This window comes from Burkholderia cepacia GG4 (assembly GCF_000292915.1).
Lineage (GTDB): Bacteria > Pseudomonadota > Gammaproteobacteria > Burkholderiales > Burkholderiaceae > Burkholderia > Burkholderia cepacia_D.
In genome coordinates this window covers 683,628-740,933 of sequence record NC_018514.1, presented here as the reverse complement: position 1 = coordinate 740,933, position 57,306 = coordinate 683,628, and the positions used below count along the sequence as shown (strand labels likewise).

General features: G+C 67.0%; 50 protein-coding genes and 1 pseudogene (2 of these 51 running past the window's edge). 26 read left to right on the top strand and 25 right to left on the bottom strand.

The annotated features are described in order from the left end of the window. The 8 genes from GEM_RS19150 to GEM_RS19115 form a co-directional block, all read left to right on the top strand. Positions 1-863: the 3' portion of an ABC transporter ATP-binding protein gene (locus tag GEM_RS19150; RefSeq protein ID WP_014899027.1), read on the top strand. 52 nt of this gene lie to the left of the window's left edge; the window shows 863 of its 915 coding nt (coding positions 53-915); its start codon lies beyond the left edge, outside the window; its stop codon occupies positions 861-863. Beyond that, positions 860-1,636 (top strand): ABC transporter ATP-binding protein, encoded by a 777-nt coding sequence (locus tag GEM_RS19145; protein ID WP_014899026.1) that lies wholly within the window; start codon positions 860-862, stop codon positions 1,634-1,636. The genes GEM_RS19150 and GEM_RS19145 overlap by 4 nt, the downstream gene beginning before the upstream one ends. A gap of 431 nt (positions 1,637-2,067) precedes the next feature. After that, complete coding sequence (locus GEM_RS19140; RefSeq protein ID WP_014899025.1) at positions 2,068-2,619, top strand: fimbrial protein; 552 nt, start codon at positions 2,068-2,070, stop codon at positions 2,617-2,619. Positions 2,620-2,740: 121 nt separating this feature from the next. Further along, positions 2,741-3,481, top strand: a complete 741-nt coding sequence (locus GEM_RS19135) for a molecular chaperone (protein WP_014899024.1) — start codon at positions 2,741-2,743, stop codon at positions 3,479-3,481. A 198-nt stretch (positions 3,482-3,679) separates the two neighbouring features. Next, positions 3,680-6,277: a fimbria/pilus outer membrane usher protein gene (locus GEM_RS19130; protein ID WP_014899023.1), complete on the top strand. Its 2,598-nt coding sequence runs from the start codon at positions 3,680-3,682 to the stop codon at positions 6,275-6,277. A 129-nt stretch (positions 6,278-6,406) separates the two neighbouring features. Continuing rightward, entirely contained in the window at positions 6,407-7,294 is an 888-nt protein-coding gene (locus GEM_RS19125; RefSeq protein WP_272148439.1) for a fimbrial protein, read from the top strand. Positions 7,295-7,434: 140 nt separating this feature from the next. After that, positions 7,435-7,689, top strand: coding sequence for a GlsB/YeaQ/YmgE family stress response membrane protein (locus GEM_RS19120; protein WP_014899021.1), 255 nt, complete (start codon positions 7,435-7,437; stop codon positions 7,687-7,689). A gap of 361 nt (positions 7,690-8,050) precedes the next feature. Then, complete coding sequence (locus tag GEM_RS19115) at positions 8,051-8,386, top strand: hypothetical protein (RefSeq protein ID WP_014899020.1); 336 nt, start codon at positions 8,051-8,053, stop codon at positions 8,384-8,386. 25 nt (positions 8,387-8,411) lie between these two features. On the opposite strand, the gene GEM_RS19110 is transcribed toward GEM_RS19115, so the two are convergent. From GEM_RS19110 to GEM_RS19100, 3 genes are all read right to left on the bottom strand, one after another. After that, positions 8,412-9,284, bottom strand: coding sequence for a LysR substrate-binding domain-containing protein (locus GEM_RS19110; protein WP_014899019.1), 873 nt, complete (start codon positions 9,282-9,284; stop codon positions 8,412-8,414). 124 nt (positions 9,285-9,408) lie between these two features. Next, positions 9,409-10,308, bottom strand: a complete 900-nt coding sequence (gene bla, locus GEM_RS19105; RefSeq protein WP_014899018.1) for a class A beta-lactamase — start codon at positions 10,306-10,308, stop codon at positions 9,409-9,411. 209 nt (positions 10,309-10,517) lie between these two features. Continuing rightward, on the bottom strand, positions 10,518-11,354 hold the full coding sequence (locus tag GEM_RS19100; protein WP_014899017.1) for a peptidoglycan DD-metalloendopeptidase family protein: 837 nt from the start codon (positions 11,352-11,354) through the stop codon (positions 10,518-10,520). A gap of 525 nt (positions 11,355-11,879) precedes the next feature. Between GEM_RS19100 and GEM_RS19095 the strand changes: the two genes are divergently transcribed. Together GEM_RS19095 and GEM_RS19090 are read left to right on the top strand one after the other, a co-directional pair. After that, positions 11,880-12,776 (top strand): LysR family transcriptional regulator, encoded by an 897-nt coding sequence (locus GEM_RS19095; protein ID WP_014899015.1) that lies wholly within the window; start codon positions 11,880-11,882, stop codon positions 12,774-12,776. Between the two features lie 28 nt (positions 12,777-12,804). Then, positions 12,805-13,191: an ester cyclase gene (locus GEM_RS19090; RefSeq protein WP_014899014.1), complete on the top strand. Its 387-nt coding sequence runs from the start codon at positions 12,805-12,807 to the stop codon at positions 13,189-13,191. A gap of 21 nt (positions 13,192-13,212) precedes the next feature. Here GEM_RS19090 and GEM_RS19085 read toward each other — a convergent pair whose 3' ends face one another. Together GEM_RS19085 and GEM_RS19080 are read right to left on the bottom strand one after the other, a co-directional pair. Next, positions 13,213-13,953, bottom strand: a complete 741-nt coding sequence (locus GEM_RS19085) for a sulfite exporter TauE/SafE family protein (RefSeq protein WP_014899013.1) — start codon at positions 13,951-13,953, stop codon at positions 13,213-13,215. 145 nt (positions 13,954-14,098) lie between these two features. Further along, complete coding sequence (locus GEM_RS19080; protein WP_014899012.1) at positions 14,099-15,115, bottom strand: aldo/keto reductase; 1,017 nt, start codon at positions 15,113-15,115, stop codon at positions 14,099-14,101. A gap of 135 nt (positions 15,116-15,250) precedes the next feature. Here GEM_RS19080 and GEM_RS19075 point away from each other — a divergent pair, with 135 nt between their 5' ends. Further along, the gene (locus GEM_RS19075) at positions 15,251-16,162 is read left to right on the top strand and encodes a LysR family transcriptional regulator (protein WP_014899011.1); all 912 of its coding nucleotides are present in this window, start codon (positions 15,251-15,253) and stop codon (positions 16,160-16,162) included. A gap of 49 nt (positions 16,163-16,211) precedes the next feature. On the opposite strand, the gene GEM_RS19070 is transcribed toward GEM_RS19075, so the two are convergent. Further along, on the bottom strand, positions 16,212-17,366 hold the full coding sequence (locus GEM_RS19070) for a porin (RefSeq protein WP_014899010.1): 1,155 nt from the start codon (positions 17,364-17,366) through the stop codon (positions 16,212-16,214). A 379-nt stretch (positions 17,367-17,745) separates the two neighbouring features. Between GEM_RS19070 and GEM_RS19065 the strand changes: the two genes are divergently transcribed. Then, positions 17,746-18,843: an OpgC domain-containing protein gene (locus GEM_RS19065; protein ID WP_014899009.1), complete on the top strand. Its 1,098-nt coding sequence runs from the start codon at positions 17,746-17,748 to the stop codon at positions 18,841-18,843. Positions 18,844-18,904: 61 nt separating this feature from the next. Then, complete coding sequence (locus tag GEM_RS19060; RefSeq protein ID WP_014899008.1) at positions 18,905-19,837, top strand: alpha/beta hydrolase; 933 nt, start codon at positions 18,905-18,907, stop codon at positions 19,835-19,837. A 95-nt stretch (positions 19,838-19,932) separates the two neighbouring features. Here GEM_RS19060 and GEM_RS19055 read toward each other — a convergent pair whose 3' ends face one another. Continuing rightward, a complete protein-coding gene (locus GEM_RS19055) occupies positions 19,933-21,171 on the bottom strand; it encodes an SfnB family sulfur acquisition oxidoreductase (RefSeq protein WP_014899007.1) in 1,239 nt (412 codons plus the stop codon). Between the two features lie 293 nt (positions 21,172-21,464). On the opposite strand from GEM_RS19055, the gene GEM_RS19050 reads away from it, so the two are divergent. Beyond that, the gene (locus tag GEM_RS19050; RefSeq protein WP_014899006.1) at positions 21,465-22,730 is read left to right on the top strand and encodes an acyl-CoA dehydrogenase family protein; all 1,266 of its coding nucleotides are present in this window, start codon (positions 21,465-21,467) and stop codon (positions 22,728-22,730) included. After that, a complete protein-coding gene (locus GEM_RS19045; RefSeq protein ID WP_014899005.1) occupies positions 22,727-24,127 on the top strand; it encodes an LLM class flavin-dependent oxidoreductase in 1,401 nt (466 codons plus the stop codon). Before GEM_RS19050 ends, GEM_RS19045 begins: the two co-directional genes overlap by 4 nt. An 89-nt stretch (positions 24,128-24,216) precedes the next feature. Here GEM_RS19045 and GEM_RS19040 read toward each other — a convergent pair whose 3' ends face one another. Then, entirely contained in the window at positions 24,217-25,431 is a 1,215-nt protein-coding gene (locus tag GEM_RS19040) for an FAD-dependent monooxygenase (protein ID WP_014899004.1), read from the bottom strand. 183 nt (positions 25,432-25,614) lie between these two features. Between GEM_RS19040 and GEM_RS19035 the strand changes: the two genes are divergently transcribed. Both GEM_RS19035 and GEM_RS19030 read left to right on the top strand, forming a co-directional pair. Continuing rightward, entirely contained in the window at positions 25,615-26,559 is a 945-nt protein-coding gene (locus GEM_RS19035; RefSeq protein WP_014899003.1) for a LysR family transcriptional regulator, read from the top strand. A gap of 117 nt (positions 26,560-26,676) precedes the next feature. Continuing rightward, entirely contained in the window at positions 26,677-27,435 is a 759-nt protein-coding gene (locus GEM_RS19030) for an SDR family oxidoreductase (RefSeq protein ID WP_014899002.1), read from the top strand. Positions 27,436-27,481: 46 nt separating this feature from the next. Here GEM_RS19030 and GEM_RS19025 read toward each other — a convergent pair whose 3' ends face one another. Then, complete coding sequence (locus GEM_RS19025) at positions 27,482-27,817, bottom strand: H-NS family nucleoid-associated regulatory protein (RefSeq protein ID WP_039321327.1); 336 nt, start codon at positions 27,815-27,817, stop codon at positions 27,482-27,484. 309 nt (positions 27,818-28,126) lie between these two features. Between GEM_RS19025 and GEM_RS19020 the strand changes: the two genes are divergently transcribed. Beyond that, positions 28,127-28,753, top strand: a complete 627-nt coding sequence (locus GEM_RS19020) for a TetR/AcrR family transcriptional regulator (RefSeq protein ID WP_014899000.1) — start codon at positions 28,127-28,129, stop codon at positions 28,751-28,753. A 235-nt stretch (positions 28,754-28,988) separates the two neighbouring features. Here GEM_RS19020 and GEM_RS19015 read toward each other — a convergent pair whose 3' ends face one another. From GEM_RS19015 to GEM_RS18985, 7 genes and pseudogenes are all read right to left on the bottom strand, one after another. Next, positions 28,989-29,321: a cupin domain-containing protein gene (locus tag GEM_RS19015; RefSeq protein ID WP_014898999.1), complete on the bottom strand. Its 333-nt coding sequence runs from the start codon at positions 29,319-29,321 to the stop codon at positions 28,989-28,991. Positions 29,322-29,426: 105 nt separating this feature from the next. After that, positions 29,427-29,978, bottom strand: a pseudogene (locus tag GEM_RS19010) (MFS transporter); the annotation flags it as partial. Between the two features lie 227 nt (positions 29,979-30,205). Beyond that, complete coding sequence (locus tag GEM_RS19005) at positions 30,206-31,684, bottom strand: sensor domain-containing diguanylate cyclase (RefSeq protein ID WP_014898997.1); 1,479 nt, start codon at positions 31,682-31,684, stop codon at positions 30,206-30,208. Between the two features lie 271 nt (positions 31,685-31,955). After that, positions 31,956-32,609 (bottom strand): GlcG/HbpS family heme-binding protein, encoded by a 654-nt coding sequence (locus GEM_RS19000; RefSeq protein WP_272148438.1) that lies wholly within the window; start codon positions 32,607-32,609, stop codon positions 31,956-31,958. Continuing rightward, a complete protein-coding gene (locus GEM_RS18995; protein WP_014898995.1) occupies positions 32,606-34,111 on the bottom strand; it encodes a c-type cytochrome in 1,506 nt (501 codons plus the stop codon). Before GEM_RS18995 ends, GEM_RS19000 begins: the two co-directional genes overlap by 4 nt. Positions 34,112-34,115: 4 nt before the next feature. Continuing rightward, positions 34,116-35,768, bottom strand: coding sequence for a GMC family oxidoreductase (locus GEM_RS18990; protein ID WP_014898994.1), 1,653 nt, complete (start codon positions 35,766-35,768; stop codon positions 34,116-34,118). A gap of 3 nt (positions 35,769-35,771) precedes the next feature. Beyond that, the gene (locus tag GEM_RS18985) at positions 35,772-36,347 is read right to left on the bottom strand and encodes a sugar dehydrogenase complex small subunit (RefSeq protein WP_014898993.1); all 576 of its coding nucleotides are present in this window, start codon (positions 36,345-36,347) and stop codon (positions 35,772-35,774) included. A gap of 421 nt (positions 36,348-36,768) precedes the next feature. On the opposite strand from GEM_RS18985, the gene GEM_RS32275 reads away from it, so the two are divergent. After that, positions 36,769-36,894: a hypothetical protein gene (locus tag GEM_RS32275; protein WP_272148437.1), complete on the top strand. Its 126-nt coding sequence runs from the start codon at positions 36,769-36,771 to the stop codon at positions 36,892-36,894. A 547-nt stretch (positions 36,895-37,441) separates the two neighbouring features. Here the strand turns inward: GEM_RS32275 and GEM_RS18980 are convergent. The 6 genes from GEM_RS18980 to GEM_RS18955 form a co-directional block, all read right to left on the bottom strand. Then, positions 37,442-37,765, bottom strand: a complete 324-nt coding sequence (locus GEM_RS18980) for a hypothetical protein (protein ID WP_187293269.1) — start codon at positions 37,763-37,765, stop codon at positions 37,442-37,444. A 409-nt stretch (positions 37,766-38,174) separates the two neighbouring features. After that, positions 38,175-39,038, bottom strand: a complete 864-nt coding sequence (locus tag GEM_RS18975) for an IclR family transcriptional regulator (RefSeq protein WP_014898991.1) — start codon at positions 39,036-39,038, stop codon at positions 38,175-38,177. A gap of 86 nt (positions 39,039-39,124) precedes the next feature. After that, on the bottom strand, positions 39,125-40,531 hold the full coding sequence (locus GEM_RS18970; protein ID WP_014898990.1) for an MFS transporter: 1,407 nt from the start codon (positions 40,529-40,531) through the stop codon (positions 39,125-39,127). A 114-nt stretch (positions 40,532-40,645) separates the two neighbouring features. Beyond that, positions 40,646-41,479: a sugar phosphate isomerase/epimerase family protein gene (locus tag GEM_RS18965; RefSeq protein WP_014898989.1), complete on the bottom strand. Its 834-nt coding sequence runs from the start codon at positions 41,477-41,479 to the stop codon at positions 40,646-40,648. A gap of 39 nt (positions 41,480-41,518) precedes the next feature. Continuing rightward, the gene (locus GEM_RS18960) at positions 41,519-42,130 is read right to left on the bottom strand and encodes an NIPSNAP family protein (protein WP_014898988.1); all 612 of its coding nucleotides are present in this window, start codon (positions 42,128-42,130) and stop codon (positions 41,519-41,521) included. Then, positions 42,127-43,872, bottom strand: a complete 1,746-nt coding sequence (locus GEM_RS18955) for an FAD-dependent oxidoreductase (protein ID WP_014898987.1) — start codon at positions 43,870-43,872, stop codon at positions 42,127-42,129. The genes GEM_RS18960 and GEM_RS18955 overlap by 4 nt, the downstream gene beginning before the upstream one ends. A 138-nt stretch (positions 43,873-44,010) precedes the next feature. Between GEM_RS18955 and GEM_RS18950 the strand changes: the two genes are divergently transcribed. Continuing rightward, positions 44,011-44,907, top strand: coding sequence for an NAD-dependent epimerase/dehydratase family protein (locus GEM_RS18950; protein WP_014898986.1), 897 nt, complete (start codon positions 44,011-44,013; stop codon positions 44,905-44,907). Between the two features lie 21 nt (positions 44,908-44,928). On the opposite strand, the gene GEM_RS18945 is transcribed toward GEM_RS18950, so the two are convergent. Further along, positions 44,929-45,975 (bottom strand): Gfo/Idh/MocA family oxidoreductase, encoded by a 1,047-nt coding sequence (locus GEM_RS18945; RefSeq protein ID WP_014898985.1) that lies wholly within the window; start codon positions 45,973-45,975, stop codon positions 44,929-44,931. Between the two features lie 214 nt (positions 45,976-46,189). On the opposite strand from GEM_RS18945, the gene GEM_RS18940 reads away from it, so the two are divergent. From GEM_RS18940 to GEM_RS18920, 5 genes are all read left to right on the top strand, one after another. Beyond that, on the top strand, positions 46,190-47,488 hold the full coding sequence (locus GEM_RS18940) for an ABC transporter substrate-binding protein (RefSeq protein ID WP_014898984.1): 1,299 nt from the start codon (positions 46,190-46,192) through the stop codon (positions 47,486-47,488). A gap of 131 nt (positions 47,489-47,619) precedes the next feature. Further along, a complete protein-coding gene (locus GEM_RS18935) occupies positions 47,620-48,489 on the top strand; it encodes a branched-chain amino acid ABC transporter permease (RefSeq protein ID WP_014898983.1) in 870 nt (289 codons plus the stop codon). Continuing rightward, positions 48,486-51,041, top strand: a complete 2,556-nt coding sequence (locus GEM_RS18930) for a branched-chain amino acid ABC transporter ATP-binding protein/permease (protein ID WP_014898982.1) — start codon at positions 48,486-48,488, stop codon at positions 51,039-51,041. The genes GEM_RS18935 and GEM_RS18930 overlap by 4 nt, the downstream gene beginning before the upstream one ends. After that, positions 51,038-51,880 carry a shikimate dehydrogenase family protein gene (locus tag GEM_RS18925; protein ID WP_014898981.1) on the top strand — a complete coding sequence of 281 codons (843 nt, stop codon included), beginning with the start codon at positions 51,038-51,040 and terminating at the stop codon, positions 51,878-51,880. Before GEM_RS18930 ends, GEM_RS18925 begins: the two co-directional genes overlap by 4 nt. 254 nt (positions 51,881-52,134) lie before the next feature. Beyond that, a complete protein-coding gene (locus tag GEM_RS18920; protein ID WP_014898980.1) occupies positions 52,135-53,925 on the top strand; it encodes an FAD-binding protein in 1,791 nt (596 codons plus the stop codon). A gap of 334 nt (positions 53,926-54,259) precedes the next feature. On the opposite strand, the gene GEM_RS18915 is transcribed toward GEM_RS18920, so the two are convergent. Together GEM_RS18915 and GEM_RS18910 are read right to left on the bottom strand one after the other, a co-directional pair. Next, positions 54,260-55,354 carry a potassium channel family protein gene (locus GEM_RS18915; protein ID WP_014898979.1) on the bottom strand — a complete coding sequence of 365 codons (1,095 nt, stop codon included), beginning with the start codon at positions 55,352-55,354 and terminating at the stop codon, positions 54,260-54,262. A gap of 60 nt (positions 55,355-55,414) precedes the next feature. Then, the gene (locus tag GEM_RS18910) at positions 55,415-56,749 is read right to left on the bottom strand and encodes an NAD(P)/FAD-dependent oxidoreductase (protein ID WP_041490745.1); all 1,335 of its coding nucleotides are present in this window, start codon (positions 56,747-56,749) and stop codon (positions 55,415-55,417) included. A 247-nt stretch (positions 56,750-56,996) separates the two neighbouring features. Here GEM_RS18910 and GEM_RS18905 point away from each other — a divergent pair, with 247 nt between their 5' ends. Further along, a protein-coding gene (locus tag GEM_RS18905) for a hypothetical protein (protein WP_041490918.1) crosses the window boundary here: on the top strand, positions 56,997-57,306 show its 5' portion. Its footprint extends 338 nt past the window's final position; 310 of the gene's 648 nt are visible here — the first part of the coding sequence; its start codon is at positions 56,997-56,999; its stop codon lies off the right edge, out of view.

The following is a 57,306-nucleotide window of genomic DNA, read 5'->3' as shown; positions in this document are numbered from 1 at the left end:
TGAAGATCGGCTTTCGCGGGCACGACGGCGTCGTCACCGACGCGGTGCGCGACCTGTCGCTGACGCTCGCGCCCGGCGAACGGCTCGGCATCGTCGGCGAATCGGGTTCCGGCAAATCGCTGACGGGCCGCGCGCTGCTCGGCCTGCTGCCTGAAGCCGCGCACTGCTCGGCCCGCACGATGCGCTTCGCGGGCCACGACCTGCTCGCGCTGCCGGCACGTGAACGACGGCATCTGTGCGGCAGCCAGATGGGGATGATCCTGCAGGACCCGAAGTACTCGCTGAACCCGGTGATGACCGTCGCGAAGCAGATGGGCGAAGCGTTCCGGTTGCACGAGCCGGGTTTGCGCGGCCGCGCGCTGCGCGAGCGGATCGTCGACGCGCTCGCGGCCGTGCAGATCCGCGATCCGGCACGCGTCGCCGACGCGTATCCGCACGAACTGTCGGGCGGCATGGGCCAGCGCGTGATGATCGCGATGATGGTGTCGACCGGCCCGCGCCTGTTGATCGCCGACGAGCCGACGTCCGCGCTCGACGTCGCGGTGTCGATGCAGGTGCTCGCGGTGCTCGACGCGATGATCGCGCGGCATGGCACGGGGCTGATGTTCATCAGCCACGACCTGCCGCTCGTGATGTCGTTCTGCGATCGCGTCGCCGTGATGTATGCAGGCCGCGTCGTCGAAACCTGCGCGGCGCGCGACCTGCGCGATGCGACGCATCCGTACACGCGCGGCTTGCTCGCGGCGAACCCGCCGCTCGCGAACCCGCCCGACGAACTGCCCGTGCTGCGGCGCGACCCGGCGTGGCTCGACGCCGCGGCGCCCGCGGGCTCGGCACTGCCACGACAGGAGCCCGCACGATGATCGACGTCGATCACGCCTCGATCCGTTTTCCGACCCGCACGGGTCATGTCGATGCCGTGCGCGATGCGAGTTTTGCGGTGCGCGACGGCGAAGTGTTCGGGCTCGTCGGTGAGTCGGGCTCCGGCAAGTCGACGCTGCTGCGCGCGCTGACCGGCCTCGTGCCGCTCGCGGGCGGCAGCCTGTCGATCGACGGCCGGCCCGTCGGCGGCACGCCGGATCGCGCATTCCGCCGCCACGTGCAGATGGTGTTCCAGGATCCGTACGCGTCACTGCATCCGCGCTTCACCGTCGACCAGACGCTGCGCGAGCCGCTGTCGATCCACCGCATCGACGACGCCGACGCGCGCATCGCCCGCACGCTGTCCGAAGTCGGGCTCGGCCCGGCGTTCCGCTTCCGCTATCCGCACCAGTTGTCGGGCGGCCAGCGCCAGCGTGTCGCGATCGCGCGCGCGCTGATCGTCGAGCCGCGCGTGCTGCTGCTCGACGAGCCGACCTCCGCGCTCGACGTATCGGTGCAGGCCGAGATCCTGAACCTGCTGCGGCGCCTGCATCGCGAACGCAACCTGACGATGATCCTCGTGAGCCACAACCTCGCGGTGATCGGCTTCCTGTGCCAGCGCATCGCGGTGATGCAGCATGGCGAGATCGTCGAACAGCTGCGGATCGAGGACGTGCGTGCCGGGCAGGTCGCACGCGACTATACGCGCACGCTGCTGCGCGCGACCGAAGGCTACCGCCGCCGCGATCCGGCAGTCGACGCGCCCGCGGCCTGATACACGTCGCCCGACGATATCGCGACCGTTCGCACGCGCGAACGCTGGATCACCTACGCCGCCCGCAATGCGGCATGCCGGCCGCCGCCACGTTCCGTCGACCGGTCATTCCCGCGTTGATCCGCTTCGAATAACGAATAACGAATAGCGAATAGCGCGACCGACGAAATCGGCATCTCGACCGATTTCGGTAGCGGGACGAACCCGCTCGCCCGCCCCCTCCTGCCTTCTCCCTCGCACCGCCCCGCCTGAATGCCGCTACCGGCGACAAATAACTTAGTACCTGTACTAGACAAAAAGAGATTTGATTCGTACATGTCAAATTACAAAATCATTACATGGTCAGCATAATTCAATCCGAAACGCGCCATTCTGAGATTTAAATTCAATATGCGCTTTCGAAAGTCGAACTTTATTTGGAGTTTTTAAATATGAAGAACCTCAAGCGCAGCGCAATCCCGTTCATCCTCGTCGCAGCCGGCGCCGCCTTTTCGTCCGCGGCCCACGCGGCGGAAGGCACCATCAACTTCAACGGCAAGATCATCGCGTCGACCTGCAGCGTCGAAGGCGGATCGGACCTCACCGTCCCGCTGCCGCCGGTCAGCACCAAGGCGCTTGCCGACGTCGGCTCCGTCGCCGGTCGCAGCGCATTCTCGCTGGCGCTCAAGGGTTGCACGGTCGGCGACGAAAACCCGGTGAAGGTCGGCGTCATCTTCGAGAACGGCACGAACGTTGACGGGTCGAGCGGCCGCCTGAAGATCGATTCGGGTGAAATGGCCGCGGAAGGCGTCCAGATCAACGTGCTGGATGATCAACAGAACCTGATCCCCATCGGCGCCCAAACCGGTGCCAACACGCAACTCGTCGATATCGACGGCGACGGCAACGCGAAGCTCAACTACTTCGCCGAGTACTACGCGTCGGGCGCCGTGAAGGCAGGCGATGTCGCCTCGCGCGTCGAGTACTCGCTGATCTACCAGTAAGCACGAGCACGTGGAGGTCGCCGCCCCGGCGATCTCCGCCCCGTCACGCCGCGCGGTGCGGAAACCGCCGGTTCAGTCCGGCTCCGTCCGCGTCCTTCCAACGATCCGACTCTCTACGCCCATGAAACTGTTGAAGCTCTTCCGTACGCTGGCCCTGGCCGTCACCGCATTCGCGTCGCAAGCCGATGCAAGCGTCGTGATCGCCGGCACGCGCGTGATCTTCCCGTCCAGCGAGCGCGAGGTCACGATCCAACTCACGAACGACAGCAAGCGTCCGGCGCTGGTGCAGGCGTGGCTCGACGACGGCAATAGCGGCGCGTTGCCCGAGAACATCGACGTGCCGTTCACGCTGACGCCGTCGATCTTCCGGATGGAATCCGGCAACGGCCAGACGCTGCGTCTCGTGCACACCGGCGAATCGCTGCCGGCCGACCGGGAATCGCTGTTCTGGCTGAACGTGCTCGAAGTGCCGCCGAAGGCATCCGCGGACGACAACCGGAATCGCATCCAGCTCGCGTTCCGCTCCCGCATCAAGATCATGTATCGCCCCGACGGGCTGGCCGGCAACGCCGACGCTGCGCCGATGCAGCTCGACTGGCGCGTGGTTCGCGTCGATGGCGGCTACGCGCTCGAGGCGAGCAATCCGACGCCGTTCGTCGTCAATTTCGGCAACGTCCTGCTGAATGCCGCCGGCCGCAAGCATGACGCCGGCATGGGTTACGTGCTGCCCCACGGCACGCAACGATTCCCGATCAAGAATCTCGCCGCAGCGCCCGTCGCGGGTGCAACGGTCGAGTTCGGCAGCATCAACGACTGGGGCCGGTCAATCGACATCAAGCGTCCGGTCAGCGTCGCCCCGTAGCGCGGTCGAAGCCGGCAACGCGCACCACCGTGCGCGGCCGATCGCTTCCTCTCCTTTCGTCCGCCGCCCTTTTCGCCGTCCCGACCAGACGGCCAGGAATCCCCGGATCCGGTATTCGCCACGCAGCAACGCACGCGCCCGCGCGACTGCGTCGGCGCAATGCATCCGTTCGATCCGACACTTTCCGGAGTACTGCTCATGACCTCGACTCGACTGCTGCGCCACGCCGTGGCCGACATGCCCCGCATCAAGCCGATCCATCTGATGGTGGTGGCTTGCGTCGGCCCGTGGTCGAGCGATGGCCGCGCGACGACGCAAACTCCCGCCGAAAGCACGCTCGCACAAGTCGAGTTCGACGGCGCATTCATGCAGAATCGCCTGGGCAAGCATTTCGACGTGTCGCGCTTCGCCCAGCGCAACGTGACGGCGCCGGGCGTGTACACCGCCGACATCCATGTCGGCGCCGACTGGATCGGCCGCTACGACGTACGCTTCGCGGCCGCGCCGGACTCGGGCGACGCCCGGCCGTGCTTCGACCGCGCGCTGCTCGAACGCGTCGGGCTCGATTTCAGCAAGCTCGCGCCGGACGTCGTCGCGGAGCTTGACGGCGACCGCGCATGCCTGCAGATCGAGCAAGTCGTGCCGGATGCAAGCGCGTCGTTCGACTTCACGCGCCAGGTGCTGCGGCTCTCGATCCCGCAGGCATCGCTCGCACGCAAGGCGCGCGGCTACGTGAACCCCGATCAATGGACCGCCGGCGAAACCGTCGGCCTGCTCGGCTACAACTTCAATCTCTACACGTCGAAGGCCAGCGGTCATACGACCCAGACGCAAGGCTATCTCGGCCTGAACGGCGGCGTGAACCTCGGCAGCTGGCGCTTTCGCCACGAAGGCTCCTTTTCATGGTCGTCGCGCGGCCAGAGCCGGTATCAGGATATCGCGACCTATCTCCAGCGCGACCTGCCGTCGCTGTCGTCGCAACTCGTCATAGGCGAAAGCTACACGTCGGGAGAGCTGTTCGATTCGACGCAGTTCCGCGGCGTGCGCCTGTCGACGGACGACCGGATGCTGCCCGACTCGTTGCGCGGCTATGCGCCCGTGGTGCGCGGCATCGCGAACAGCAACGCGAAGGTGACGATCCGCCAGAACGACGTGACGATCTACGAGACGACGGTCGCGCCCGGCAATTTCGAAATCGACGACCTGTACCCGACCGGCTATGGCGGCGACCTGGTGGTGTCGGTCTCCGAGGCCGACGGCTCCGTGCATACGTTCTCCGTGCCCTACGCCGCCGTGCCGATGTCGCTGCGGCCGGGCATCAGCCGCTACAGCTTCGTCGCGGGCACGCTGCGCAATCCGTACGGATCGAGCCAGCCGCTGTTCGCGCAGGCCACGTACCAGCGCGGCCTGACCAACCTGCTGACGGGCTACGGCGGCGTCACGCTTTCCGCCGGTTACGCATCCGCGATGCTGGGTGCCGCCCTCAATACGTCGTTCGGCGCATTCGGCGCGGACGTGACGCACGCCATGACCTCGATTCCGGGCACGAAGCGCTACAGCGGTTCGAGCGTGCGCGTCAGCTATGCGAAGTCCGTCGAGGCGACCGGCACCGACATCGCCCTTGCCGCGTATCGTTATTCGACGGATGGCTATTTCGGCCTCAACGACGCGACGCAGGCGCGCGATGCCGTACGGGACGGCCGACTGGCCAGCTCGATCTGGCGTCAACGCCAGCGCGCGTCGCTGGCGTTGACGCAGCGCCTCGGCGCGACCGGCGGACGCATCAACGCCACGGCATCGGCCGTGAACTACTGGAATCGCTCTGGCTCGGACATCAACTATTCGATCGGCTATGCGAACCAGTTCCGCAACCTGTCCTATAGCCTGACGGCCACGCGGCAGCGCAATGCCGGCGGCGACATGAGCACGCTCTATTACGCGAGCGTCACGATCCCGTTCGGCCGCGAGCGCCCGATGACCGTCACCGGCAACGTGTCGCGCGACACGCTCGGCCGCACCCGGCTGCAGTCGACGCTGTCCGGATCGCTCGGCGACGATCACGCGCTGTCGTACAGCGTCAGCGCGAACCATTCGTCCGGGTCGAACTCGGCCACGGACGGCAGCGCCAACGTCACGTACCGCACACGCATGGCCGAAATCAATGCCAGCGCGGGCGCCAGTACGGACTTCCAGCAGGGCTCGCTCGGCGTGCGCGGCGCGCTGGTCGCGCACAGCGGCGGCATCACGTTCTCGCAGCCGTTATCCGAGACGTTCGCGATCGTCGAGGCGCCGGGTGCGGCCGGCGCGCGCATCACGAACGCGACAGGCGTCAAGGTCGACGGCAACGGTTACGCGGTCGTGCCCTACCTGACGCCATACAGCCTCAATACGGTCGCGCTCGATCCGAAGGGAATCTCGATGGACGTCGAGCTGAAGGAAACCAGCCGCCAGATCGCGCCACGCGCCGGTGCGGTGCCGCTCATCCGGTTTGCAACCGACACCGGCCGCGCCGCGCTCGTCCGGGCACCGCAGGCCAACGGTACGCCGCTGCCGTTCGGCGCCGTCGTGCACGACGAGACCGGCAAGGAAGTCGGCGTCGTCTCCCAGGCAAGCAAGATCTTCGCGCGCGGACTCAACGACCGTGGCTCGCTGACGGTTCAATGGGGCGCCGACGGTCGATCGGTCTGCCGCATCGCATACGAGCTTCCCGTCGCGCAACGTCGCGGGCGATCGCCCGGCGTACAGACCGTCACGAGCATCTGCCAGGCTGATTCGACGACCGCCGCCACTCAATAAGGAATCCAGATGACATACCCTTACTCATCGTCCGAATCGCGCCGGCTTGCGAGCCGCGCAGGCATCGCGCACCCGCACGACACATGCGGCGGCGTTGTCCGGCACACGGCCCGCATGATCGCGGGTGCATTGACCTTTCTGCTCGCATCCGCCGCATTCGCGACCGACGCGGCTGCGGCGGCCCTCTATGCATTCGGGCAGGCAACGGTTTCGAGCCCGTCGAACGCGACGCCCGGAACGGTCGTCGCCCGTCAATACTTCACACCGCAGGAAGTTTGCGGCGCAAGCACCTGCCAGATCACGAACATCCTGATGTACTCGAAGGGCAGCGTGTGGGGTAGCACCGACGGCCCCGACCTCGAAACCAACGTGTCCGGTCTGTCGACGCGGATACTGATCGACGGCAAGGTGGCCGTCTCGACGACGAAAGGAACACTGAGCAATACGCTTGAGGTACAGTTGTTTCGCGACAGCCGTCAGCCGCGGGACGGTTCGCTCAATTCAGGCTCCTTCAACGGGTATTTCCTCGTCAATTACAAGTCCGGCATCTTGGGTCAAACCTCAACGGTCTTCCTCGACGCGAAAGTCAGCTTCATCAACGGAACGTGCTCGATTCCCGACCAGAACGTCACGCTGCCGCCCGTGCAGCAACGCGACTTCAACGGCGTGGGTTCGACCGCCGGTGCGACCGATTTCCAGGTCCAGCTCAACAACTGCCCGGCCGGCTACAACCGGATCGGCTACCAGTTGGCCCCGCTGGACGACGTGGTCGTCGGCACGCCCGGCGGGATGCAGTTGCGTCCGGATGCCACGGCCAGCGGCGTCGGCATCCATATCGCCGATGCCGCGACCGGTCAGCCGCTGACACTGCGAAAATCGCACACGGTGACGAACTACAACCGGGCCACCGGCGGATCGCCATCGATTCCGCTCCGCGCGTCCTACCTGCAAACGGGTGCGAAGATCGGCGGCGGTTCCGTTCATGCCGCGGCGCAGGTCTTGCTCGACTATCAATGAACGGCATGCGTTACCGGCGACGCCGACATCCGCGCGACACGGCGCCGCGCGATACTCGGCTCGCCGCCACCGGGAACCTCGGTGCGCCACACGAGTCCATTCCCTTTCGTCAACAGCTCAACAGCTATAGGGAGGCGTTCATGCTGCAATTCATCGAAACCCTGGTGGTCGGGCTCATCGTCGGCCTCCTCGCGCGCGCGCTCAAGCCCGGCGACGACAAGATGGGCATCCTGATGACCATCGTGCTCGGCGTCGTCGGCTCGCTCGTCGCGGGTTACGTCGGCCGTGCCGCCGGCTGGTATGGACCGGGCCAGGGCGCCGGCTGGATCGCGTCGATCATCGGTGCGATCGTGCTGCTCGTGATCGTCGGCGCCGTGCGCAAACGCGCGGGCTGACCGCCGCATCACCCGCTTCAATGCAACACAGCCGCTCGTCACGAGCGGCTGTTTTCTTTTGGCGCACCGCGATGCGCGGGATCGCCAACTCGTTGAGTCCTCAACGAATCACCTGCAAACGCCGCATCCATTGACGCCCCCTTCCGCGAGCTTACGCCACCGGCAATACCCTGACTTGCGGCTCCACAAAATTGAGATAAATTGATTGGAGGAATACGGCGCCATTTGATGATTGCCGCTATTTCCGGATTTTCATTCAAGAGGTTCGATGAAGTTGCCGTTTACGCATACAGCACCGCAGCGTTGACGGACTGCCACTCGAGCGGCCCCGCTGCGACGCGCTTCCTCTCTGGAGCCTGTCATGAAGCATCGCCTGTTTGCCGCCTCGTTTGCCCTGGCTGCCTCGCTTCTGGCCTCGTCCTCTGCATTTGCCGCCGGCACGTCCGGCGTCATTCACTTCACCGGCATGATCGTCGAGCCGCCGTGCTCGTTCGCGCTCGATACGACCGACGCCGCGCATGCGCACGTGCGTCCCGACTGCCCGCGCCCGGCCCGCGGGCAAGTCGCATTCGTCGACGCGGCCAGCCTGCGCACGATCAAGACCACCACCTTTACGCAGGCCTCGCGCGCAATCGTTTTACCGGACGGCGCGGGCAACGCGCATGCGCCGATGATCGCCGTCGTAACCTACCAGTAGAGCCCGCCGCCGGAAATGCCGCGCGTCAGTCGCGATGGCAGGCGATCCAGTCGCTGAACGCGCGGATCTTCTGCTGGCTGCCGATGTTCTCGGGATAGACGAAGAAATAGCGGGCGCCGGTCTCGAGCACGATGTCGAACGGCCGTTCGAGCCGGCGCGCGCTGACGTCGTCGTCGACGAGCGTCACGTCGCCGATGGCGACGCCGAAGCCCTGCATGGCCGCGTTCGTCGCGAGATCGAGCGTGTCGAAGGTCGGCCCGCGCTCCGCATCGACGGCGCGCTCGCCCGCGTGGTCGAGCCACGCGCGCCAGTCGCGATGGTCGCGCGTGGGATGCAGCAGCGTATGGCGCGCGAGATCGCCGACCGCATCGAGCGGTGCGGCCTGCCGCAGCTCGGGTGCGCACACCGGCGTCAGCCGTTCGTCGAACAGCGGCAGCGCGAACACGCCTGCGCCCGGCGACGTGCCGTAGACGATCGCCGCATCGAACGGCTCGGTCGAGAAATCGACGACGTGCTGCCATGCGGTCGTGATCTGCACATGGAGATCGGGGTGCTCGCCCTGGAAACGCATGATGCGCGGCAGCATCCAGCGCATCACGCAGGTCGGCACCTTCAGCGCGAGATCGGTGCGCTGCCGCGTGAGCTTCATCGAGATGTCCTCGATCCGCGCGAAACTCTCGTTGACGACCGGCAGCAATTGCTCGCCCTCCGCCGTCAGCGTGAGGCCCTTCGCGTGCCGCTTGAACAACGGGAAACCGTAATGCGCCTCGAGCGTCTGGATCTGCCGGCTCACCGCGCCCTGCGTGAGGCACAGCTGTTCGGCAGCGCGCGTGAAGCTGCGGTGGCGAGCCACCGTCGAGAAGATCTGCAGCGCGTGCAGGGGCGGAAGTCGGCGCATGACGAGGCGGGTAAACGGAACGACCGCGCCGAACGACGGCGCGGCAAGACCGCGCGCCGACACCGGCGCGCGCTGACCGACACGATAAGCCAAACGCCGGCTTTGCGCGAGGTGCGCCGCTCGCTCAGGCCGTCGCGACGAGCGCACCCGTCGCGATATGCGCCGCCGACGCGACGACGTCCGCGCGGGCCGCCGCGTCGGCACTCGGCTGCGTGAACGACACCGCCAGCACGATCGGCGCGCGCGACGGCGGCCACAGCACCGCGACGTCGGTCGTCGTACCGTAGCCTCCGGCGCCGGTTTTGTCGGCGACACGCCAGCCGGGCGGCACGCCGGCCGCGATCCCGGTCGCGCCGCGCGCGCCGCCGGTCATCCATTCCGTCAGCTGCGCACGCTGCGGTTCGCGTAGCGTGTCGCCGAGCAGCAGCCGCTGCAGCGTGTCGACCATCGCGACCGGCGTCGACGTATCGCGCAGGTCGCCGGGTGCGGCCTGGTTCAGTTCGGGTTCCCAGCGATCGAGGCGGAACGCGGGGTCGCCGCTCTCGTGCGCGAACGACGTGACGGCCTGCGGGCCGCCGAGCACGCCCATCAGCAGGTTCCCCGCGCCCTTGTCGTTCGACTGCAGCAGCGCCATGCAAAGCTGCGCGATCGTCATGCCCGTGTCGACATGGCTTTCCGTCACCGGCGAGCCCGCCACGACTTCATAGCGACGATACAGGATGCGGCGCGGCAGCAGCGAAGCGTCGAGCGAACCGCGCGCGAGTATCGCGGCGGCGGCGACGACCGCATAGGTGCCGCACAGCGGGAAGCGCTCGCGCGCATGATGCGCGATGCGCGTGCCGTTCGACGTATCGAGCGCGGCGACGCCGAGCCGGCCGTTCGACGCTTTTTCGAGTGCGGCGAGTTCGGCTTGGGCGGCACGGGCGCGCGCCTGGTCGGCGACGGGTGCCGACGAGCACGCGGCAACGAACGGCGCGGCGACGGCGGCGAGCAACAGCGAACGGCGTGTCGGAGAGTAATCCATGGATGAAGGGTGTTCTGTCGGAAGCGGTGGCACGGAGCAACGCACGCGCGCAGCGTCGATGCGCGCGCGTTCACGCCGACGGCCGGCTCGCGACGGCATTCACCGCGCATCCCCGAAAGACGTCCGTCGGCCCCGCAGTCGGCGGGACTCGCATGAACAGACCCTAGCGTAGCAGCGACCGCGGCCGCGTTCCAGCGACGCGGCCTGCTTCAGCCTTGCGACGAAGGCAGGTACGGTATCGGATTGACGGGCTTGCCGTCGCGCCGCACTTCGAACAGCAGCGCGACGCGCGCGTTGTCGAGGTCGCCCATCTCGGCGATCTCGTCGCCCTGGCGCACGATGTCGCCCGTCTTCACGAGCAGCTTGCGGTTGTGCGCATAAGCGGTCAGGAAATCCGCGTTGTGCTGGACGATGATCAGGCTGCCGTAATCGTTCAGGCCCGTGCCCGCGTACATCACGCGGCCAGCGGCCGCCGCGCGGACCGGGTCGCCCGGCCGGCCGGCGATCTGGATGCCGCGGTTCTGCCCCGGCCGGAACGCATCGACGATCCTGCCCTGCGCGGGCCAGGTGAGCGACACCCCGCCCGCATGCCGCTTGGTTTCCTTCACGACCTGCCGGTCGCTTGCCGTCGATGCGCTCGCCTGCGTGGCACCTGTCGCCGTGCTCGCGGCAGCCGGCGCGCCAACCGTCGCGCCCGGCGCCTGCAACGGTTGCTGCCGGACGATGCGCAGCACCTGCCCCATGCGCAGCTTGCCGCGCGCATCGAACTTGTTCCAGGTGCGCAGATCGGCGACGCTGCAGTCGTTCGCGGACGCGATGCCCAAGAGCGTGTCGCCGCGCTTCACGACGTAATTCTGCGCGACGAAAATCGGCGCCGGCGGTACGGCGGACGTGGCGGCCGACGACGCGTCGGGGCGGCCCGACGGCGATCCCGCCAGCGTGTCGCTCGGCGGAACGGACTGCGTGCTGGCACAACCGGCCATGACGAGCACGGCGGCCAGGCCCGATAGCCGCGCCGCGTTGCGGCAAATCTCGTGCTGTTTCATGGACGATCGACTCCGGTTTGACAATCTTTCAAGCATCTCAAAAACGGAACGGCACACGTGTAACCGGATGCAAACAATGATGACAAACCATCACGAACCGGACGCCGGCGCACATTTGCTACCGGTAAAACGGCCGAATTCGGAAAAACTTGACGGTTCCCGCCGCCTGAAGCGGAAGAAATTTCACCTCCTGGCGATATTTCGAATAGCTTTCAATGAGCGCGAGACCAACGCGCGCCCGGCGCCGGCCACCCGCTCAACGCAGCCAGTCGACCAGCTCCGCGCAGGCCCATGCGATGCCGATGCACAGGAACAGCAGATGCAGCGCGATCTTGAACGACACACCCCACGACGAATCGACCCGCATGACCGTCTCCCCCGGTTGATATGCGGCCATGATCCGGCATCGATCCCGCCCCGAAAATGCGGAAGCGGCGAACGGGGCCTCAGGCTGCGCCTGAGACCGGCGCGGCGGTTCCTGCTAACTTATCCGCCATTCCAACCTTCACGCGCCGCGCCCCAACCATGCGTTTCGACCTGACCGACCTGCGGCTCTTCCTGAACATCTGCGAGGCCGGCACGATCACGAGCGGCGCCGAGCGGACCCACATCACGCTGCAGGCCGCGAGCGAGCGCATTCGCGGGATGGAGGACGAACTCGGCGTGCCGCTGCTGCACCGGACCAAGTCGGGCGCGCAGGTGACTGACGCCGGCCGTGCGCTCGAGCACCATGCGCGCACCGTGCTGCAGCAGATCGACCACATGCGTGGCGAGTTGCAGCAATACGGGCAGGGATTGCGCGGGCATATCCGGCTGCTGTGCAACACGGCATCGCTGAGCGAATACTTGCCGGACGCGCTGGCCGCCTACCTGCCGCATCACCCTAAACTGTCGATCAGCGTCGAGGAACGCTCGAGCCAGGAGATCGTGCATGCGATCCGCAACAAGACGGCCGAGGTCGGCATCGTCGCGGATTCGGTCGGGCTCGGCGGGCTCGAACAGAAGCCGTTCCGCGAGGACTGGCTGATCGTGGTGGTGCCGGCCGGGCATCCGCTCGCTGCGCGCGGCCAGGTCACGTTCGACGAGATCGCCGATGCGGACTTCATCGGGCTCACCGACGGCAGCGCGCTGCAGGTCCATCTCGCCGACCAGGCGCGCGCACTCGGCAAGCGAATCCGCTACCGTGTGCAGTTGAAGAGTTTCGATGCGATCTGCCGCGTGATCGAAAGCGGCGTGGGGATCGGCATCGTGTCGCGCCACGCAGCCGAGCGGGCGATGCAGACGATGGACGTGCGGCTGGTCGAGCTGTCCGACGCGTGGAGCCACCGGAAGCTGACGCTCTGCGCGCGGTCGTTCGATGCGCTGCCGAAATACACGCAGGCGTTCGTGTCGTACCTGTCCGGCGAGTCACCGCCGCTTTGAACGGAATGCACGAGGAGGCACCGCAGCCATGACCGAACCCGATCTCGCCGTGCGCTACCGCGCATACATCGACTGCCTGAACCGGCGGGACTGGCCGGCGCTCGGCGAATACGTCGCCGACAACGTGATCCACAACGATCGGCCGCTCGGGCTGGCTGGTTACCGCGCGATGCTGGAGCAGGATTTCCGCGACATCCCGGATCTCCGTTTCGACATCCGGCTGCTCGCGTGCGAACCGCCGCGCGTCGCGTGCCGGCTTCGCTTCGCATGTTCGCCGAAAGGCAGGTTCATGGGGCTCGCCGTCGACGGCACGCGCGTCACGTTCGCCGAGAACGTGTTCTACGAATTTCACGACGGCAAGATCCGCCAGGTCTGGTCGGTGATCGACAAGGCCGCGATCGAAGCGCAGCTTTGACGATGCGGGCCGCCGCGCCGCTCACCGAAGCCCGGACGCGGCCATGTACGCGCCCAGCGCGATCATCCCGACGAAGAAGCAGCGCTTGAACGCCTGCTCGCTCATCACACGCCGCGCATACTGGCCGCCCGCCATGCCCGCGAGCGCCGGCACCAGCGCCAGCGCCGACACGCCGAGATCGACCGTCTGCAGCGCGCCCGTCACGCGCAACTGCAGGCCGAGCGCGATCGTCGACGCGGTAAACGACAGCCCGAGCGCCTGGATCAGGTCGTCCTTCGACAGCCGCAGCGCCTGCAGGTACGGCACGGCCGGCACGACGAACACGCCGGTCGCGGCCGTCACGACGCCCGTCAGGTAGCCGACCGCGGCCGACAGCCACGGTTCGTGACGCCCCGGCGCGGGCAGCCGGGCGGCGGCGAGCCCCCAGCACCCGTACGCGACCAGCACGACGCCGAGCGCCGCGTGCGTCCATGCGCTGCCGGCCGCAAGCGCGGGCAGCCCGCCCGTCAGCGTGCCGATCGCGAGACCGGCGAGCAGCGGCCACAGGCGTCGCAGCAGCGGCCCGAACGACGGGCCGAGCCACAATTGCCATACATTGGTCATGAACGACGGCACGAGCAGCAGGCTCGCGGCGGCCGACGGCGGCATCGCGAGCGTCAGCAGCCCCATCGCGATCGTCGGCAGCCCGAGGCCGATCATCCCCTTGACCGCACCGGCCAGCAGAAAGACCAGCACGATGATCGTCAGCGTATGAATTTGCATGGCGGGCGTTCCGTCCGGTTGAGTACGGCGCCGATGGTGAACCACCGCCACGCCGCCCGCCATCTGGTTTTGCCTGAGGCTGGCTAGGGCCCGCCCGGCGGGGCCCGTCGCCCTGTCACCCCGCGATGCCCGCGATGCCCGCCGTTCAGGCCCCGTGCGCCGGCCCGCGTCCCTGCTCGCTGTCGAGGTGCGCCATCTGTGCGGCGGGATAACGTTCACCGGCAGCCGCCCCGGCGGGAACCGCCGCTTCGATGTGAGCGAGATCATCGACCGTTAGTTGCAATTTAGACGCCTGAAGCGCGTCCTGGAGTTGCGTGCGCTTGCGTGCGCCGATCAGCGGCACGATGTCGTCGCCGCGCGACAGCGCCCACGCAATCGCAATCTGCGCCGGATTGCTGCCCTTCTCGTCGGCGATCGCGCGCAGCGCGTCGACCAGCGCGAGGTTGTGCGCGAGGTTCTCGCCCTGGAAGCGCGGGCTGGCTGCGCGGAAATCGCGCTCGCCCTGCCGTGCCGCGCTCCAGCCGCCGCCGAGCAGCCCGCGCGACAGCACGCCGTAGGCCGTCACACCGATCCCGAGTTCGCGGCACACGGGCAGGATGTCCGCCTCGATCCCGCGCGACAGCAGCGAGTACTCGATCTGCAAATCCGCGATCGGCGCGACGGCCGCCGCGCGGCGGATCGTGTCGGCACCGACCTCCGACAGGCCGATCTGGCGCACGTAGCCGGCCTTCACCAGATCGGCGATCGCACCGACCGTCTCCTCGATCGGCACCGCCGGATCGACCCGCGCCGGCCGGTAGATGTCGATGTGGTCGGTGCCGAGCCGCTTCAGCGAATAGGCGACGAAGTTGCGGATCGCCGCCGGCCGTGCGTCATAGCCGACGAACGCGCCGGCCGGGTCGCGCAGCGCGCCGAACTTCACGCTGATCAGCACCTGGTCGCGCGTCCGGCCGCGCAGCGCGTCGCGGATCAGCATCTCGTTGTCGCCCATCCCGTAGAAGTCGCCCGTATCGAGCAGCGTGATCCCGTGGTCGAGCGCCGCGTGCAGCGTCGCGATGCTTTCGTCGCGATCCGCCGGCCCGTAGAGATCCGACATCCCCATGCAGCCAAGCCCGATCGCCGAAACCTGCGGGCCCGTGCGGCCCAGTTGACGCGTGTCCATGTCCGTTTCCTTGCGGTGGTGAGTGAATGAAGCGGATTCTGCACGCATTGCGGCGCACGATAAACGCGAAACGCCCAACCAAATCATTCGACGCTGATTAACAATGGAGCCTGTTCCAATCCACCAACGCCCCGCATGGATCATCTGCATGCAATGCGCATCTTTGCGCGCGTCGCCCACCTCGGCAGTTTCACGAAAGCGGCCGAGCAGTTGCAATTGCCGCGCCCGACGGTCAGCAATGCCGTCCAGTATCTGGAGAAACACCTGAAGGTGCGCCTGCTGCAGCGGACCACGCGGCGAGTCGCGCTGACCGCGGAAGGCGCGACCTACTACGAGCGCTGCATGCGGCTGCTGGCAGATCTCGACGATGCGGAGACGCTGTTCGACGCCGCCGGTGCGTCGCCGCGCGGCCTGATTCGCATCGATCTGCCCGAGCGCTTCGCGCTGAACAAGGTGATTCCTGCGCTGCCGGATTTCCACGCGCGATATCCCGACCTGCGCGTCGTGCTCAGCACGACCGACCGCTTCGTCGATCTCGTCGCCGACGGGATCGACTGCGCGGTACGGGTCGGCGTGCTGTCCGACACGTCGCTGGTCGCGCGGCGCGTCGGCGAGATGGCGCAGATCAACTGCGCGTCGCCCGCGTATCTCGCGCGGCACGGCACACCGCGCTCGCCGGACGACTTGCCCGACCACGTCGCGGTCGGCTATTTCTCGAGCCGCACGGGCCGCGAACTCGACTGGGAATATACGGACATGGATACGGGCGCGCTGCAAACGATCAGGATGCGCAGCGTGGTCGCGGTGAACAGCTCGCAGGCGTATCTCGCGTGCTGCATCGCCGGCCTCGGCCTGATCCAGGCACCGCGCGACGGGCTCGCGCCGCTGCTCGAAGACGGCTCGCTGGTGGAGGTGCTGCCGGAATGGCATGCCGCGCCGCTGCCGGTGTCGGTCGTGTTTCCGAACGGCCGGCACCTGGCACCGCGCGTGCGGATCTTCGTCGACTGGCTCGCGCACACGCTCGGCGACGCGCACCGGGTGGCGTGACGGCGGCCGGCGCCGGAGCAAGCGGGCCCCGGCACGCCCGATCAGATCATCAGAACTTGTGGCGGATCGCGGCGCGCACCGCGAACTGGTTCGACGACGACGACGGGCCATCCGTCCCGACCACGTAGCCGCCGTCCGCCGCGGTGCCCGTCTTGTCGCCACCGACCTTCTGCCATGCGCCCTGCAGGTAGACGTCGGTGCGCTTGGACAGGCTGTAGTCGGCCATCAGCCCGACCGTGTGGTATTTCGGCTTGATCGAGCCGGCCGCGCCGTCGAACTTGCCGTCGGTGTACACGTACTGCGCGCCGAGATAGAAATCGGGTGTGAGCTGGTACTTGCCGTTGATCTCGAAGTTCTGGAACTTGGTCGCGGTCAAGCCGAGGCCCGAGAATGTCGACGCCGGCAGGTAGACGGTCGACACCGGGTTCTTCACGTCCGTCTTCGTATAGACGAAGCCGACCGTCGCCGGGCCGAACGTGTAGTTGACGCCGCCGCCGAAGATGCGCAGGCGGTCGGCGATGAAGTTCGCGTCGTCGGCCGCGATCGCGCCCGCGCTGCCGACGCCCGGGCTGTTCGCCTGCAGATATGCGGCCGCGACCTGCAGCCCGGCCAGCGAATACTGCGCGCCGATGCTGTACTGGCGGTTGGTCGAGAAGCCCGTGCCGTTGCTGAAGCTGTAGGTGCCGCCGAACGACAGCCCGTTCCAGTCGGGGCTCGCGTACTTGACCGTGTTGTTGACGCGGAACGAGTTGTCGGTGTTGTCGTTGTCGAACGGGTGCGAGAACAGCGTGCCGCCCCAGTTGCCGTTCGCGGTCAGCGGCGCGAGATAGTCGACGACGGAATCGTACTGGCGGCCGAAAGTCAGCGTGCCGAATCGCGACGCGCTCAGGCCGACGAACGCCTGGCGGCCGAACATCCGGCCGCCCTGGTTGAACCGGCCGTTGTTCACGTCGAAGCCGTTTTCCAGCGTGAAGATCGCCTTCAGCCCGCCGCCCAGATCCTCGCTACCCTTCAGACCCCAGCGGCTGCCCTGCGCATAGCCGCTTGCGAGCTGGTAATTCGCTTTTCCGACCCCGTTCACGTTCACGTTGTTCGTGTAGTTGAAGCCCTCGTCGATCAGGCCGTACAGCGTCACGCTGTCCTGCGCGAAGGCCGGCGCGGCGAAGGCTGCCAGCGCGGCGGCAAAAATGACGTGCTTCTTCATGACGGATCTCCGGAGCCGGGGTCGGGCAGGCCTTTCGCCCGACGATTGTTTGGTCTGTTATATGAGTGGCCCGCAGGGCGGACTGCGCGGTGTGCGGCCGCGCCGACAAAATGGTGTCACGTCGCAAACCGCCCGTCTATCGAGGCGTGGGAGCGGCGCACAAAGCGTTGCGCTCGTCCAACTGGCCCCGTTCGTCCGATTGCCTGACCAGGCTTATCGGCAGCCGCGAGCCGGCCCGCCATCCGCGTAAACCCGGGCGGCGTCGCATCGGTGGCACAATGCGCATCCGTTCGTCATTTTTTCACGAAGTCATGCTTCACCCCGATTCACGCGCGGCAGGTGCCGGCCGCGCACGCGGCGCGCGCCAGGAGGCGGCCCGATGACCGCCGCCGCCCGGGCCGGCCGCTACGCCGAGCTCGATTTCTTCCGCGGCCTCGTGCTGCTCGTGATCGTCGTCGACCACATCGGCGGCAGCATCCTGTCGCGCGTGACGCTGCATGCGTACGCGCTGTGCGACGCGGCCGAGGTGTTCGTGTTCCTCGGCGGCTTCGCGACCGCCATCGCATACAACTCGCTCGCCGAGCGGCACGACGAGGCCGCCGCGCGCCAGCGCTTCATCCGCCGTGCGTTCGAGATCTACCGCGCATTCCTTGTGACGGCCGGCCTAATGCTGCTGATCACGGCCGTGCTGAACGCGTTCTCGATCGACGGTCCGAACATGCCGACCAACGATCTCGACGGCCTGCTCCACAAGCCGCTCGCCGCGCTGCGCGATATCCTGCTGTTCCGCCGCCAGCCGTATCTGGCGTCGGTGCTGCCGATGTACGCGTTCTTCGCGCTGCTCGTCCCGCTCGCGCTGCCGCTTGCGCGCACGCAGCCGTGGCTGATGCTCGCGTTCAGCGGCTCGCTCTGGTACGCGGCGCCGCACGTCGCGCGCTTCCTGCCGACCGTCGAAGGCGCGCCGTGGGACTTCAACCCGTTCGCGTGGCAGTTCCTGTTCGTGCTCGGCGTGATCGCGCGCTGCCAGCCCGTCTACCAGACGCTCGCGCCGAAGCCGCAGGGCTGGCTGCTGACGGCCGCGGCGCTCGCGATCGTCGCGGCCGGCGCGTACTACCGGCTGCGCATCGAGCCGTTCCCGACCGATCCGTCGATCAAGCAGAACCTCGGCGCGCTGCGGCTCGCGAACTTCCTCGCGATCGCGTGGCTCGCGGCCAAGCTCGTGCACCTCGGGTGGATGAAGAAGGTCGCGCACGCGATGCCGTGGATCGGCACGATCGGCCGCCAGGGGCTGCTGTGCTTCGTGGCCGGCACCGGCATCTCGCTCGCGGTCGATTCGCTGCTTTACCAGGCGACCGAAGGCTATATCGACGTGCCGCTCGGCCTGACCGCCGACGTCGTCGCGATGGGCCTGCTGTATCTCGTCGCCAAGCTGTATGCGCCGCTCATGTCGCGGCTGCCGTTCCGTTCGCGGCGATGACGCGCCGCGCCGTCATGCGCCGCTGCTACGATAGCGTGCGCCTTTCCTGAAACGATTCGCCATGCGCCGACTCGCCCTTCCGTTCGCCGTCGCCCTGATCGCCGGCTCCCTCGCCACCGCCCACGCCACGCCGGGCGCATCGCCGGTTTCGCCGACGGCGACCGCGCTCGTCCCGCCCGCCACGGTCGCGCCGGCCGCCCAGGAGGCGCCGGTCAATCCGGGCAGCAGCATCGTGCTGCGCTCGTTCCGTTCGGCGTCCCTCAAGCGCGACTGGTCATACACGGTGTACATGCCGCCCGGCTACAACCCGGAAGGCGCGCGCTATCCGGTGATGTACCTGCTGCACGGCAATGCCGGCAACGCGAACGACTGGATCACGCAGGGCCGGCTGCAGGCCACCGCCGACACACTGATCGAGCGCCACGAGATCCCGCCCGTCGTGATCGTGATGCCGCAAGGCGGCACCGACTGGTACGTCGATCGCAAGGAGAAGATGCAGAGCGCGTTCCTCAACGACCTGCTGCCGGAAGTCGAAGCGCACTTCGCGGTGTCGAACCAGCGCGCGGGACGCGCGATCGGCGGTGTGTCGATGGGCGGCTTCGGCGCGCTGCGCTTCTCGCTGCTCGAACCGGGCCTGTTCTGCGGCGCGATGCTGCTGAGCCCCGCGATCTACGCGAACGAGCCGCCGCTGAATTCCGCTGCGCGCTATGTCGGCGTGTTCGGCGACCGGCAGTTCGACTCGCGCGTGTGGCACGAGCTCAACTACCCGACGCTGATGCGCGGTTATTTCGCGCGAAGCTGGCGCGTGCCGATGTTCATCGCGGCCGGCGACGACGACCTGACGATCCAGGCGGAATCGAGCGTGCTGTACACGCAGTTGCGCCGCGCGCAGAACCCCGCGGAGCTACGCATCGTCGACGGCGGACATACGTGGGACGTGTGGCGCGGGGTGCTCGGGCAGGGGTTGAAGTACGCGCTGGAGTGCGTGAAGTGACGAAGCCGGATCACGCGTCAGGCGACCGCTTGCCGGCGGCCTGACGCCTCATCCGCCGTCGCAGCCTGCGGCTGCCCGGCCGGATCGCGCGCGATTCAGTTCCACGCATGGCGCGCCGGCCGCACCCCATTCAGGTAGTAGTTGCCGACGAGGTGGTACTTCCACCGCACCGGATCGTGCAGCGTATGCGTGCGCGCATTGCGCCAGTGCCGGTCGAGATTGTGTTCGGCGAGCGTCGACTGCGTGCCGGCCAGCTCGAACAGCTTCTCGCCCGCGAGCAGCGCGATCTCGGTCGTCAGCACCTTCGCTTCGCCGACCGCGACCGATGCGCGCGCGACATCGTCGTCGGTCACCGTGCCGCGTGCGCCGATCTCGTCGAGCGTGCGCGCCGCGCGTTCGAGCAGCGCTTCCGCCGCATGCAGCCCGATATGCAGACGACCGATCTCGCGGACGATCAACGGATCGTCGGCCGCCCGCTCCACGCCGCTGTCGACCCACGGCCGCGTGCGGGTGCGCACGAACGCCTCGGTATCGGCGATCGCGGCCTTCGCGATGCCGGCATCGATCGCCGCCTGAATGATCTGCGACAGCGGACCGTTGAGCGTCGGCTCGTCCGATACGCGCTGCGCGTTCAGCACATGCGAAGCCGGCACGCGCACGCCGTCGAGCACCACCGTGCCGCTCGCGGTCGTGCGCTGCCCGAAGCCCGACCAGTCGTCGATCACGGTCAGCCCCGGCGTCGGCTGCGGGACATAGGCGAGCCACGCGCGTTGCGCATCGTCGAGGCCGAGCACCGGCACGTAGTGCGCGAACAGCGCGCCGGTCGAATAGAACTTCGTGCCGTCGACGACATACTCGTCGCCATCGCGGCGCACGCGCGTCTTCAGGTCGAGCACGTGCTTCGTGCCCTTCTCCGAAAAGCCGTTGCCGAAGCGCTTGCCGCTCAGGATTTCCGCGAAGAAATGGCGCTTCTGCGCGTCGGTACCGGTCAGCGTGATCACGTCGACCAGCCCGAAGTGGTTCTGCGGCAACTGCCCGAGCGACGCATCGGCCGCCGCGACGATCTTGATCACCTCGGTGAGCGTCACATGCGATACACCCGCGCCGCCGTAGGCCTTCGGCACCGTGATCGCCCACAGCCCCGACTGCGAGAACCATTCGATCTCGTCGTGCGGCAGCCGACGCTCCCGATCCCGCTCGGCCGCCCCTTCCGCGAGCCGCTGCGCGAGCGTATGCGCGACCGCGATCGCCTGTGTGTCGTCGGCGATCACGCGGGCCACCTGCGGTTTCACATCGGCCTGCCGTTCCTGAATCGTGGCGCTCGTATCGGACATCGGGCTCTCCTGTCGAATGACGAAAGCATTCAATCTAGCAGTGCGTCGCGGGCCGGCAAACCGAGCGATTCTCGTAACGATATTCCTTCGGATAACAAACGACATTGCCCAGAACAGCGTTCGATCCCGCGCTTCGACGCCGCAATCGCTGCCCAGGCGTCGACACGGCGCGTGCCGATCCGCGTAATACGCAGCGACGATAACGATCTGCGAATCCGTTATTGGAACGCTCGCGCCGCGCTTCCTATACTGGCCTCCCGGTGCAAACGGCCCCGCCCCTCGAGGAACACCGCATGACTTCGTCGCACGCAGATACCGATCTTTCCACCGGCACCGACTATGACGCACTCGCCAGCCGGTTCCGGCCGATCTTCGAGCGCATCGCCGCCGGCACCGCCGAGCGCGAGCGCCGCCGTGAGCTGCCGCATGAAGCGATCGGCTGGCTGAAAGCCGCCGGCTTCGGCGCGGTACGGCTGCCGGTGCGCGACGGCGGCGCCGGCGCATCGCTGCCGCAGCTGTTCCAGCTGCTGACCGAACTCGCCGCCGCCGATTCCAATCTGCCGCAGGCGCTGCGCGGGCACTTCGCGTTCGTCGAGGACTGGCTGAACGCGCCGCCCGGGCCGCAGCGCACGATTTGGTTCGACCGCTTCGCGAGCAGCCAGCTCGTCGGCAACGCGTGGTCGGAGGCCGGCGACGTTCCGCTCGGCCAGACCATCACGAAGGTGTCGGAGCAGAACGGCCGGCTCGTGCTGAACGGCCGGAAGTTCTACAGCACCGGCAGCCTGTTCGCGGACTGGATCGACGTGTTTGCGCAGCGCGCGCATGACGGCAGCGACGTGATCGTCGCGGTCGCCACCGCGCAGCCCGGCGTGATCCGCGAAGACGACTGGGATGGCTTCGGCCAGACGACGACCGGCAGCGGCACGACGCGCTTCGAGGATGCGGCGGTCGACGCCGACCACGTGACCGATTTCGCGCGCCGCTTCAGATATCAGACCGCGTTCTACCAGCTGTTCCACGTGGCCACGCTGGCCGGCATCGGCCGTGCGATCGTGCGCGACGCGGGCGAACTCGTGCGCGGCCGCACACGCGTGTACAGCCATGGCAACGCAGCGCGCGCCGGCGACGATGCGCAACTCCAGCAGGTGATCGGCGAAATCGCGTCGTGGGCCTATGCGGCCGACGCACTCGCGCTGCGTGCCGCGCAACCGCTGCAGCACGCGTACCTCGCACGCTTCGGCAACGACGACGAGGCCGAGCACGCCGCGAACGTCGCGGCCGAAATCGAATCCGCGCAAAGCCAGCTCGTCGTGTCGGAACTCGTACTGCGCGCGGCGACGCGCCTGTTCGACGCGCTCGGCGCATCCGCGACGCGCAGCCCGACCGCGCTCGACCGTCACTGGCGCAACGCACGCACGGTGTCGTCGCACAATCCGCTCGTCTACAAGGCGCGCATCGTCGGCGACTGGGTGATCAACGGACGCACGCCGCCGTTCGTCTGGCGCGTCGGCAACGGTGCAGATGCAGCCGCCGGCACGGAAACCGGAACCGCCCGATGAGCAAGACCATCCGCTTCAACGCGTTCGAGATGAACTGCGTCGGCCATCAATCGCCGGGGCTGTGGGCGCATCCGCGCGATCGCTCGTGGCAGTACAAGGATCTCGACTACTGGACCGATCTCGCCCGCGTGCTCGAACGCGGGATCTTCGACGCAATCTTCATCGCGGACGTGATCGGCTATTACGACGTCTACCAGGGCAGCAACTACCACGCGCTGCACCAGGCCGCGCAGATCCCGGTCAACGATCCGCTGCAGCTCGCCGCGCCGATCGCGATGGCGACCGAGCATCTCGGCATCGGCATCACCGCGTCGACGACGTTCGAGCATCCGTACACGTTCGCGCGCCGGCTGTCGACCGCCGACCATCACACCAAGGGCCGGCTCGCGTGGAATATCGTCACGTCGTACCTGGAAAGCGGTGCGAAGAACGTCGGCGACAACGGGCTGCGCACGCATGATGACCGCTATGCGGTCGCGGCCGAATACGTCGAGGTGCTGTACAAGCTGTTCGAAGGCAGCTGGGAAGATGGCGCAGTGGTGCGCGATCGCGACGGCCGCGTGTTCACGCATCCGGAGAAGGTGCACGAGATCGGCCACAAGGGGCGCTTCTTCGACGTGCCCGGCTATCACCTGTGCGAGCCGTCGCCGCAGCGCACGCCGGTGCTGTTCCAGGCCGGCGCGTCCGGCCCCGGCAAGGCGTTCGCCGCGCAGCACGCCGAATGCGTGTTCGTCGCCGCGCCGACCCGCCCGCAGCTCGCGCGCTATGTCGCCGACGTGCGCGCGCAGGCCGCGGCCGCGGGTCGCGATCCGCGCGACGTGCTGATCTACAACCTCGTCACGGTGATCGTCGACGAGACCGACGAGAAGGCGCAGGCGAAGTTCGACGAGTATCGCCGCTACGTGTCGTACGACGGCTCGCTCGTGTTCATGTCCGGCTGGACCGGCATCGATTTCGGCCAGTATGCGCCGACCGATCCCGTCAGGCGTGTCGAAACGAATGCGATCGTCTCGGCCGTCGAGCATCTGGCGGGCGGCGATACCGCGTGGACGATCGAGGAACTGGCGGCCTGGGGCGGCATCGGCGGGATGGGACCGGTGTTCGTCGGCTCGGCGCAGACCGTCGCGGACATCCTGCAGGAATGGGTCGAGGCGACCGACGTCGACGGCTTCAATCTCGCGTATGCCGTTGCGCACGAAACGTTCGAGGACATCGTGCGCTACCTCGTGCCGGAATTACAGCGGCGCGGCGTCTATCCGACCGAATATGCGCCGGGCACGCTGCGCGAGAAGCTGTTCGGCGGCTCGGCGCGATTGCCGGACGCGCATCCGGCCGCGCGGTTTCGCGACATCGAGCAGGTCAAGCGCGATACGGAACAGGTGGCCGACTACGCGTGACGGCCATCCAGGCTGGCCGGCGCGCGGCTACGTGAATGCCGCGCCGGCCGCCCCGACCGGCACCTGCAGATCGCACCGCCCCCTGCCGCTCAAAGCCACGTACCGCCCTGCCGCTCGTTCGGCTCGTCGGCGAGCGCGTCGAAATCGTGAATCCAGTCCAGGTGATGCAGCACGCTGTCGCGCTCGCCCAGACGCGCATTGCGCGCCTGCGCGGCCGGCCCGTCGGGCAGATGCAGCACGTCGGCCGCGGAGATCGACGCGTACTGCACCTTGCGCGTGCGGCCGCGCCGCAGCCGCTCGTAGGCTTCCTGCGCCTCACGCCAGTTGCCGGGCCCCGCCATCGCCAGTTGCGCGGCCAGCACCACCGCGTCCTCGATCGACTGATTCGCGCCCTGCCCGTGATGCGGCACCAGCGCGTGCGCGGCGTCGCCGATCAGCGTCACGCGCCCGCGGCTCCAGCGGCCGAGCGGCGGCCGGTGGAACAGCCCCCAGCGCTGGCTGATCGGTACCGCGCTGATCATCTGCACCACCGCCGGATGCCAGTCCTTGAACAGGCGCAACTGCTCGCCTTCTTCCGCCGGCATGACCCAGTCGCGCGACGGCCACGGCGACGGATGACGCTCGACCAGCAGGAAGTTCTGGTCGCCGTTGTCGCCGATCGGATAGTGCAGCAGATGCCCGTGCGGCCCGACCCAGAATTGAATCGTCTCGGGATCGGGCAGCAGGTCCATCCGCTCGGCCGGCACCACGCCGCGAAAGCCCGAACACCCTGAATACAACACGTCGTCGTAGCCGAGCATCCAGCGCCGCGTGATCGAACGCGCGCCGTCCGCGCCGATCACGAGATCGGCGTCGACGCGCTCGCCGTTGTCGAAGGTCAGCGTGACCCGATCCGGATGCTGCGCGAGATCGACCAGCCGATGGCCGAGATGAATCTGCTCCATGCCGACCGCCTTCGACAGGATTGCCTGCAGGTCGGCACGGTGCACGCCCCAGTACGATCCGCCGAATTGCCGGCGATAGTCGGGCTCGCCGCGATGATGGCCGATCACCGCGCCGCTGCGACCGTCTCGATAGACGAGGGCCGGGATCTCCGCACACACGGCGTCGAAGGCCGGACGCAATCCCATCCGTTCGTAGAAGCGCGTCGCATTGGCCGACAGCGCAACGGCCGCCCCCACTTCGCGCAGCACGTCGGTCTGCTCGTACAACTGCGCGTCGATGCCGCGCTCGCGCAATGCGAGCGCCAGCGTCAGGCCGCCGATGCCGGCACCGACGATCGCAAGCTTCAGATTCGTCTGCATGATGAATGTGTCTCCGAGGTTCAGATCTTGAGTAATCGAGGCCGCGGCGCGCGTGGCCTGCTCAGCGCGCCTGTCGAATGCCTGCGCCGTATCGGTATTGTCAGCAGCGGACCGTCATCCCACAATAAAATGAATGGAATCTGCTTCATCACTGAACGGAATGATCGGAGGCACCGCCGAACCATGGAACTGAGCGAAATCGACCTCAACCTGTTGCTGCTGTTCCAGCGGCTGATGCAGGAGCGGCGCGTGTCGACCGTCGCCGAGCAGATGAACATGAGCCAGCCGGGCGTCAGCAACGCGCTGGCGAAGCTGCGCCGTCGGCTCGGCGATCCGCTGTTCGTGCGCGGGCCGGGCGGCGTGGTCCCGACGCCGTTCGCATTGCGGCTGGCCGAACCGGTTGCGCAGGCGCTGTCGACGCTGCATGCCGCGCTCAATCCCGCGACCGGTTTCGATCCGCTGCGCGCCACCCGCACGATGACGATCGGGATGACCGATATCGGCGAAGTCGTGTTCCTGCCCGCGCTGCTCGAACACCTGTCGCGCGCGGCGCCGGGCATCGCGCTCAATACGGTGCGCAACACGAGCGTCAACCTCGCCGACGAGATGGCCGGCGGCCGCGTCGATCTCGCGATCGGGCTGCTGCCGCAGCTGCAGGGCGGGTTCTATCAACGCCGGCTGTTCGATCAGCGGTACGTGTGCCTGTTCCGGCGCGGGCATCCGCTCGAGGAGGCGCCGCTGACGGTCGACGCATGGCGGGAGGCCGAACACCTGGTCGTGGTGTCCGCCGGCACCGGTCACGGGCAGGTGGACGAGTGGCTGAAGCGGCGCCGCGTGAAGCGCCGGGTGCGGCTGACGGTGCCGCATTTCATGAGCGTCGGCTATATCCTGCAGCGCACCGACCTGATCGCGACCGTGCCGGAGCATCTCGCGCTGCAACTTGCCGCGCCGTTTTCACTAAGCTGGCGGGCGTTGCCGGTCACGCTGCCGGGCGCGCCGATTCATATGCTGTGGCATACGCGGGTCAACCAGGACGAAGGGAATCGATGGTTGCGGGAGGTCGTGGTCGACCTGTTCGCGGAGACGGAGACACGCGGACGGAAGGCCGCGCCCGCGCGGAAGAAATAGTCGCGCGCGTCGCCAAGCCCGGGGGGCGCGGTACGATGTCGCGTGAACCGGCGCACGACGTACGTCGAACCCGTCCTCTTGCCTCATCCCGTCATCCAACCAGCAGGGAATCAAGCCATGTCTGTCTCGCAGAAATTCGCAGCCGTCACGGGCGCCGGCTCCGGCATCGGTCGTGCCGCGGCCATCGCACTCGCCAACGCGGGATTTACCGTCGCGCTGATCGGGCGCAACGAAGCATCGTTGCGTGAAACCCGCGAGGCGATCACCACGGCCCACGGCGACGCGCACACGTTCCGGGCTGACGTCACCGACGAAGCGTCGGTCGAACACGCATTCTCGCGGATCGCCGAGCAGTTCGGCCGGCTGGATGTCCTCTTCAACAATGCCGGCCGCAATGCGCCGGCCGTTCCGCTCGACGAATACGAATTCGGCGTGTGGAACGACGTCGTCGCGACGAACCTGACGGGCGTCTTTCTGTGTGCGCGGGCAGCGTGGCGCCTGATGAAAGCGCAAACGCCGCAAGGTGGCCGCATCATCAACAACGGCTCGATCTCCGCCTATACGCCGCGCCCGAATACGATCGCGTACACGGCCACCAAGCATGCGGTGGCCGGCATCACCAAGTCGCTCGCGCTCGACGGCCGCACCTACAACATCGCGTGCAGCCAGATCGACATCGGCAATGCGGCGACCTCGCTGACGGAGCGGATGACGGACGGCGTGCTGCAGGCCGACGGGCGGATGGCCCCCGAGGCACGCATGGACGTCACGCATGTCGCGAACGCGGTCGTGCAGATGGCAAATCTTCCGCTGGATACGAACATCCTGAACATGACGATCATGGCGACCACGATGCCGTTCGTCGGGCGTGGATAAACCCACGCACCTGGCGGCGCCGCGCGCCGCGCCCCCCCATGCTCCGTCAACCCCTTCTGGTCTTCTTGCCGATCGACGGGGGCTTGCATACGACGAACTGACGGCGGTCCTTGCCCCGGATCCAGAGCGGCGCGTTGCCGCGCCCGCTCCATTCCTTGCCGCTCGCCGGATCGCGATAGCGCACCGGCAGGGCTTTCACGACGTACGAGCCCCGGCGGCCGTTACGGCCGACCAGGTCGCGATGCTTGATCGCATAGGTGTCCATCAGCGCGTGAACCTTCGCGATCGCTTCGATGCGTTCGCGGGCGCGGGCACGCTCGATTTCCTCGTCCAGTTCGGCCAGCTCCACAACGAGCTGCGCGTAGGTCTTGCTCACGCTCATCTTCTGCTTCCCGCCACGCACCCGCATGCGAATCGACATGATTCGCATGACTAATAGACTGTTTCACCACGCCCCATGCGGGCGCATTCACTTGATCGGCACGCGGTCAACCCGGTGTACCGGATGCCAGTCATGCGCGGCACATCGACGCCGAAACGACGACCCCGTGCGGATACGATCGCCTGCCCGGTGCCCGCCCGTTGCGGGCATTCAGCGGCACAATCGCGGCCGCGTTTCACATATCAAGTGATATTTGAAACTCAATCGTAATGGTATCCATCTCAAATATCAACTGATATCCTTCCGCCCATGAACATGGCGCCCCGTCCCCCGCGGCTGACCCGCGAAGAAAGTCGACTGCAGACCCGCGCACATTTGCTTGCCGCGGCGAAGCGGCTGTTTGTCGAGCGCGGTTTCGGCGCCACGTCGCTCAGGGATATCGCGGCCGAGGCCGGCTACACGCAGGGCGCGTTCTATTCGAATTTCGCGAGCAAGGAAGCGTTGTTCGTCGAACTGATGCGGGAGCGCTCGACGACGCAAGTGGCCGACATCGCCCGGGCGCTGAGCGACCCGTCCGCGTCCGGGGACGACATACTGGATGCGCTGGAAGCGTGGTCACGGACGGTCGATGCCGAGCCCGAGTGGTCGGTGCTAGGTGTCGAGTTCAAGCTTCAGGGGCGTCGCAATCCCGCTTTTGCGCGTGCATCGCAGGCGTTGCTGGACACCCACCGCGACGGCCTCGCCTATTGCATCGAACAGATTTTCGCCCGATGCAAGAAAGCGCCGCCCGAATCGCCGACCGTCCTGGCCGTGTCGTTCATGGGGCTCTCGCAAGGGCTGTCGCTGCAACAGTCGATCCTGTCCGAGGTGCCGATCGGGCACATGATCATGGTGTTCCTGCGCAGCTTGCTGGCCTCGGCGAAGCCCGTGCGTTGACCGGTGAGGTCGCGGGCGCGAAAGGATTGACCGGCTCTGCGATAGGGCCGGATTGCGCGCAACCGGCCTGCACCGACCGTCGACAGCGGCACGAGTCGCGCAAGCGCGCCGCGCGGACCGCTGCGACGACACGGCGGTAACGGCCAGATCGACGAGCGCCACCTCCGCCCCCTGCTACGCCATGGCGACCACGATGCCTTGCGTGGGGCGCGGATAGACCGGTGCCCCGCGCAAGTCAGCGATCGTAATAGATCGCGAGCCAGACGCTCGGCTCGTCGGGATGCGTCCACGCGACACGATGCCGGCAATGCCGTTCGATCAGAACGTAGTCGCCGGGACGCATGTCGTGCAGCGTCGCGTCCGCTTCGAACTCGAGCACCGCCGCGCCAGACAGCAGCACCACCCATTCGGCGCGCGAGTCGTCATACCAGAACCCGTCGGGACTCGTGTGCCCCAGCGACACGATCCGCTCGACGTTCAGGTGCGCCCCCGCAACGAGCACGTCGATTCGCTCGTCGGCGCCGCGCGCGCCTTCGATACTGAACAGGTTGCCGGTTTGAAGTTGCATGGTTCGGCCTCGGATCGGCCTTCGTCTGAAGGCGGATGTCGACCACTGTAGCGCGAAGGCCGGCATCGCGGCGAACTTGTTTGCGGGTTCCGGCTGGACCCACGCTCACGCGGCCGCCTCGTCATCGATATCGCGCGCGGTCGGGTCATGACGAACGATCAACAGAAACACGATCGGCGTGGCCGCACTGACCGCGACGACCCAGAACATGCCGGTGCCGAGGCGCGCTTGCAGGATCGGCAGCACGAACAGCGCAATCGCTTGGCCGATGCCGCACAGCGAGCGCCCGAAGCCGACGCCGGTGCCGCGGATCGCCGCCGGGTAAGACAACGTCGGATAGATCATCATCTGCGCGCCCGGCCCGAAGCCTTCGGCGAACAACCAGGTGCCGAGCATCAGCAGCACGACGCCGACCGCGAGCGCACCATGCGGATGCCCTGTCAGCGCGAGTGCGACGAGCGCGACGAATTGCAGCGCGAAACCGGCGATCGCGACATGGCGCGACGGGTATCGATACGCGAGACGCATGCCGAGCAGACCGCCGCTGAACGCGAACAGCACGTTCAGCGCGAGCGACGCCGCGATCGTCTCGAACACGCCCGCGCCGAGAAACTGCGACAGGATCGACGGCAGGAAAAATGCGATTGTTCTGTTCTCTCGATCCGGTTATCCCAAACGATATAAATCGATTAATTATGCGTTGTGCGTCATAAAGTTGCCGGCCGCATTCGCTTGACAGCAGCGCGCATGGCAATCGCGGATTTCTGCGTTATCGATTCACCGGCGCCTCGGTACAGCGGACGGTCAACCTGGCTGTTCGCGACACGTCCCCATCGGAGCCCCGGGCCAGTCGCGCGACCTGCGATGACGTTCTGTGACCGGCGTCACGCCGGGGCCTGAACGGTGGCGACCTTGTTCCGGCCGGTCGCCTTCGCGTAGTACAGCGCCTCGTCGGCAGCCTTGATCACGGCGCCCGCCTCTCCATCCTGGTCGGGCGTCCAGCTCGCCAGGCCGATACTGGCTGTCACACGCCCGTACTCGCTGCCGGCGTGCTCAAGCGCGAGTTCGTCGATCGCCGCGCGAATTCGCTCGGCAATCTGGGCGGCTCCGGTCTGCGGTGTATCGGGAAGCAGCACGACGAACTCCTCGCCGCCGTAACGGGCCGCGGTATCGACCGGCCGGCGGATGTTCTCGCCGATACAGCGTGCGACCGCGGTCAGCGCGTCGTCTCCGGCCTGGTGGCCGTAGGTATCGTTGTAGGCCTTGAAGCGGTCGACATCGACGAACAACAACGAGAAAACCGATCGCGCGCGCCGTGCACGACGCCATTCTCGATCCAGCACTTCCCCGAAGCTGCGGCGATTGTTCAGGCCAGTGAGACCGTCGGTGCGTGCCAGCAACATCAGTTCCGACTCGGCGCGCATGCGACGCCGGAGTTGCGAGCCAAGCATGACGGAGACCGTAATGAACGCGGCGCCGAACGTCGCCACCAGCGCGCCGATCGTCACGGCGCGGTGCCGCCACGCGGCATAGATGTCCTCCTCCGCTTTGGCGACCATGATGATCAGCGGCAGCTTCGGCAGGTGCCTGAAGTAATAGAGACGGCGCACCCCGTCGATCGACGCCGTTTCCGAGAACGTCCCCTCCGGCGCGGCCTGGAAGCGCCGGAAGGTCGCGGCCCGGCTGATGTCGCGACCAATGGTGTGGATATCGTACGGCTGGCGCATCACCATGATGCCGTCGTTGCCGATCAGCGAAATCGAACCGTGCTGCCCCAGTGACAGGCCGGCAAACAGCTGATGGAAATACTCGAGGTTGATCGCAATGACCACGACGCCGGCAAACGAACCGTCCGGGTTCGAGAGGCGCCGGGTGAGCGCGATGCTCAGCGAGCCGCCGCGCAAGCGCGACGAGAACGGGACACTGATATAAAGCCCCGCATCCGGATTGTCGCGGTGGACGGTGAAGTACTTGCGATCGCCGAAATTGCCGTGGCGCGGCACGTCGCTGGCCGAATCCAGGACGATGTTGCCGTCGGCATCGAGCACCAGCATCGAGCCGAGAAATTGCGCCGTCATCGCGTTGTCGAACAGCACGGCGCGCCGCATGGCCGGCTCGGCAGCCATGACGTCGTGGCGTTGCAGGCCTTTGATTACCGCCTGCAAGGACAGGTCGTACAGCTCGAAATTGCGTTCGATGTCCCGCTCGGCAATCAGGCCGAGATTGCGGGAGGCTTCGCTGGCGCGCTCGAGCGCGTCGTGGCGGCTCTGGAACAGCTGCAGCACGCACAGACCCACTAGTGCGCAGGCGATCACGATGCCGATCACCACGATGGTATAGGGAGCAGCCGACCTGGGTTGCATGTGTCTCCTTGGTATCCAAGCTTGCGCGCACGTGCGCGGCGCGATTACCGAATACTAAGATATGGACGGGGACAGATCAAAGTTCTTGGCAACCAACCCGCAAACGTTTGCGGCGTTGCCTGCTGATTGGCCGGTACAGCGGTCAGCAGTTAGCTTGCGTTGCGCAGCGCCGCCGACCTGCCGCCAAAGTCGTGCAGCACCGCGCTGCACGACACGGTCGTACCAGGTCAGGCTTGTCGTTACCGCCTTTCCACTGCGATACGACACCCGCTCACTTTATCGCTGCCGCGCCTGCTGCCGCGATAACGCTATCCTGGACGCCTGCACCGCCACTCGTGCCGATTGCGCCGATCAGTTTCCCGCCAACAATAATCGGCACGCCCCCTTCGCCAGCGAGGATGCCCGGAATGCTCAGCGTCCCGGGTGAACCACCGTTGACGGCATCCTGCATGGCCTTGGTTGCCCGTCGAAACCGCACTGAAGCCTGCGCCTTCGCCTCTGCAATTTGAAGCGACGCCAGTTGTGTATCGTCCATCTTGTCGCACGATACAAGGTTGCCGCCGCTATCGACGACAGCAATGGCGTACTGCCAGTTTCGCCGCCGTGCTTCCGCCTCGGCAGCATCGATGACCCGGCGCGCCTGAGCCAGGGTGATCGGCGCGCCATAGGGCGTGCTGTAAGGAAGATTTTCCGGGACGTTGGCCGGAGCGCTTGCTTGGGCTTGCGCGCCCGTTGCAACGGCCATCGTTGCACTGAGCAGAATGAGTTTGAACGATCGCACTAGCACGATAGCAATCCTGAAAACGTAAAGCTTGTTCGGAACATGGCGACGGCTGGCGGGCGTCGAAGCAAGCGCATGAAGCGCCCTTCGGACGCGCGTGCCGCCAAAAGACACGCGCTCCCCACCCGCCGTCACCATCGTCATGCGCGCTTCGCGTTGCCGCCGGCGCGACGCCGCGACAGGCCGAACACGATCAGCAGCACGACCACGAGCACGCCGATCACGATGCCCGGCAGCATCAGCGGCTGCATCCGCGCGAGCAGCGGCTGCGGACCGCCGCGGCGCGCGACCGCCACGTCGTCGGCCGTCACCTTCGCGTCCGCGTTACCGTACTGCGTAAGCACGTAGTTCGCGATCGCGGCGATCTGGTCGTCCTTCAGCGACTGCACGTACGAGCCCTCGCCAAAGCTCGGCATCAGCACGTGCTCGCCGCCGGCTTCGCGATCGACGCCGTACAGGATCGCCGAGATCAGGTTCGACGGATTGCGCGCGCCCGTTGCGGTGTTGCTCGACAGCGACGGATACGCCTGGCTCGGGCTGCCCGAGCCGTCCACGCGGTGACAGCTCGCGCAGTAGCCGCTGAAGAGCGCTTCGCCGGACGTCAGCGTGCCGTTCGAATTGAGCGCCGACGTGCCGCGCAGCGTCTCCTCGGCGCTGACCGCCGTGCCGTGGCTGAACGCCGGCTTCTGCTCCGCTGCGTCGCGAATCGGCTTCGTGCTGCGCAGATAGGTGACGATCGCCTTCAGATCCGCGTCCGGCAGATACTGCAGGCTGTTCTGCACCGCTTCCGCCATCGGGCCAGCCGCCTGGTTCTTGCCGGGTGCACGGCCCGTCTTCAGATACGAAACCAGCTCCGCGTCGGTCCACGCGCCGATCCCGCTCACCGGATCGGACGTGATGTTCGGCGCGTACCACGAGCCGAGCTGCGCCCCGCCCAGGTTACGGCTGAAATCCTCGGCCATCAGGAAGTTGCGCGGCGTGTGGCACGCGCTGCAGTGCGCGAGCACGTTCGACAGATACGCACCGTGGTTCCACTCTGCGTCATGCGCGGGATCCGGCACGAAGCGGGTGTCCTTCAGGAACATCATGTTCCACACCGACATCGACGTGCGGATGCCGAACGGGAACGGCAGATCCGTGACCGGCGCACGCTTGTCGACGGGCTTCACGCCCTGCATGAAGTACGCGTAGAGCGCGTGCACGTCTGCGTCGGTCAGGCCGCTGTACGACGTATACGGCATCGCCGGGTACAGGTGCTGGCCATCCGCGCGGATACCCTCGCGCAGCGCTTTGCCGAACTGCGCTTCCGTGTAGTCGCCGATCCCCGCCGTCTTCGACGGCGTGATGTTGCTCGAATAGATCGTGCCCATCGGGGACGCGATCCCGTAGCCGCCCGCGAATGGCTCGCCGCTGCCCACTGCGGTGTGGCATGCCATGCAGTCGGCCGCCACCGCAAGCTGGTGGCCCTTCTCGATCAGCGCGGCATCGGCCGACCCGGACGCCGTCGGCGCCGCGCCTGCACCCTGCCCCGCTTGCGCGAACGCAAGCTGGCCGGTGCCGAGGATCCCCACCGCCAGCAATGCTGTCGCAATACGACGCCACCCGCTGCGCACGCCGTGGCGCTGCCGTTGAACTCGGTCTTTCATCGGTTTAACCCTTCGCGAGGCTCGCAGAAATCGAATCCGCCGCCTTCACGCCGAGCGCGGCCATCGACAGCGTCGTGTTGACGACGGAGGCAGACGGCATCGCGCCACCGCCGGGCAACCACAGGTTCGGGTGGTCGTGCGTGCGGCAATCGCCGTCGACGACCGAGTCCTTCGGATTCGAACCCATGATCGTGCCGCCCATGATGTGGTTGTTCGCGTTCAGCGTCTTCGTGATATCGAGCTCGACCGCGTTGAACAGGCTGGCGATGTGCTCGAGCTGCGTGTGCGCGGCGACATAGCCGTCACGCACATAGTCGCCCACGTCGTAGTGGATGTCCGGGCATGCGAGGCCGAGCGGGTCGACGCGCGTCTTGCTGAGCGTCAGCCGGTTGCTCGCTTCCGGCAGCGGCTCGAGACTGATCGACAGATCGACGCCGTAGATCGAGCGGCGACGGATTTCCTCGTCGAGCTCCTGGCCGACGAGACCAAGGGCCAGTGCCTGCTTGGTCGCGGGACCGACGCGCGAAATGTTGTTCAGGATCATCTTGTTCGCCGAGTACTTCGAGCGGAACTCGCCGTCGCGCGGGCCGACGATGCAGCTGCTCTGCGCGGGGCCGCGGCCGAGCCACATCGGCTTGTCCGCGAGGAACGTACAGTGGAAGCCCGAGTGATCCATCATGTTGCGGCCGACCTGATCGGACGCGTTCGCGATGCCGTTCGGGTTGCGCGAGTTCGCGGCGAGCAGCAACAGGCGCGGCGTCTCGATGCCGTTGCATGCGAGCACGAATACCTTGCCGCTCGCCTTGTGCGACTTGCGGTTCGAGTCGTACCAGTGCACCGCGGTCACGCGGTTGTTCTCGTCAGTGTCGATCTTGTAGACGACGGACTCGGCGAGCACCTTCGCACCCTTGCGCTCGGCGCGCTCGATGTGGTGAATGCCGTTGTACATCGCGCCGATCGGGCAGATAGGCTGGCAGTTGTTGTTGCCGCAGCAGGTCGGGCGGCCGTTCCACGGCCGCGTGCTGCGTGCCTGCGGAATCGGAATCGACCGGTAGCCGTGCGCGTTCACGACTTCGGCGAAGTACTTGTCGCCGTGGCCCCACGGCACCATGTCCATCGGATACGGACGGCTGCGCTGCGAAGGCGACTGCATCGCCGGATCGCTCGGACCCGCGACGCCCATTTCCTCTTCGGCGCGGCAATAGTACGGCTCGAGATCCTCATACGAGATCGGCCAGTCGCGGCCGACGCCATAGGTCGACTTCATCTTGAAGTCGACCGGCAGGTGCCGCCAGCTCGACGCCGCCCAGTGCCACGTCGTGCCGCCCACCGTGCGCAGATAGCCTTGCTGGAAGCTCTGGCCATCCGGGCCGCTCAGCCCGACGTAGTCGTTCTTCGGGAAGTAAAGCGGCGCCGGGGCATTCGGCGCTTGCGGATAAAGGCCCTGGAAGTCCGAGCCGACACGATTGTCGAACGGCATGTTGCGCCAGTTTTCGACGGCTTGGCCACGCTCGATGCGCAGCCCGGCTTCGAGAATCAGCACCGAGTAACCCTGGCTCACCAGTTGATCGGCGATCAAGCCGCCGACCACGCCGGAGCCGACGATCACCGCGTCGGCCGACACGTCGCCATTCGATTCAAATACAGGAGTTTTCATGACTTAGGCTTGCTGGTGAGGACGGGCTTCGGATGCGGTTCGCGCGCGCGGCGGCGCCACGTTCGCAGGTGGCGGCTCGGCAACCCACCAGAGCGGCCCGTTCGCGCAGTAGGTCGGCGGGCTCATCCCGTCGCCAACCGTGCCGTACATCAACGCATCGGCATACGCGACCATCACGGCATGCTGCCCGTGACCGACGGTGCCGGTGTACCACGCGGCAACGATCGCATGGACCGTGTCCTGCAGGCCGGCCTTGTCGGCGTCGGCGAGAAGTTGCTGCGGGGTCTGGCCTGCGTGCACGAGCTTCGCAAGCGCGAACGCACGCGCGACGAAGCCGCTGTCGGCCTTGCGCAACGCGTCGTACAGGCGCGTGGCCATCGTGTCGTTCAGGCCCGGATGCCCGGTCAGCGCCTTCGACAACGCCAGGAAGTCGGAGGCATTGATCGATTGCTCGGCAATCGAGTGCGTTGGAAACACAGCGAGCAGGCCGGCTTGCGCCAGGACGGCCACCATCGTTTTCAATACCGATCTTCGCTTGACGTCCGAAGTTTCGGTTGGGGCGTGGGGGTTCACGTTCATGGTTATATCGATGATTTTTTGGCATGACAGGCTTCGGCTTTGACACCCTGCCCTGTGATACCGGATTGAGTCAGGATCGAATTCGAGCGAAGCGGAAGTACGTACCAGCGCCCTCGAAAAACCCGGGCGTTCCATGAATCAGATCTCTCATCTCCGATGCGGAATCTGGCTCGCTTCATGCTGTCCTGAGCTGCCGACATCACGGCTATAGCGCTCGGACGCGAGTATAAAGGCTCTTGCGGATTTGAGCTTCCAAGGGACTTTTCCTCCGACACGTGCAGCAGAAAGCTTGCATTTCGATCCGCGACGGACCGGCAAACTCGGCCCTGTTCCGCCGGCACGGCATGCAGTGCTTTCTCAATGTAGTACATCCTTGATGTCGCTTTTGGAAGGGTTCTTACAACCTGTCAGGACGCGCGACATGATGGAAGCAACTGCCGAAATAAAAATGAAAGATTCCGTTCCGGCTTTCCTCGATCGCGAGGTTTTCGTCCGCAGCGGACAATGCCGCATCAAGGCGACAATCCGCATCCGCGAATCGTTCTGATTCTCTATTCACGCCAACCGAGGCATTTTTTCGTTTTTCTTCATATGCCGTGGTTAACCCAGGCCGACGCGTTCGAGATCGACCCGACCTATCAATCCGAACAGTATGTTGAATCCGTACGCTCTCGAACGATTATTCGAGTGGCCGCCGGGTTCCGCGACCGGACTCGCCGTCCTGGCGTCCTTCGAAGCGCGTATGCCGAGCGCCGCCGTCAAGGATCAGCGCCGGCGTGAAGGTGTACCCTGCTCCATCCTGTACGGAACGTCGCACTGGTAGACAAACTCGTTCGTCAGGCCACCCCAAGATCTTCGTTACCCTTGAAGCCTGTCAGGCTGAAGCAGGAGGCCCCGTCATCGAGCCTCACCTATTTCGCCATACCCCCATTGCCAACCGGGTGACGCGATCTGGTGCCGCCGCGTCACACGTCAACAACGCGGCAGCGACACTCCCCCCAGAAACCTGTCAGCCTAAGAATCTTCCAACCCATCCAATTGATACGTATACCTAATCAAGAAAAGCGGGCCAATTTCGGAAGTATTTCGCATGGTCAGCTATCGCTCAGGAATCGCCCGATCCGCGCATAGACCGCCGGCCGCACATGCCGCAGCCACGCCGCGAATATAGCACCGGCGACGGCAATCGCCGGCGTCATCCATGGCAGGATCGACACGACGACCGAAGACGTGCCGGCCATCAGCGAGACGTTGCCGATCATCGCGTACAGGAAGTAGCCGAATCCCACGACGCTGATGGCGGGAAAGGTCGCAAAGTGCGAGCGCCGGTCATGCCCGGCGCTTACGGTGTGCTCTGGTCGGCGCCGATTTCGCAGATGGCATTTCGCGTGCGCAGGGAAGAAATCGGACCTGCGCACGCGTCTTGCGAGGGTCCGGCGCCGACATGCTGGGTACATTCTTACGAACCCAATGCATTTGGTACGAGCTGAGGCGGCGGCAGCAGCAAATGCGGTCGATGCGGCGTTGTGGCGATGGCTATCCGCGTTACTGGATGAGCGGCGCATCCGCTGGTGCCAAACCACCGGAAACTGGCTGGTGAGCGTCGATAATCGGCACGTCGCTACCCAACGCACCTTCGACGAGGCGATTCGAATGGCGAAAGCGAATACCGAGTGCGACGGACCTGGCTGGACCATTGCGTTTCCAACCAGCTCACGCGTACCTTTACCCGCGCCACAGTGATACGCCGACGGGGAGCCTATTCGGTCGAGCGCCCTGGCAGCCCTTCACACCCAACCCGCCACCTCAACGTTGTCGTGCGAAGCCCTATCGCTTCGACGAGCGCCCGCGTGTCGCCGCCTTCGCTGCTGGAATCGGCTCCGCTTCTGCCGACACGCCTGCCACGGCAGTCCGCTTGAACCACGGCGAACCCAGCGTGGCCGCGCTCATGTCCGACGCGGCCGCGAGCAATAGCGGCGCGAGTTCCTTCAGTCGCGATTCCGGCAAGCGGCTCGTCGGGCCGGCGAGGCTCACGATACCGACCACTTCGTTCGTGACCGGATTGCGCACCGCTGCCGCGATCGATGTCATGCCGACCTCGTACGTCTCGATCGCCATCCCGTAACCGCGCGCGCGCGCGCCGCTCAGATCTTTCAGGAACTGCTGGATCGTCTTCGGCGCGCGAGGCACACTCTGTGCCTTCGCACTGAGTCCACCCTGCCTCGACACCAGTTCGATCGCGCGTTCGTCGGGCAGTGTCGCAAGCCACGCCTGGCCGCTCGCGGTGCAATGCAGCGGCGGCTGGCTTCCCATGTCCGGGTCGTAACGCAGCCCGGACTTCGCGCCCTGCGCCTTGCCGACGAACGTGATGTGATCGCCCTCGACCACGCCGAGCCGTGCAAGTTCGCCGGACGACTCGGCCAGGCGATCGAGCACCGGCTGGGATATGTCGAACACCCCGCTCGTCGACAAGTAGATCAGCGCAAGCGACACCAGCTTCAGCGCCAGCATATACTCGCCGTGTTCCTCGTCCTGACGCACGAACCCCTCGTCGATCAGCATCGACAGCAGGCGATGCGTGCCGCTGCGGGGAATGTTCAGCGTATCGGCAATGGTGGCCAACGGCATGCGTCCGCCGTTCTTTGCCAGCAATTCCAGCACTGCGAGCGCACGCTCGAGATTTCCTGCCATGGCGCCTTCTCGTCCGTATGGTGAATGTCAAATAAGAACATAATTCCACACTGGAATTCAAGCGAATTTGCGCGCCACGCTCGGCGTCAATGGCCGGCCGCCCCGCTCACGGCCACGAACGTCCCGCGATGGCGCGCCCCCTTGAGCAGCACCGCTGCTCCGCCCACGGCCGCGGGCACCGCAAGCGCCGCGAAGACCTGGCCGAAGCTCCAGTTCGCATGGAGCATGGCCGCGCCCAACATCGCGCCCGCAATGCCGCCGAAGCGGCCGATCCCGAGCATCCAGCTCGTCCCGGTGGCCCGCATCTCGGTCGGATAGGAGCCAGCCGCCAGCGCGCAGAAGCCCGTATTCGAACCGTTCATGCAGTAACCGATGCCGAACGCGAGCACGCAGATCACGCTGAACGGGTGCGCCGACACGCCCATGTACCAGGCCAGCGCACCGCCGGCCAGCACGGTCGCGCCGAGCGCGGCGTGCGGGTTGAACCGGTCCATCTGCCAGCCGATCAGCAGCGAGCCGACCGTCCCGCCCGCCTGGAACAACGCGCCGACGATTGCCGCTTCGGCCAGCGAAAACCCGAGGCCGCGAATCAGCGTCGGCAGCCAGTTGCCGAGCAGATAGACGGTCAGCAACCCCGCGAAGTAGCAGATCCACAGCATCACCGTGCCGAACACGTGTTCGCGCGACAGAATGGCGCGGACGGGGCTGCGCGCGTCGCGTGCCGGTTCGGCCGACACGAAACGCGTCCGTTCGTCAGCGACCGCAGGTTGCACGCGATTCAGCACGCCGATGAGCCGTGCGCGGCGCCGCTCCGACAGCGCGAGATACCGCGCGGATTCGGGCAGCCATTTGACGAGGATGGGCACGTACGCGATCGGCAGCACGCCGCCGAGCAGCAGGACCGAATGCCAGCCCCACGTTTCGATCAGCCACGCGCTCACGAAGCCGCCGCCTGCCGCACCGAACGTGAAGCCGCAGAACACGGCCGTCACCATCAACGCGCGCCGCCGCGGCGGCGCATACTCCGCCATCAGGGTGGCCGCATTCGGCATCGACGCGCCCAGGCCGATGCCGGTCAGGAAGCGCAGCACCGTCAGCGACACCACCCCGGTCGCGAATGCCGATGCAATGCTCCACAGACCGAAGAACATCACCGCGCTGACCATCACCGTCTTGCGGCCGAAGCGATCGGACATCGGGCCAGCCGTGAGCGCGCCGAATGCGAGACCGAGCAGGCCGCCGCTCATCACCGGGCCCAGCGCGTCACGCGGAATCGACCAGGCGCTGGAAATCGACGGCGCGATAAAGCCGATCATCACCGTGTCGAGCCCGTCGAGCATCACGATCAGCATGCACAACAACAGCACGAACCACTGGAACCGACCTACCGGCCGCGTATCGAGAAACTGTTGAACGTCGAGCGAGCGCGCGTCTTTCGATTCGCGATCCTGAATATGATGCTTCGGCCGTCGGGCCGTCTGCGAGGAAGTCATGCTGATGTCTCCGAGAGTTTTGTTCTTGTTGTCTTGTTGAATGCCCGATCCGCGTGCCGGCGCGATGCCTGGCGCCGATCGGGCCGTTGGGTCGCGAAGGCGGCCGCCGCGCGATCAGGCCGGCACGGCCGCCGCGTCGATCACGGCAAGCGTGGCCTCGCGCAGGCGGTGCGCCCGCTCGACGGCGGACGTCGTCGTCGCCCACGCTTCGTTCGGCACCTCGACGCTCACCGGCAAGTGAGCGGGCAGCGCGCGCAGGATGCCCGCGAGGTCGAGACCGCCATCGCCCGGCACCATCCGCGCGCAGCGTGCCTGGAACAGCAGCGTGTCGACGTCGGTCGGCCGCTCGGCCGGCGCATCGCAGAACTGCACGTAGCCGAAGTACGCGTGCGGCAACGCACGCAACGCGTCGAGCGACGAGCCTGCGCGATCGAAGTGGATCGGGTCGACGATCAGCCCGGTGTTGCGCCGGCCGCACGCGTCGACGATGCGCGCACCGGCGCCGATGTCCTTCACGTCGGTCCACGGCATCGGCTCCAGCGACGGCGACAGGCCGAGCGGCGCGGCCAGGTCGCAGAGCCGGCCGAGCCGGTCGACGGTGCGCGCTTCGTCGGGATCGTTGCCGGCCACGAGGACGTAGCGCGCGCCGAGTTCCGCCGCCGTTTCGAGCATCGGCAGGTAGTGCGTCACGTCGGTATCGGGCTTCAGGCGCGCGATCTCGACGTCGAGCACGCGCATGCCCGTATCGCGCAGGATCGCCAGCGTTTCGCGCTTGAGCGGCGTATCGCCGACGATCTCGTGGCGAACCTCGGTGTCGGTGGCCGGGAGCAGTCGCAGGCCGACGTAGTCGTAGCCCGCGTCGACGGCGCATTGCACCATCTGCGGCGGATTCAGTTCGAGCACGGTCAGCGCCGACAGCGACAGCGCGCGGGATTGAGGCTGGGTCATATCGTCTCCTTGAGCGTCATGGCGCAACACGCAGCCCGCTCAGCGCAACGGCGAGAACGGCGCGGGCACGCAGATCGTCGATTCCATGGTGGTGAGATGGGCCGGGCCGCCCTTCGGCGGCCAGATGCCGTCCTTGACCGCTTCGGCGCGAATGCGCGAACGCTCGTCCACGCTCGCATACGGCCAGATGTTCAGGAACCGCGGCGTGTCGCCGTCGAGCGCATACATGGCGCCGACCAGCGGTGAGCGCTTGGTGCGTTCCGGCACCGCCTGCTCCCACACGTCGATCGTGTGCTGCAGGCTGCCGAGCTTCGTGCCGTACACGCGCATCTCGTAGATGCCGCCATGCACGGCCGGTTCGATCGGCGGCAGGAACGGGAACAGCGCATAGCTGGCCGTCTTCACGTCGATGATGCATTCGCCGCAGCCGAACGGGTTGCCTTCGAGCAGCATCCGCTTGCGCTCGGCGACGAGCGCGCCCTCCGATTCATAGCCGCGCAGTACCAGCACCTGGCCGAGCGTGCCGATATCCGAGTACCACGCGCCGAGCAGCTTGCCGCCTTGCGGATCGCCGCTGGCCTGAATCCCTTCGAAGACCTGCGCGTTCGCGCCGATCTTCACCGTGAGCGTCACTACGTCATACAGTGTCATTGCATTGTCCTCGAGGATGAATCGATACCGGCACGCGCGGGTTCAGGCGCGGCGTCGGCGAGAGAAAGACCGGCGAGATAACCGAACGTCATCGCCGGGCCGAGTGTGATGCCGCCGCTGGGATAACAACCACCCATCATGCTGGCCGAATCGTTGCCGACCGCGTAGAGACCGGCGATCGCACGGCCAGCGTGGTCGAGCGCGCGTGCGTCGGCGTCGGTGGCCAGGCCCGCGAACGTGCCCAGGCTGCCCGGCAACAGCTTCACCGCATAGAACGGCCCCGCTTCGATCGGCGCGAGACACGGGTTCGGCTGCCGATCGGCATCGCCCTGCACGCGGTTATACGGTGTCGAGCCCTTGTGAAACGCCGGATCACAGCCTTGCTTCGCGTACTGGTTGTAGGCGGATACCGTGTCCACCAGCCTGGCCGCATCGATCCCGCATTCGCGCGCGAGTGCGTCGAGCGTCGCGCCGCGCTTCAGATAGGCCGAGCGCAGGTACGGGCCGGTCGGGAACGGAAACGGCTTCGAGAAACCGAGCCCGTAGCGCCGCTGAAAGCGATGGTCGCAGACGAGCCACGCGCACACTTCTTCGCCGGCCGGCGTCGTGTCGAGCAGTGCGGAAATGAAGTCGTGATACGACGATGCCTCGTTCACGAAGCGCTTGCCCGTGCGCGTCACCGCAATCACGCCCGGCTTCGCACGCTCGATCAGATGCGGAAACGCGACGGCGCCGCCACCCGGTTGCGGCACCAGCGAAACGGGCGCCCACGCGGCCGGCGCATCGAGCGACCGATCGAAATGCGCGCCGATCGATTCGCCGAGCCGGATCCCGTCGCCGGTATTGCAGAGCGGCGCCGCCGACCAGTGTTCGCGGCCCGACGGCGTATAGGCGAACGTCCGCGCGCGCCGCGCCTGGTCGTGCGGGAACCCGCCGCAGGCCAGCACGACGCCGCGCGCCGCGCGCACCTCGTGCACGATACCGTCGATCGCCACGCGTGCGCCGGTCACGCGCGTGTCGTCGCGCAGCAGGCCGATCGCCTTCGCACTCGTACGCAGGTCGACGCCGCGATCGGCGGCCGACTTCAGCAGGCGTGCGACGAGCGCATTGCCGTTGACGAGATGCATCGAGCGCCCGTAACGCAGCTTGTGCCACGCGAACGCGGCCAGCCGGCGGCCGACATGCAGCGCGGATGTCAGCGAGCGTGTCGCGCGATAGAAATGCGCGAGATCCTGCCCGGACGCGAGCGCCATCCCCTTGAGCGTCGTCACCGACAGCGGCTCGCGCAACCGGTCGATCAGCGGGCCCAGCTCGCGGCCGTCGAATGGCATCGCGCAGACCGAGCGCCCGCCCGTGCCGGCGCCCGGCGTGGTGTGGAAATCGGGAATGCGGTTGCCGTCGACGAAGCGTACCGCCGTGTTCCGCTCGAAGAATTCGACCATTTCCGGACCGCGTTCGAGCAGCGCATCGGCCTTCGCCGCATCGAACTGCGCGCCCAGTTCGTTCTTCAGATACGTGCGCGGCGCATCGATGTCTTCGCGAATGCCGGCACGCGTCGCGAGCGGATTGCGCGGAATCCACATCCATCCGCCCGACCACGCGGTCGTGCCGCCAAACACGGCCTCCTTCTCGGCGACGATCACGCGCAGCCCCTGCGCCGCCGCCGTGACCGCCGCCGCGAGGCCGCCCGCGCCGGAGCCCAGTACCAGCACGTCGCAATCGAGTATCGGTTCACGCTTCATGTTCAGTCTTGCCCGTTCAGTGTCTCCAACGCCGGATGCGACACGATCGCGACGCCTATGGAATGTTCTTTCGATGTGGAATACTATTCCACTATATCGGGTTTAGCAAAGACTTTGTGACGACATGGAGGCAACGCAATGCGAGTACTGGTAACGGGCGGCAGCGGTTTTCTCGGCGCATGGCTCATCAGGAGGCTGCTGGCGCGCGGCATGGAATGCGTGAGCTTCGACGTGCGCACGAACCCGCGCCTCGTCGAGGCGCTCGCGCCCGAACGGGCCGCGGCCGTGCAGTGGCGCACCGGCGATATCGCCGACCCGGCCGCCACGGCGCGCGCATTCGACGGCTGCGACGCGGCGATCCATCTCGCGGGCATCCTCACGACGGACTGCGCGGCCGATCCCGTGCGCGGCGCGCAGGTCAACCTGATCGGCACGCTGAACGTGTTCGAGGCCGCACGGTCAGCCGGGCTGCGACGCGTGCTCTATTCGAGCAGCGCCGGCGTGTTCGGCCCCGACGACGGCGTCGTGCCGCTGCCGCAAACCCACTACGGTGCGTTCAAGCTGGCGTGCGAAGGATCGGCGCGCGCGTACTGGCACGACCACGGGATCGCGAGCGTCGGCTTCCGTCCGCTCGTGGTCTACGGCGCCGGGCGCGAGACGGGATCGAGCGCGGGGCCGAGCCTGGCCTGCCGGGCGGCCGCGCGCGGCGAGCGCTACACGATTCCGTTTACCGGCACGACGGGCCTCGTGTTCGCCGACGACGTCGCCGCCGCCTACGAGGCCGCGCTGCTGGGCGACATCGAAGGCGCGCACGCATTCACGCTGGCTGGCGAGATCACCGCGGTGAACACGCTGATCGAGCGGATCGCGGCCATCGTGCCGGGCGCGCACCTCGATGCCGGCGGGCCGCCGCTGCCGATCGCGACGGCCTTTCCCGACGACCCCGCGCTCGAGCGCCTGCTGCCCGGCCTGCCGCGGACCGTGCTCGACGACGGCCTGCGGCAGACGGTGGCGTTCTACCGGCGCCAGCGCTAGGCCGGCGCCCCACCCCTGCGGCTAGGCCTCGACGTCCGCGGGCGCCACGCCCGTGCGCGTCGCGGCCGCGCGATGCACGGCGAGCGTCGCCGCGAGTGTGCGCGCGGCATCGTCGGCCGAACACAGCGGCGCCTCGTCGCCCGCGATCACGGCCGCGAAGTGGCGCAACTGCTCGTGATACGGATCGGCGCCATGCGGCGTGCAGCGCTCGACCGTCAACGGATCGTGCCAGCCCTTCCCGCTGCGGTATTCCCACAGATCGAGTTGCGGCAGCGTGAGCGACGCATCCGTGCCGATCAGGAAATGCGTGTTCACCTGCTGGCGCGGATAGTGCGCGGCTTCGCCCGCCGCGAGATCCCAGTTCCACGGCGATGCTGCGCAGTCGGACACGGCCAGCGTGCCGAGCGCGCCGCTGTCGAAACGCAGCAGCACGGCAGCCGTGTCTTCCACGTCGAAGCCGCGCACGCGATTCGACGCCTGTGCCTGCACCTCGACGATCTCGCCGAGCAGGAACCGCATGATGTCGATGTCGTGAATCAGGTTGATCAACACGGGGCCGCCGCCCGCACGACGGCGCCATTCGACGTCGAAATACGCGTCGGGCTTGTAGAACGTCGCGAGCGCATTGGCCGCGACCGGCTTGCCGAGCCGCCCCGACTGCACGATCTCGCGCGCGCGCCGCAGGATCGGATTGTGGCGGCGATGGTGGCCGACCAGCAGCGGCACGCCGGCTTCGCACGCGGCGCGACTGAGGCCGGCCGCCGCTGCGACGCTGTCCGATACCGGCTTCTCGATCAGCGCCGGCACCCCGCGCGCGATGCATGCAAGGCCGACCTCGACATGCGTCGCATTCGGCGTCGCGACGATTGCGCCGTCCGGGCGCATCGCGTCGAGCATCGTCGCGTAATCGGCGAACCAGCGCAGCCCCTCGGCACGCGCGAACTGCCCGGCCGCGGGCGATGGGTCCGCGATCGCCACGACTTCCGCCTGCGCATGCGTGCGTGCGCGCTCCACGTGCATCCGCCCGATTGCGCCTGCACCGATCACTGCCAGCCGTTTTCTCGCCATTTCTTCATCTCCGGTGTTCGGGGCGTACACGTCGAGTCGGGTCGCTCGTATTCCGGACCGACCAAGTGAATACCCCGATTTATTGAAACCATCTTTGAATGTTGAATGCTATTCCACTTCTAACTAGAATTCACGAAAATTTCGACACGTGTCGCGCGGTCCGCCCCCGGACCACGCGGAATCGCCCCTTGACCGGAAACAGGAGCCCAGACACATGACTGACCAGCACGAGCAGGACGACAACCTTTCCAGCCACCCGGCAGACGCGCCCGACAGCCCGGCGTTGTCGCGCCGCGCCTGGCTCGTCACCGCGGGCAAGGCGCTCGCGGGCGGTGCGGCAGCGCTCGCCGCGCCGGCGATCGTGCGCGCGCAAGGCGAGCAACCGCTGAAGCTGGGCCTGCTGATGGCCAAGCAGGGCGTGTGGACCGAACAGGGCGAAGTGATCGCGAATGGCGTCAAGCTCGCGCTCGACGATGCGGGCAACCAGGCGCGCGGCCGGCGTGTCGATCTCGTCTGGTACGACGAACCCAATCCGCAGTCGGCGCAGCAGAACATGCAGAAGCTCGTCGAGCAGGACAAGGCGATCGCGGTGATCGGCGGCACGAACAGCGGCACGTCGCTGGCGATGTCGTCGGTCGCGTGGCGCACCAAAACGCCCTACATCGCGCCGAACGCCGCCGCGCGCGAACTGACCGGCAGCAGCTGCAACCCGTACACGTTCCGCGTACTGAGCCCGACGCCCGTGGCATGCCGCGCGCTCGCGCCGTCGATGCTCGCGATCGGCAAGAAATGGCACTTTCTCGTCGCGAACTACGCGTACGGGCAGGACATCCAGCGGGCGATGTCCGACTTGCTGAAGCAGTCGGGCGGCTCGATTACCGGCGCCGACGTCACGCCGCTCAACACCACCGACTTCAGCTCGTTCATCCTGAAGATCCGCCAGTCGAAACCTGACGTCGTGCTGCTCGGGCTGCCCGGCGGCGACCTGTCGACGTTCCTGAAGCAATACGCGGAAATGGGCATGAAAGGCCGGATCCCGGTGGCGTGCCCGATCATCGGCGACTCGGACCTGTGGTCGATCAACGCCGATGCCGCGACCGGCTACTACGGCAAGCCCTGGCATTTCAGCTCGCCGGGCCATTCGCCGGAAGAAGTCGCGTTCGTCAGGAAATACACGGCGAAGCACGGCAAGCCGCCGGCCGACAAGGCATGGATCGGCTGGTTTACGGCGCGTGCACTGCTGCAGGCGATCGACCACGCAAAGAGCACGTCCGGCGCGGACCTCGTGCAGAGCCTGGAGACCATTCAGCTCACCGACGGCAGCGGCGCCGCCTACTTCCGCCCGTGGGACCACCAGCTGTTGCGGCGCTGGAGCGTGTTCAAGGTGAAGGACCGGATCACCGACAAATGGGACTGGCTCGACCCGATCTCCGCCGTGCCGCAGAACCCCGCCGACCTCGACCATCTCTTCGGCACGCGCCAGGAGATCGGCTGCAAGATGGCCGCGCGCTGACGCCGTGCGTCGCCGCTGCGGCGGCGCACGAACCGACACGAAAGCGTATCCCGCGCGCGTCGCCGCCCGCCGTTCGCCCGTCACGACGGGCCGCGGCGCAGCGGCGGCGGGCCGCACTCTGGAGTAAGGGCATGGCTGAAATGTTGTTGTCCCAGGTCGCCAACGGACTGGTGCTGGGATTCCTCTATGTATTGCTCGCGATTGGACTGTCGATCATTTGCGGGCTGCTCGGCATCGTGAATTTCGCGCATGGCGCGCTCTTCGCGCTCGGTGCGTATTTCGCGATCGCGCTGTCGACGCAGTTCGGATGGGCCGCCGTCGTGCTTGCACCGGTGTTCGTCGCGGCGGTGGGCGTGCTGATCGAAGTTGTGTTCATCCGGCGCCTGTACGGCAAGGAGCCGTTGCTCAGCCTGATCGTCACGTTCGCGCTGTCGCTGCTGCTCACCGCGCTGGTTCGCCTCGTGTGGGGTGCGGGCGGCCTGCCGTTCAGTCCGCCCGGGATGCTCAACGGCTTTCTCGTGTATGGGCCGTTGCTGATCACGAAGTACCGGCTGTTCGTGCTCGCCGCAACGGTCGCGATCCTCGGCGTGCTGTGGTGGTTCATGAACTACACGCCGTACGGGCGGATCCTGCGCGCCGGCAGCCGCGATCCGGAAATGGTGGGCCTGCTCGGCATCAACCTGCCGCGCGTGCTGACCGGCGCCTTTGCGCTCGGTGCGCTGCTCGCGGGCGCCGCCGGCGTGCTCGCGGCGCCGCTCGTCACGGTCACGCCCGGGATGGCGACGACCGCCGTGATGCCCGCGTTCGTGATCGTGACGATCGGCGGCCTCGGCTCGTTCGCCGGCGCCGTGGTCGCAGGCCTGCTGGTCGGCATCGTGACCGCGCTGGCCGTCCAGTTCTTTCCGGCGGGCTCGTCGGTCGCGATGTACGTGCTGATGGCACTCGTCCTTCTCGTGCGCCCTCGCGGGCTGTTTGGTGAACGCTGGGAGCGCTTCGAATGAAACTCGACTATCTGACCCGCCACCCCGTTGCGGTGCTGACCACCGCCCTCGTCCTCGTATCGCTCGCGCTCACCGCGACCGGCACGCCGCTCGAGCGCGCGACCCAGATCGCGATCTACACGCTCTACGGGATGGGCGTGAACCTGCTGGTCGCCTATACCGGGCTCGTGCCGTTCGGCGCATCGGTGTTCTTCGGCACGGCCACGTACCTGGTCGCCGTGTCGCTGCTGCGCCTGCTGGGCAACGAATTGCTCGCCCTGGCGGCCAGCGTGATCGTGACGGCCGTGCTGGCCGCGCTGATCGGCGCGATCGTGTTGCGCCGGCGCGGGCTGTACTTCTCGCTGCTCACCCTCGCCTGTTCGCAGATCGCATTCGAGATCGCGTTCAAGTGGACCGATGTGACCGGCGGCGAAAACGGCCTGCAGAACGTGCCGCGCCCGACCTTCCCGACGACCGTCGGCTTCCACGTGTTCGCGTGCGTGACGGTGATCGGCATTGCCTATCTGCTGTGGCGCCTCGTGCACGCGCCGTTCGGGCGGGCGCTGCAGGCGCTGCGCGACAACGAGCAGCGCGCGGCGAGCCTCGGCTACGACACGTATCGGCTCAAGCTGCGCGCGTTCGTGATTTCGGCCGCCGTGATCGGCTACGCGGGCGGCCTGCTGTGCCTGATGCTGCAAGGCGCGTATGCGAACAACCTGAGCTGGGAGCACGCGGGCGACAGCCTGCTGATGACCGTACTCGGCGGCGTCCACCAGTTTCTCGGGCCGCTGTGGGGCGCAATTGCGTTCATCCTGCTCGAGGACAAGCTCAGCAGCCTGACCGAGCACTGGTGGCTGATCTTCGCGCCGGTCATCATCGCGTTCGCGTTCTTCTCGCCCGAGGGCATACACGGTATCGTGCAGCGGTTTCTTCGACGTCCGCGCTGGACCCTCGTGCGAGACACGATTCCCGCGCGCCCCGACGCGATCGCGCCGTATCGCGCAGGCGGCATCGACACCGATCCCGATACGCCCGTGCTGAGCGTACGCGGATTGTCGAAGCGTTTCGGCTCGCTCGTGACCGCCGAACAGATCGACCTCGACGTCCATCCGTGCCGGCTGCACAGCTTCATCGGCCCGAACGGTGCGGGCAAGACGACGTTCTTCAACATGCTGACGGGCGTGCTGTCACCGACGGCCGGCACGATCACGTTCGACGGCAAGGACGTGACGAAGCTCGCCATGTTCCGCCGCGTGCGGCTCGGCATGAGCCGCTCGTTCCAGATCCTCAGCGTGTTTCGCAACCTCACCGTGTTCGAGAACGTGCGCGTCGCGGTACAGGCCGCGCAGCACGATCGCCTCGGCCTCTGGCGCGACGCGCACACGCTCGGCGAACAGAATGCGCTGACCTGGTCGCTGCTCGCGGCGGTCGGGCTGGACGACCGCGCGGCGCACGGATGCGAAAGCCTGTCGCACGGCGAGCAGCGCCTGCTCGAAATCGCACTGTCGCTCGCGACCCGCGCGCGCCTGCTGCTGCTCGACGAGCCGCTCGCGGGTCTTGCCGAAGCCGATCGCGTGCGCGTGGCGGCGATCATCCGCGAGCTGTCGAACCATCATGCGGTGCTGCTGATCGAGCACGACATCGATCGCGTGCTGACGATTTCGGATCGCGTCAGCGTGCTCCATCGCGGCAGGCTGATCGCGGACGGCTCGCCGGCCGACGTCGCGCGCCATCCCGAAGTGGTCGAAGCCTACCTGGGCCACGCGAAGGGCGAGCGGCCGGTCGATGCGCGGCTGGCCGCACGGCGTGGCGCGCAGCACGAAGATGCCGCGCCGACGCGGCGCCCGCTGCTGCGCCTCGAAGGCGTGAAGGCCGGTTACACCGGCAACACGATCCTCGACGGCATCGACCTCACGCTCCACGAAGGCGAAGTGATCGCGATCCTCGGACGCAACGGCGTCGGCAAGACGACGACGTTGCGCGCCGCGACCGGGGTCGCCGACGTCACGGCCGGGCGCATCGTGTTCGACGGCCACGACATCACCGGGCGCCCCGCACACGAGATCAATCGTCTCGGCCTCGCGATGGTGCCCGAGGGCCGCCGCCTGTTCCCCAACCTCACGGTCGCCGAGAACCTGCGGCTCGCCGCACGCAAGGGCGGCGCGAGCGTCGACGAGATGTTCGCGCTGTTCCCGCGCCTCGCGACGCGCAAGGATGCGCGCGCCGAACATCTGTCCGGCGGCGAACGGCAGATGGTGGCAATCGCGCGCGCGCTCATGGCGCCGGCGAAGGCAATCCTGCTCGACGAACCGTTCGAGGGGCTCGCGCCCGCCGTCGTGCAGGAAGTGCTCGACGCGGTCGTCAAGCTGCGCGAGCGCGCGAGCGTCGTGATCGTCGAGCACCAGGCCGACATGGTGCTGCCGATCGCCGATCGCGCGTACGTGCTCGTCAACGGGCGCGTCGCGCATGAAAGCAGCGCGGTCGCGCTCGAACGAGATACCGCCACCCAGGCGAAATTGCTCGGCATCGTACCCAACGAGGCCGGTTCCACCCAGGAGATGAAAACAGCATGACTGCCCACTTGACCCCGACCACTCCGATTTCGCTCGACGAAGGCCTGAGCGGTGCGACCCGCATCCACTTCATCGTCGGCGATCCGATCGCGCAGGTCCGTTCGCCGAAAGGCGTGACGGCCGCGCTGCGCGAGGCCGGACTCGACGCGCTGGTCGTCCCCGCTCACGTCGCACCGGACGATCTCGCGGCGTTCTTCGCGGGCGTGACGCCGATGCGCAACGTCGACGGCGTGATCATCACCGTGCCGCACAAATTCAGCGCCGCTGCGTTCTGCACGAGCCTGTCCGATGAAGCCGCGTTCCTCGGCGCGGCAAATACCCTGCGCCGCACCGCAGACGGCGGCTGGCACGGGGGCATGTTCGACGGCACCGGCTTCGTTGCCGCGCTCGGCGACGAAGGCTGCGACCTGCGCGGCAAGCGCGCGCTGCTGGTCGGCGCGGGCGGCGCAGGCTCCGCGATCGGCCATGCGCTGGTCACGGCGGGCGTCGCGTCGCTCGACGTGCGCGACAACGATGCCGCCCGCACCGCCTCGTTGGTCGAGCGGCTGGCGACGCTGCAGCGCGGCACGGTGCACGTCGCCGACGCGGATGTCGCACCCGAGTCGTTCGACGTGATCGTCAATGCGTCGCCGATGGGCATGCGGGCAAACGATCCGCTGCCCGTCGACGTCTCGCGCGTGCCGGCCACCACGTTCGTCGGCGACGTCGTCACGAAGCCGCCGCTCACGCCGTTCATCGAAGCCGCGCGCGCCCGCGGCTGCCGAACCGTCACGGGCACGCAGATGTTCGCGCGAGTCTGCGATCGCATGGTCGCGTTCCTGATCGACAGCGCCGCCTGAGCGCGCTCGCGGGTCGCGATCGTCATGCGCGGCGACGGCTTCAATTCGGCGCCGTCGTCCACGCGCAGCCCGTTCGCGGCCGGCGTCGGCATCGTGCACCGCTTCTGAACACCCTCGCGGTTCGTCTCGCCACAGTTTGTAGAACACTATTCCACTTTGTTATTTATTGGAATAACATTCCACAATCATCGGAGCATCTTCCGCCGCTCGTCGAATTCGGACGTGCGGCGGAACGAAACGGAGGAGACGTGGACATGAGTGCGGTGCAACAGGGCTGGGACGAAGAAGTGGACCTGCTGGTATTCGGCGCGGGTGCGGCGGGCATGACCGCCGCGCTCGTCGCGCATCACGAGGGGCTCGCCGTCCTCGTATGCGAAAAAACCGCTGCGGTGGGCGGCATCACGTCCACGTCGGGCGGCACGACGTGGGTGCCGGGCACACGCTTGAGCGTCGACGCAGGCGTGCCCGACAGCGTCGACGATGCGCGCCGCTTCCTGCAGTCGGTGGTCGACGCGCGCGGCGGCGACGACGCACGCGAAGCATTCCTGCAAAGCGGCCCGGACGCGATCGACGAGCTCGCGCGCATCAGCGACGTGAAGTTCGTCGCCGCCACCGCGCATCCCGATTACGTGAACGGCCCAGGCGCGGCGTACGGCGGGCGGGCGCTCGTGCCCGCGCCGTTCGATGCGCGCGTGCTCGGCCGCGCGTTCGCGCGCGTGCGCCCGCCGCGCAAGGAGTTCATGGGCCTCGGCGGGATGATGGTCGCACGCGCCGACCTCAATGCGCTGCTCGCACCGTTCGCGTCGGTCGCGAACTTCAAACGCACGATCGCGGTCGTGGGTCGCTATGCGATCGACCGCATGCGTTTTCCGCGCGGCACGCAGCTCGTAATGGGTAATGCGCTCGCCGCCCGGCTCTATTACAGCCTGCTCAAACGCCAGGTCGAGATTCGCTTCGACACGCCGCTGCTCGAACTGGTGCGCGACCAGGGCCGCGTCACCGGCGCCGTCGTCACGACGCCTGACGGCGGCCGCAAGCGGATCGGCGCGCGGCGCGGCGTGGTCCTCGCAACCGGCGGCATCACGCGCCATCCGTCGCTGCGCCCGCAGTTCTTTCCTGCCGCGGCCCGGCCGCTGTCGCTGTCACCTAGTACGCATACCGGCGACGGCGTCGATCGCGCGCAGCGCGTCAATGCGCGGGTTGAAAACGGCGGCGATAGCCCGGGGCTGTGGATGCCGTGCTCGATCCGTCGCGCACCGGGCGCAGCCGCGGGCAGCGACGGCGACAGCGTCTGGCCGCACATCATTCTCGATCGCGCGAAGCCCGGCCTCATCGCGGTCAACAGCCGCGGTGAGCGCTTCGTCAACGAGTCGAACTCGTACCACGACTTCGTGATGGGGATGCTGCACGACAGCGGCAACGGGCCCAGCGTGCCGGCCCATCTGATCGTCGATGCGGCGTTCATCCGGACCTATGGCCTCGGCCTGCTGATGCCGGCGCGCAGCGCTGCGCGCATCGCGGCGTTCGAGCGTGCCGGCTATCTGGCCAGGGGGACGACGCTGGCCGAGCTGGCCGCGAAGTTGCAGGTGGATGCGAACGGTCTGGAGCGCACCGTCGCGACCTACAACCGCGATGCCGCCGAGGGCAAGGATCCCGCGTTCCAGCGCGGCAGCAGCCCGATGAGCCGCTTCAACGGCGATCCGGCGCAACAACCGAATCCGTGCATCCGGCCCATCGGCGCCGGGCCCTACTATGCTGTGACCGTATGGCCCGCCGATCTCGCGTGCAGCGCGGGGCTGAGCGGCACGGCGAACGGCGAGGTGGTCGATGTCGAAGGGCGCGTGATCCCGGGGCTGTTCGCGTGCGGCAACGATCTCGCGTCGATCTTCCGCGGTACCTATCCGGGCCCCGGAACGACGCTCGGCCCCGCCATCGTATTCGGCTGGCGCATCGCGAAGTTCGTCGCACAACGCGATGTGGCGTCGACAAGCACATCGTCCTCGGACGCGATCCACCGCTCGACCTGCGACAGCGCCCACCGCTGACGAACGCGCCGGCGCGGCATGCGCTCGCGCCGGGTTATCGGCATATCGAAACCGCGGCCGCGTACGACGACGAAGCGGCGGTCGGCCAGGCCATCGCCGCTTCGAACGTTCTGCGCGAACACATTCACATGACCAGCAAGTGCCGCTCCAAAACGGCAGCCGCTTCTGAATAGCGAAACGACGCCGCCGGAAATTCCAGCGACGATCGAAGTGGATCGAGGTTGCTTCCAGGCCCCTGCACGGCGCCTGCACGTCGAGAAAGAGACAACGATTCAACTGAAACGCTCAGACACAACCGATTGAATGACTTGCACTTTCCAAAAACAAAACACCCTCAAACATCCGGATCCGGAATCCTCGCCGACTGAATCACGACCAGCGTATCCCCCGCCTCGATCCGGCACGGCGGATCCTCGTAGAACGAATGAATCTTCCCACAGCGATCGAGCCCGATGACGATCGCGCCCGGCACGACGTTCGTCATGCAGCCGATCTCGTGCGGCATCGCCTCGCGCTCCAGCAGCGTCGCGCGCCCGCGCGTCGACAGCATGTCGTTCACGAACGGCACGATGTAGCGGCTATGCACCGCATCCGCGAGCAGCAGCGCGCCGATCTTCGTCGACGACACGATCACGTCCGCCCCCGCCTGCCGCAACTGCCGCTGATACAGGTTCTCCTGGATCCGCACGACGATCTTCGTCTCGGGCGCGATGCTGCGCACCGACAACGTCAGCAGGATCGCGGTCGGATCGTCGGTCACCGAGATGATCACGGCCTTCGCCGCGCGCACCTGCGCCTGCTGCAGCAGATCCTCGTGCGCGGGATCGCCGAGCAGCCCCGTCACGCCGAGCGACGTCGCGGCCTCGAGCGCCTGCTGCTGCGCATCGATCACGATGACCGTCGACGGATCGACACCGCTTTCGAGCAGCTCGCGCACGGCGATCGACCCTGACAGGCCGTAGCCGCACACGACGATGTGATCGGACAGTTGCTTCTGCAGGCGTTTCATGCGGAATTCCTCGATGACGCGCTGGATCACGAACTGATACGCCGTGCCCAGGAAAATGAACCAGATGCCGATGCGGATCGGCACGATGAAGAACGCATCGATCAGGCGCGCGCGCGCCGTGACCGGCACGATGTCACCGTAGCCGACCGTCGCGACCGTCACCATCGTGAAGTACACGAGATCGGCGACGTTCATCGGCGTGCTCTTGGTCGAATCGCGCAGGCCGTCGCGATCGAGATACAGCACGAGGAACGCGAGCACGCACAACAGCACGACCGCGCCGAGGCGGAACAGCAGCGTGCGCCGCGGCGACGTCGCGGGACGCGTGAACAGCGTGCGCGCACGCGGCGCCTGCCATGGATCGCGGGCACGGCGCAGGCGTGAGCGCAACGAGCGGCGCTTGTCGGAAGGCGTTGCCAACGGTGAATCTCCTGAAGGATGCGGACCCGATTCTACGACGGGAACACGCGGGCCCGTCCGTCACAGCATGCTGCGCGGCCGCACCATCGTCCCGTCGACGAAACGCTGCGCACGAAACGCCGACAGGTCGAGCGACGGCTCGCCCGTGTCGACCCACTCGGCCAGCAGCCGGCCGACGATCGGCCCCATCGCGAAGCCATGTCCGCAGAACCCGGTCGCGATCGCGAGCCCGGACGGCGTGCCGGGCGCATCGATCACCGGGATCCCGTCGGGCAGCACGTCGATCAGGCCGGCCCACGCCTCGACGATCTGCGCGTCCTTCAGCACGGGGAAGATCGCCTTGAGCTTCGCGAGCGCACGCGGCGCATGCGCGCGATTCGGCTGCGGCTGCGGATCGCGCGGCTCGATCGGCCCGGTTCCGCCACCGATGCGAGCCCATGCGTCGCGCCACGCCGCCGCATTCAAATGCAGCCGGAATTTCTCGCGCTGCGACCAGAACGCCGGCCAGAACACGCTCAACCCGCGCAAGTGGCCGAGCGTCAGGTCGACGTCGACCTGCATGTCGTCAGCAAGATTGATCGCACCGTTCTTGCGTTGCCGAATGCCGAGGCCATGCCCCCAGATCGTCGACGCGGACACGTCGGGCAGCACGTTGGTGCGCATGCAGGTGCCGCGCACGGCCTGCTGCGGCAGCCGGATGCCAACCCCGTCGAGCAGCCTGAAACTGGTCGCGCCGGCCGCGCAGATCACGCGCCGCGTGCGGATCGTGCCGCGCTCGGTCGCGACGCCGACGACCGCGCCGCCGGCCGTCTCGATCGCGCTCACGCCGCAGCCTTCGAAGAAACGCGCGCCGGCTTCGGTCGCGCGCGCCGCGAACGCGGCCGCCACACGACGCGGCTCGGCCTGCCCGTCGGTCGCGGTATACAGCCCCCCGAGCGTGCGCGCCTGCGTCGACAGGCCGCTCACGCGCTCGTCGATCTGCGCGCGCGTCAGCGTACGGGTGTCAAGCCCGTGTTCGCGCGCGACGGCGAGCCACGCCTGGAACGAGGCCCAGTCGTCTTCGTTGTCCGCCATGTAGAGGCAGCCGCCCTGCCGCCATTCGAGATCGAAGCCGAGCGCCTGCTCGAGCCCTTCCCAGATCCGCATGCCGGCCATCATCAGCGGCACCTCGGCGGATTCGCGGCCCTGCTGCCGCACGAAGCCCCAGGCGCGGGTCGATTGCTGGCCGGCGATGCGCGACTTGTCGAGCACGACGGCTTTCAGCCCGCGCAGGCCCAGGTAATACGCAGCCGCGCAGCCCATGATGCCGGCGCCGGCGATCACGACGTCGGCTTCGTCAGGCAACGCCGCTCCGGCGCGCGTCAATGTGTCGTGAAGCGGATAGGTTGTCGTCATTGTTCTCTGTTGGAGTCGATACATCCGGCACATCCATCGACGTTCGCGATGGCGGGCACCGGATCATGCTGTCAGGTTCGGGCGCTCGATGGCGAACGCGCGGGAGAATCGATGCACGATCCGGTCCGCTGCCCGCGGGCCCCGCCGCCGGTCATTCTTGCCCACCGGCCGGCCCCATTTTTTCGCCTTGACGGCGCTATGTTACCGCGCGATAAACTGTATATCCATACAGTGTTTATGCATGAAAATGATCCTCCCCCCATTCGATCCTCCGAAGCTCAACGACCTCACCGAATGGTGGACGAAGTGCACCTATGCGGACGTGCAGCGCCTGATCCTCGAAGTGCAGCACCTCCGGTTAACGCTGTGGGAGCTGAAGTCCCACGTCGCGGATGCGTCGCGCCGGATCCGCGTGCTCGATCCGGACATGCTCGCGCATGGCTCCGCGCTTCGGCGGCTCGCCTACCTGCTCGACAAGGAAATCGAACGCGCGAATCCGATCGGGCGCTCGCGTGACGTCTATGCGCCGTTTTCAGACGAGTGGCGCGCCCGCGAGG

What these genes read in the sequence shown, in the direction of transcription:
- GEM_RS19145 (WP_014899026.1), top strand. Translation starts at nt 860, where the DNA reads ATGATCGACGTCGATCACGCCTCGATCCGTTTTCCGACCCGCACGGGT.
- GEM_RS19140 (WP_014899025.1), top strand. Translation starts at nt 2,068, where the DNA reads ATGAAGAACCTCAAGCGCAGCGCAATCCCGTTCATCCTCGTCGCAGCC.
- GEM_RS19135 (WP_014899024.1), top strand. Translation starts at nt 2,741, where the DNA reads ATGAAACTGTTGAAGCTCTTCCGTACGCTGGCCCTGGCCGTCACCGCA.
- GEM_RS19130 (WP_014899023.1), top strand. Translation starts at nt 3,680, where the DNA reads ATGACCTCGACTCGACTGCTGCGCCACGCCGTGGCCGACATGCCCCGC.
- GEM_RS19120 (WP_014899021.1), top strand. Translation starts at nt 7,435, where the DNA reads ATGCTGCAATTCATCGAAACCCTGGTGGTCGGGCTCATCGTCGGCCTC.
- GEM_RS19115 (WP_014899020.1), top strand. Translation starts at nt 8,051, where the DNA reads ATGAAGCATCGCCTGTTTGCCGCCTCGTTTGCCCTGGCTGCCTCGCTT.
- GEM_RS19110 (WP_014899019.1), bottom strand. Translation starts at nt 9,284, where the DNA reads ATGCGCCGACTTCCGCCCCTGCACGCGCTGCAGATCTTCTCGACGGTG.
- bla (WP_014899018.1), bottom strand. Translation starts at nt 10,308, where the DNA reads ATGGATTACTCTCCGACACGCCGTTCGCTGTTGCTCGCCGCCGTCGCC.
- GEM_RS19100 (WP_014899017.1), bottom strand. Translation starts at nt 11,354, where the DNA reads ATGAAACAGCACGAGATTTGCCGCAACGCGGCGCGGCTATCGGGCCTG.
- GEM_RS19095 (WP_014899015.1), top strand. Translation starts at nt 11,880, where the DNA reads ATGCGTTTCGACCTGACCGACCTGCGGCTCTTCCTGAACATCTGCGAG.
- GEM_RS19090 (WP_014899014.1), top strand. Translation starts at nt 12,805, where the DNA reads ATGACCGAACCCGATCTCGCCGTGCGCTACCGCGCATACATCGACTGC.
- GEM_RS19085 (WP_014899013.1), bottom strand. Translation starts at nt 13,953, where the DNA reads ATGCAAATTCATACGCTGACGATCATCGTGCTGGTCTTTCTGCTGGCC.
- GEM_RS19080 (WP_014899012.1), bottom strand. Translation starts at nt 15,115, where the DNA reads ATGGACACGCGTCAACTGGGCCGCACGGGCCCGCAGGTTTCGGCGATC.
- GEM_RS19075 (WP_014899011.1), top strand. Translation starts at nt 15,251, where the DNA reads ATGGATCATCTGCATGCAATGCGCATCTTTGCGCGCGTCGCCCACCTC.
- GEM_RS19070 (WP_014899010.1), bottom strand. Translation starts at nt 17,366, where the DNA reads ATGAAGAAGCACGTCATTTTTGCCGCCGCGCTGGCAGCCTTCGCCGCG.
- GEM_RS19065 (WP_014899009.1), top strand. Translation starts at nt 17,746, where the DNA reads ATGACCGCCGCCGCCCGGGCCGGCCGCTACGCCGAGCTCGATTTCTTC.
- GEM_RS19060 (WP_014899008.1), top strand. Translation starts at nt 18,905, where the DNA reads ATGCGCCGACTCGCCCTTCCGTTCGCCGTCGCCCTGATCGCCGGCTCC.
- GEM_RS19055 (WP_014899007.1), bottom strand. Translation starts at nt 21,171, where the DNA reads ATGTCCGATACGAGCGCCACGATTCAGGAACGGCAGGCCGATGTGAAA.
- GEM_RS19050 (WP_014899006.1), top strand. Translation starts at nt 21,465, where the DNA reads ATGACTTCGTCGCACGCAGATACCGATCTTTCCACCGGCACCGACTAT.
- GEM_RS19045 (WP_014899005.1), top strand. Translation starts at nt 22,727, where the DNA reads ATGAGCAAGACCATCCGCTTCAACGCGTTCGAGATGAACTGCGTCGGC.
- GEM_RS19040 (WP_014899004.1), bottom strand. Translation starts at nt 25,431, where the DNA reads ATGCAGACGAATCTGAAGCTTGCGATCGTCGGTGCCGGCATCGGCGGC.
- GEM_RS19035 (WP_014899003.1), top strand. Translation starts at nt 25,615, where the DNA reads ATGGAACTGAGCGAAATCGACCTCAACCTGTTGCTGCTGTTCCAGCGG.
- GEM_RS19030 (WP_014899002.1), top strand. Translation starts at nt 26,677, where the DNA reads ATGTCTGTCTCGCAGAAATTCGCAGCCGTCACGGGCGCCGGCTCCGGC.
- GEM_RS19025 (WP_039321327.1), bottom strand. Translation starts at nt 27,817, where the DNA reads ATGAGCGTGAGCAAGACCTACGCGCAGCTCGTTGTGGAGCTGGCCGAA.
- GEM_RS19020 (WP_014899000.1), top strand. Translation starts at nt 28,127, where the DNA reads ATGAACATGGCGCCCCGTCCCCCGCGGCTGACCCGCGAAGAAAGTCGA.
- GEM_RS19015 (WP_014898999.1), bottom strand. Translation starts at nt 29,321, where the DNA reads ATGCAACTTCAAACCGGCAACCTGTTCAGTATCGAAGGCGCGCGCGGC.
- GEM_RS19005 (WP_014898997.1), bottom strand. Translation starts at nt 31,684, where the DNA reads ATGCAACCCAGGTCGGCTGCTCCCTATACCATCGTGGTGATCGGCATC.
- GEM_RS19000 (WP_272148438.1), bottom strand. Translation starts at nt 32,609, where the DNA reads ATGACGATGGTGACGGCGGGTGGGGAGCGCGTGTCTTTTGGCGGCACG.
- GEM_RS18995 (WP_014898995.1), bottom strand. Translation starts at nt 34,111, where the DNA reads ATGAAAGACCGAGTTCAACGGCAGCGCCACGGCGTGCGCAGCGGGTGG.
- GEM_RS18990 (WP_014898994.1), bottom strand. Translation starts at nt 35,768, where the DNA reads ATGAAAACTCCTGTATTTGAATCGAATGGCGACGTGTCGGCCGACGCG.
- GEM_RS18985 (WP_014898993.1), bottom strand. Translation starts at nt 36,347, where the DNA reads ATGAACGTGAACCCCCACGCCCCAACCGAAACTTCGGACGTCAAGCGA.
- GEM_RS32275 (WP_272148437.1), top strand. Translation starts at nt 36,769, where the DNA reads ATGATGGAAGCAACTGCCGAAATAAAAATGAAAGATTCCGTTCCGGCT.
- GEM_RS18975 (WP_014898991.1), bottom strand. Translation starts at nt 39,038, where the DNA reads ATGGCAGGAAATCTCGAGCGTGCGCTCGCAGTGCTGGAATTGCTGGCA.
- GEM_RS18970 (WP_014898990.1), bottom strand. Translation starts at nt 40,531, where the DNA reads ATGACTTCCTCGCAGACGGCCCGACGGCCGAAGCATCATATTCAGGAT.
- GEM_RS18965 (WP_014898989.1), bottom strand. Translation starts at nt 41,479, where the DNA reads ATGACCCAGCCTCAATCCCGCGCGCTGTCGCTGTCGGCGCTGACCGTG.
- GEM_RS18960 (WP_014898988.1), bottom strand. Translation starts at nt 42,130, where the DNA reads ATGACACTGTATGACGTAGTGACGCTCACGGTGAAGATCGGCGCGAAC.
- GEM_RS18955 (WP_014898987.1), bottom strand. Translation starts at nt 43,872, where the DNA reads ATGAAGCGTGAACCGATACTCGATTGCGACGTGCTGGTACTGGGCTCC.
- GEM_RS18950 (WP_014898986.1), top strand. Translation starts at nt 44,011, where the DNA reads ATGCGAGTACTGGTAACGGGCGGCAGCGGTTTTCTCGGCGCATGGCTC.
- GEM_RS18945 (WP_014898985.1), bottom strand. Translation starts at nt 45,975, where the DNA reads ATGGCGAGAAAACGGCTGGCAGTGATCGGTGCAGGCGCAATCGGGCGG.
- GEM_RS18940 (WP_014898984.1), top strand. Translation starts at nt 46,190, where the DNA reads ATGACTGACCAGCACGAGCAGGACGACAACCTTTCCAGCCACCCGGCA.
- GEM_RS18935 (WP_014898983.1), top strand. Translation starts at nt 47,620, where the DNA reads ATGGCTGAAATGTTGTTGTCCCAGGTCGCCAACGGACTGGTGCTGGGA.
- GEM_RS18930 (WP_014898982.1), top strand. Translation starts at nt 48,486, where the DNA reads ATGAAACTCGACTATCTGACCCGCCACCCCGTTGCGGTGCTGACCACC.
- GEM_RS18925 (WP_014898981.1), top strand. Translation starts at nt 51,038, where the DNA reads ATGACTGCCCACTTGACCCCGACCACTCCGATTTCGCTCGACGAAGGC.
- GEM_RS18920 (WP_014898980.1), top strand. Translation starts at nt 52,135, where the DNA reads ATGAGTGCGGTGCAACAGGGCTGGGACGAAGAAGTGGACCTGCTGGTA.
- GEM_RS18910 (WP_041490745.1), bottom strand. Translation starts at nt 56,749, where the DNA reads ATGACGACAACCTATCCGCTTCACGACACATTGACGCGCGCCGGAGCG.